Raw genomic sequence first — 57671 nt, forward strand, 5'->3', positions numbered from 1 at the left:
TTCCGACACTTTTTATTCTGATCACCATCTCGTTCTTTATGATGCGTCTTGCGCCGGGCAGCCCGTTTACCGGTGAGCGTAATCTTCCGCCCGAGGTGATGGCCAATATTGAGGCGAAATATCACCTCAATGATCCGATGTACAAACAGTATTTCAATTACCTGGAGCAACTGGCCAAAGGCGACTTCGGCCCGTCCTTTAAATACAAAGACTACACGGTGAATGACCTGGTGGCGGCGTCCTTCCCGGTATCCGCCAAACTGGGGCTGGCCGCCTTTGTGCTGGCGGTGGTGCTGGGGGTCACGGCCGGTGTCATTGCCGCGCTGAACCAGAACACCAAATGGGATTATACCGTGATGGGGTTCGCGATGACCGGCGTGGTTATCCCGAGCTTTGTGGTGGCGCCGTTGCTGGTGCTTATCTTCGCCATCACGCTGAAATGGCTGCCGGGCGGGGGCTGGAACGGCGGGGCACCCAGATTCATCATCCTGCCGATGGTGGCGTTATCCCTGGCGTATATCGCCAGTATCGCGCGCATCACCCGCGGGTCAATGATTGAGGTGCTGCACTCCAACTTCATCCGCACCGCCCGTGCCAAAGGGCTGCCGATGCGCCGCATCATCCTGCGCCACGCGCTGAAGCCGGCGCTGTTGCCGGTGATGTCCTACATGGGCCCGGCCTTTGTCGGCATCATCACCGGGTCAATGGTGATTGAAACCATTTACGGCCTGCCGGGTATCGGCCAGTTGTTTGTGAACGGCGCCCTGAACCGTGACTACTCCCTGGTGCTGAGCCTGACCATCCTGGTGGGCGGGCTGACGATTCTGTTCAACGCGATTGTTGACGTGCTGTATGCCGTTATCGATCCGAAAATCCGTTATTAACGCTGGAGCACGCTCATGATTGTCAGTAAGAAAAACAGCGACGCTCTGGAAAGTTTCAGTGAAAAGCTGGAAGTGGAAGGGCGCAGCCTGTGGCAGGACGCCCGCCGTCGTTTTATGCATAACCGTGCCGCGGTCACCAGCCTTATCGTGCTCTGCCTGATTGCGCTGTTCGTGGCGCTGGCCCCGCTGTTCGCGGCCTTTACCTATGATGACACCGACTGGAACATGATGTCCGCCGCGCCGGATATGGCCTCCGGCCACTATTTCGGCACGGACTCCTCCGGGCGTGACCTGCTGGTGCGGGTGGCGATTGGCGGCCGCATCTCCCTGATGGTTGGGGTGGCAGCGGCGCTGGTGGCCGTGATCGTCGGGACGCTGTACGGCTCGCTTTCTGGTTACCTCGGCGGCAAAACCGACTCCGTGATGATGCGCCTGCTGGAGATCCTGAACTCCTTCCCGTTTATGTTCTTCGTCATCCTGCTGGTGACCTTTTTTGGTCAGAACATCCTGCTGATCTTTGTGGCGATTGGCATGGTGTCATGGCTGGATATGGCACGTATTGTGCGCGGCCAGACCCTGAGCCTGAGACGCAAAGAGTTCATCGAAGCGGCGCTGGTGGGTGGGGTCTCTACCCGCAATATCGTGCTGCGCCATATTGTCCCGAACGTGCTGGGCGTGGTGGTGGTGTATGCCTCCTTGCTGGTGCCGAGCATGATCCTGTTTGAGTCCTTCCTGAGCTTCCTGGGGCTGGGCACGCAGGAGCCGTTGAGCAGTTGGGGGGCACTGTTAAGCGACGGTGCCAACTCCATGGAAGTTTCACCCTGGTTGCTGCTGTTCCCGGCAGGTTTCCTGGTTGTCACTCTGTTTTGTTTTAACTTTATCGGCGATGGCCTGCGTGATGCCCTCGACCCGAAAGATCGTTAAGGAGTGCAATCATGAGCACCATTACTGTCAATAATCCGGCGGCAAGCCTGCTGGATGTCAAAGACCTGCGCGTGACCTTCAGCACACCGGACGGTGACGTCACGGCGGTCAACGATCTTAACTTCGACCTGCGGGCCGGTGAAACGCTGGGCATTGTCGGGGAATCCGGCTCCGGCAAATCCCAGACAGCATTTGCCCTGATGGGCCTGCTGGCCGGCAACGGCCGGATCGGCGGTTCGGCAAAACTGAACGGGCGGGAGATCCTGAACCTGCCGGAAGCACAGCTCAACAAACTGCGCGCCGAAGAGATCGCCATGATCTTCCAGGATCCAATGACCTCACTGAACCCCTACATGCGGGTCGGCGAACAGCTGATGGAAGTATTGCAGCTGCATAAAAAGATGAGCCGCCGCGAGGCGTTTGATGAGTCGGTACGGATGCTGGATGCGGTGAAAATGCCGGAAGCGCGCAAGCGTATGGCCATGTACCCGCATGAGTTTTCCGGCGGGATGCGCCAGCGGGTGATGATCGCCATGGCGCTGCTCTGCCAGCCCAAACTGCTGATTGCCGATGAGCCGACCACCGCACTTGACGTGACGGTTCAGGCGCAGATCATGACGCTGCTGAACGAGCTGAAACGCGAATTCAACACCGCCATTATCATGATTACCCACGATCTGGGCGTTGTGGCCGGTATCTGTGACAAAGTGCTGGTGATGTATGCCGGGCGCACCATGGAGTACGGCAGCGCGCGGGATGTGTTCTACCAACCGACGCACCCGTACTCTATTGGCCTGCTGAATGCGGTGCCGCGCCTGGATGCCGAAGGCGAAACCCTGATGACCATTCCCGGCAACCCGCCCAACCTGCTGCGTCTGCCGAAAGGCTGTCCTTTCCAGCCGCGTTGCCCCTATGCGATGGAGATCTGTTCTAACGCGCCGCCGTTGGAACGCTTTGGTGATGGGCGCCTGCGCGCCTGCTTCAAGCCGGTGGAGGAGTTGGTATGAACAGCATCGCTGAAAAGAAAGTGTTGCTTGAAGTGGCCGATCTGAAAGTGCATTTCGACATCAAAGACGGCAAACAGTGGTTCTGGCAACCGCCCAAAACCCTGAAAGCGGTAGACGGCGTGACCCTGCGGCTGTTCGAAGGGGAGACCCTGGGCGTGGTGGGGGAGTCCGGCTGTGGTAAATCGACGTTTGCCCGGGCCATTATTGGCCTGGTGAAAGCCACCAGCGGGCGGGTCGCCTGGCTGGGGAAAGATTTGCTCGGCATGAACGAGGCCCAATGGCGTGAAACCCGCAGCGATATTCAGATGATCTTCCAGGACCCGCTGGCCTCACTGAACCCGCGGATGACCATCGGTGAAATTATCGCCGAGCCGCTGCGGACTTATTACCCCAACATGCCGCGCGCCGAGGTCAAAGACAAAGTCAAAGCGATGATGATGAAGGTAGGGCTGCTGCCTAACCTGGTTAACCGCTATCCCCATGAGTTCTCAGGCGGTCAGTGCCAGCGCATCGGCATTGCACGCGCGCTGATCCTGGAGCCGAAACTGATCATTTGTGATGAGCCGGTTTCGGCACTGGATGTTTCTATCCAGGCGCAGGTGGTCAACCTGTTGCAGAAACTGCAACGGGAGATGGGGCTGTCGTTAATCTTTATCGCCCACGATCTGGCCGTGGTGAAACACATTTCTGACCGGGTGCTGGTAATGTACCTGGGGCATGCGGTGGAGCTGGGCACTTATGATGAGGTGTACCATAACCCACAGCATCCTTATACCCGCGCATTGATGTCGGCAGTGCCGATCCCTGACCCGGACAAAGAGAAACTGAAGGTTGTCCAATTGCTGGAAGGGGATTTGCCGTCACCGATTAACCCGCCTTCGGGGTGTGTCTTCCGTACCCGTTGCCCGATTGCCGGGCCGGAATGCGCGCAGACCCGGCCGCTGCTGGAAGGCAGTTTCCGCCACGCGGTTTCCTGCCTGAAAGTTGACCCTCTGTAACCCCCCGTGTTGCCGTGAAGCTCAGACACCGCGCCGGTTGCGCGGTGTTTTTTTATGTCCTGCGTCTTCCGGCTTCACCCTCCGGCCCGTTTAGCCGTGAATACGCTGTCAGGGGACGTCACGCCTCTTGTAGTTACAACATACTATATAGACCCCCGTCATACTCTCCGGCAACTGTGACAAACTCAGCATCGCAATGTCTTACAGGGTGGAACGGGCAGGCGCAGAGGGTGAGGGCATACGGACCGTCAGGTCACAGCGGAAACGTCAGCACAGCGAGGGTTAAGGCAACAGCAAGGGTTAAGGCAACAGCGGCAAGGGGAAACAGAGAAATAAGCGCAGCCGCCAGGAGAAAGCTCAGGCAACCGCAAACAGCCAGGAACATCCGCAGGGGGCAGGCTGACGCCTGCCGCACGGAGTCAGGGCCGTTACTCTTTCCAGAGGATGTGGCAGAACTTGTGATCTTTTTCGCGGCAGATCAATACGCGGGCGAACACATCATTGATCGGCTCACCATCGGCATCGGCCAGGCCAATCACCACCTCGGCAAAAAAGTCCGGGTTCAGATCGAGATCAACATGTTCGTTCCAGTCTTCAGCCGGGTCGTACAGCTCTGCGCCACCGCGTTCTTCGAACTGAAGATTGAACAGCAGCACATCCGCAGGATCCAGGTTCTCGGTCGCCAGCTCCAGAAAAATATCGTAGGCCTGTTCCAGCGTTTCATCTTCCGTCAGGCGGTTATTCAGATCCATAGAGAATCCCATTAACAAAGTGGGGGAACGTGCAGCATAGCATGAGCCGCCGCACTCCTTTTTAAAACCTTTTTCTCTCTGCCGGCCATTATTCTGGCGGCACGCCGGCCTGCCTGGCCGGCGCCCCGTTTTTTACAGCAGCGGGCTGAAAAAGTAAAACAACCGCTCAACGATCCGGTGCCACAGTGGCCGGTTCAGCCATTTTTTGCCATTTAACAAGGTCGAGCGCGCGATGTAATCTTCCTGCACCCTGGCCAGATCGGCCCCAAAACCATCATCATCGATGACCAGCGTAATCTCAAAGTTAAGCCACAAACTGCGCATATCCAGGTTGACGGTGCCCACCAGGCTCAGCTGGCCATCCACCAGCACGCTCTTGGTGTGCAGCAGCCCGCCCTCAAACTGATAGATATTGACGCCCGCTTCCAGTAACTCATTGAAGAAGGCCCGGCTGGCCCAATCCACCAGCATGGAGTCATTCTTGCGCGGCACAATGATGCTGACTTCCACCCCGCGCTGGGCGGCGGTACAGATGGCATGCAGCAAATCGTCACTCGGCACGAAATAGGGCGTGGTCATGATCAGCTGTTCACGTGCGGAATAGGCTGCCGTCAGCAGCGCCTGATGGATCATCTCCTCAGGGAAACCGGGGCCGGAGGCGATCACCTGGATAGTGTGCCCGCTCTCCTGCTCAAACGGCATAATGGTCGATTCCGGCTCCGGCGGCAGAATACGCTTGCCGGTTTCGATCTCCCAGTCACAGGAGTAGACGATGCCCATCGTTGTGGCGACCGGCCCCTCCATGCGTGCCATCAGGTCAATCCACTGGCCGACGCCTGAATCCTGCTTGAAGTAGCGCGGGTCCACCATATTCATGCTGCCGGTGTAAGCCACATAGTTATCGATCAACACCACTTTACGGTGCTGGCGCAGGTCCATGCGGCGCAGGAACACACGGAACAGGTTCACTTTCAGCGCTTCCACTACTTCGATGCCGGCATTGCGCATCATGGCCGGGTAGGGGCTGCGGAAAAATTGCAGGCTGCCGGCCGAGTCGAGCATCAACCGGCAATGGATGCCGCGGCGGGCCGCCGCCATCAGCGATTCCGCTACCTGATCCACCAGTCCGCCCGGCTGCCAGATGTAAAACACCATCTCAATATTATGGCGCGCCAGTTCAATGTCGCGGATCAGCGATTTCAGGGTGTCATCACAGGTGGTCAACAGCTGCAACTGGTTGCCTTTCACCCCCGGCACGCCCTGGCGGCGCTCGCACAGCTGAAACAGCGGCAGGGCCACTTCACTGTGCTCCGTGGCAAAAATATCCTTGGATTGTTTCAGTTCACTCAGCCAGCGGGCCGTGGCGGGCCACATCGCCTTGGCCCGTTCTGCGCGGCGTTTCCCCAGGTGCAGCTCCCCGAAGGAGAGATACGCCACAATCCCTACCAGCGGCAGGATGTAGATAATCAGCAGCCAGGCCATGGCCGACGGCACTGCCCGGCGTTTCATCAAAATCCGCAGGGTGATCCCGGCAATCAGTAACCAATAGCCAAATACCATCAGCCAACTGATCACTGTATAAAATGTTGTCATAAGGGCGAAAAATCCTGTTCGCAAGCCGTTTTACTGAGTTTACGCAGAGTTAACGAAAGGTGAAACCTTTTGTCCCACATAAAGCGGCGCAAAGTGATCAGACCTCCGGGCACGGTGGGCGTCACGCCGCGTATGCCGGGGGCTGCGGGAAAAGACTGAGAAAAAGCAGGGAATTAGCGCAGCATTTTTAGACTTGGATCACAAAATGAAATCCCTATAATGCCCCTGTCACCCCAGAACTGAGAAATTATTGTCATGAAACGCACCAGAAATGAAGTGGGACGCTGGCGGATGCTGCGTCAACAGCAACGCCGCCGCAGCCGTTGGCTGGAGGCGCAATCGCGTCGCTACCGGCACATCTACCGGATCCGTGCGGTAAACCACCATCAGCTGCTGCGTCGCATGGTGCTTAATGCGGTGAATTACTGAGAAAACAACAGTCCCTGACGGGACTGTTTTGCTTTCAGGGCCAGGCTGCGTGAAACAGGCCCGCCTGCTTAAAAGGTGCGGCGGAACGGCTTCACCACCACTGACTTATAAATCCCGGCGGCAAGATAAGGCTCGGCATCGGCCCAGGCCTGCGCGTCAGACAGCGAATCAAATTCCGCAATAATCGTGGAACCGCTGAACCCGGCCTCGCCCGGATCGTTGCTGTCGATGGCCGGATGCGGCCCGGCAACAATCAGGCGCCCGGCATCATGCAAGGCCTGTAAACGTGCCAGATGTTCCGGCCGGGCAACCTGGCGTTTGGCCAGCGTGTCAGGATGATCTTCGCAATAGAACAGATAGAGCATATTTCACCTTTCAAATCATTAAGCTGCACAGGGTTCTACCATAGCTGAAAATCGGGGGCGGCGGGAAGGGATTAACGTGCGCTCTGCCGCGCCAGGGCAGCCGGCTCACGTTAACAGAACGTAACTTCTGTAGGGTTAATTTTCCTCTTCTGTTAATAACTTGCTGAAAAAATAAGATTTATCGTTTTTTTAGCGACGTAAGGCAGAAGAGTTTCCTGCTGCTTATTGAATATGATTGCTATTTGCATTTAAACTTGCGGCTTCAGAGGAAAATGAATCATTATGCCGCCAAAAACCTTCTCATTTGCCCGCAGGATATCGCTCCCGGTTGTGCTCTCGGTTGGATTGCATAGTGCCGTGGTGGGCGGTTTGCTTTACGCCTCCTTTAATCAGGAGGTCACCTTGCCGCCTAAGCAGGAAGCACCGATCAGCGTCACGATGGTGAACCCGGCGGATTTTGCGCCGCCGAAAGCCGTGGAGCCGCCGCCGCCGGTGGAACCGGAGCCTGCACCGCCGGAACCGCAAGCAGAGCCGGAGCCGGAACCTGAGCCGCCGCCCCCGCCGAAAGCGGTGACCATTGAGAAGCCGAAGCCAAAACCGGTTGAGAAAAAGGTTGAAAAACCAAAACCGAAACCACGGCCAAAAGAGGTGGTGAAACCCGCAGAGCGGCAGGAAAAACCGGACGCTTCCCCGTTTAAGCAGACGGCCAACACGCCGTCACCGGCAAAATCAGCCCCGGCCGCGGCCGCGCAGCCAACAGTGGCCCAGGGGCCGCGTCCCTTGCAGCGCGGCCAGCCGACTTACCCCCAACGTGCGTTTGCGCTGCGGCTGGAAGGGCGGGTTAAAGTCCAGTTTGATGTGGAGAGTGACGGCAGCGTCGGTAACGTGCGCATCTTGTCTGCGGAGCCGCGCAACATGTTTGAGCGCGAAGTCAAACAGGCGATGCGCAAATGGCGTTACGAAGCGAAGCCCGGTAAAGATCTGGTGGTAACCATTGTGTTTAAAATCAATGGCGGCAGCAGCATCCAGTAAACGAAAAAAAGCCACGGCGCAGGCCGTGGCTTTTTGATGGGGCTCAGAGCTGGAACCGGTCAGCTGTCGCTGCCGACGCGGAAATTATCCTTCCCGGCGGGCAACTGGCGGGACTTGCCCTGATCGTCCACCGCCACGTAGGTAAACACCGCCTCGGTGGCGCGGTAGCGCTGGCCCAATGGCTCAGACGACACCTTCTTCACCCACACTTCCACATTGATGGTCATCGAGCTGCGCCCGGTACGGATACAGCGCGCATAGCAGCACACCACATCACCCACTGCCACCGGCTTCAGGAAGGTCATGCCGTCCACGCGCACCGTGACGACCCGGCCTTCGGCGATCTCTTTGGCCTGGATCGCGCCGCCCATGTCCATCTGCGCCATCAGCCAGCCGCCGAAAATATCGCCGTTGGCGTTGGTGTCTGCCGGCATCGCCAGCGTACGCAGCACCAGCTCGCCGTTGGGTAAACTCTGTTTTTCACTCATGGGATTGCTTCACACTAAGAAAGTAAATCCCTGCCGGACCGGCAGGGGCAGGCCACTTATTTTTTAGGCTCTTGCGGGTGTTTCTGGTCATCCGGCATATGGCGGTAGATATAGAGGCCGCTCAGCAGGGTAAACACCAGCGTCAGCGCCGTCAGGCCAAACACCTTGAAATTCACCCAGACGCTCTGCGGCAGCCAGAACGCCACATAGATGTTAGCCAGGCCACACAGCAGGAAGAACAGCGCCCAGGCACTGTTGAGCCGGTTCCAGACGCTGTCCGGCAACGTCAGCTCTTTCCCCAGCATCCGCTGGATCAGCGGCTTGCGCAGCACCCACTGGCTTATCAGCAGCGCCAGGGCAAACAGCCCATAAATCACCGTGACTTTCCATTTGATAAACAGATCGTCATGGAAGACCAGCGTCAGCGTGCCGAACACCGCCACCATCGCGAAGGTGATCAGCGTCATTTTTTCAACTTTACGGTATTTCACCCAGGTGAAAACCAGTGCCAGCGCGGTCGCCGCGATCAATGCGCCGGAGGCGGCGTAAATGTCATACAGCTTGTAAACCACAAAAAACACAACCAGTGGAAGAAAATCCAGAAACTGCTTCATACATTATTCCATGTTAAACCGATTGGCCGACTATACCGGATTCAGCGGGGCGTGTGTACCACCGGCCGGGCGCGCAAACGGTGCCGGGCAGGCAGAAAAAAGGGCACCCGCAGGTGCCCTTGCCATTCCATCCTGGTTACTTGCGTAACAGCATATAGAGACGGAACAGGTAGACAAGCAGCATGGCCGAGACCACGTTGCTCAGCGCCGTCAGCACCACGGTTGCCACCGTCGGGGTCAGGGCCGTGAGGTGGCTGACCAGAAACAGCAGCAGCAATTTGGCCGCCAGCCACAGCATCATCGCCGGGACAACCAGACGGATGTTGGCGTAAGCCAGCCGCGCACTGAGGCGCAACGCGCCCATTACGCCGACCCGCTCACTGGCAACAATCACCGGGGCCAGTGACACCGCAATCGCAATCAGCACACCCGGCAGGATAAACAGCATCATGCCCAGCTGAATCAGCAGGGTACAGATGAACATCAGCAGCAGCATACGCGGCAGAATCGGGGCCGAGGCCCCAATGGCCCGCAGCGCGCTGGTGGGCTGACGTTCAGACACCAGCCGGATCAGCGTCAGCATCCCGCCCGCCAGCAGCACATTGCCCACCAGCGCGGAGAAGGTCGCCGCCGCAGACACCTTCAGCAATACGATCTGCTGCTCCGGTGTCATCTGCTGGATAATCTCCTGCAGCCCCATTCCGGCCGTCGAGGCCAGGTCACTCTCCGCGTTGGCCAGAATGTTGAGCTGGTCGGCATCCGGGATAAAGGCCTGGTTCAGCAGCACGGTAATAAATGCGGTCAGCAGCGCCAGCAGCAGGATACTGGCCAGCTGGTTACGCATAAAGTTGAAACTGTCACGGTACAACGTACTGGCCGTGATGGGCATGGAAACTCCTTGGCAACAATCAAAATCACAATAAGACACTGATTGTAACCTGTTACGTGGCTGTGTGGCACCCCGCATCCGGCATTGCCGCCGGCAGCAGGCTGACCGGCACCACCGGGAGCGGCGGCAGGCCATAGCGCGCCCGCGCCCGGTCGCACGCCTCATTGGCGACACCGTTTTCACCAGACTGATCAAACTCCCGGCACGGGGTGGGCCGGTTAAGGTAAATGGAACAGGAGACTGACTGGCCTATCTCGCCCTCAAGGGCCGTGCAGCGCGGCGATTTACTGTTGGTGCCTTGCATACAGCGGAGAAACGGGGTGAGAGGTTCCGTGCGGTCAACCGGTACCAGCCCGCCGCCGTCTTCGGCTTCGGCCCAATAAAAGGAGACACGGAAATAGGCGCAGCACGCGCCACAGCTAACGCAGGGATTAAGGGATTCGCTCATCTTGATTACCCACCGACTCCTTACGGTTTCGAACCAAAAACACGGGGAAAGAGCACGTTACTCACGGCCCCGTTTTTTGGCAACAGAAATTTCAGGCCGGAAAAAGCGCCGATAAAAACAGGTGTTTTTGATCTGGATCAATTCATTGCTTTTTAATGTATCCGGGTAAATTGATCGGGATGGAATCCTCATCTTTTCAATGCAATGATGCGCGCCTATACGAAATATGAATGTAAAAACCATAAACATTTCTCACGGAAATATATTCAGGCAAAGGAGAGGAGAATGAACAAGGCATCCTGGGTTTTGCTGGCGGCAGCGGCACTGCCGGCCATCGCGTCGGCGCATCAGGCAGGGGATTTCATCGTGCGCGCCGGAACCGCCACGGTGCGGCCAACGGAAGGGTCAGACAATGTGCTGGGGCTTGGCCCTTTCGATGTGGATAACAACACCCAACTGGGGCTGACCTTCAGCTACCTGGTGACCGACAACATCGGCGTTGAGTTGCTGGCGGCCACGCCGTTCAAACATAAAATTGGCCTGCAATCCACCGGCACCCTTGCCGAAGTCAAGCAACTGCCGCCGACCTTGATGGCGCAATACTATTTCGGCAGCAAACAGGACGCGCTGCGCCCCTACCTGGGCGTCGGGGTGAACTACACCACCTTCTTTGACGAGAAATTCAACGACACCGGCAAAGCGGCGGGCCTCAGCGACCTCAGCCTGAAAGATTCGTGGGGCATCGCCGGGCAGGCGGGGCTGGACTATAACCTCAATGAGCACTGGCTGCTGAACATGTCGGTCTGGTGGATGAATATTGAAACCAAGGCGCGCTTCAATGCCGGGGATGCCCACCAGAGTATCGACACCCGCATCGACCCGTGGGTCTTTATGTTTGGTGCCGGTTACCGCTTCTGAGAGGCCGCGTTTCATCAGGCAGAAAAAGGCGCACCGGGGTGCGCCTTTTCTGTTTCTTTACGGCAAAACGGCTATTTGATCTGCATCGCGTTCTCTACCGAGCGTACACCGGTCACTTTACGCGTCACCTGAACGGCGCGGCTGGCGTCGGCCATCGAGCTGACGAAGCCGCTCAACTGCACCCGGCCTTTAAAGGTTTCGACATTGATCTCGGTCGATTTCAGGGTGTCATCCGCCAGCAGGGCAGATTTCACCTTGGTAGTGATGACCGTGTCATCCAGGTAACCGCCGGTGCCTTCCGATTTTGCCGTCGGTGCGCAGGCAGACAAGGTCAGCGCAACCATCAGCGCCATACACAGTGCAGATAAGGCTTTGACTATCTTCATGTCCACTCTCCATGCCAAATAAAGGAATCATCCTTTGCCACAGCCAATCGGCCGTTACGGGCGCAGGTTCAATCAGTTTGGTGCATAGATGAGGGTTAGACAAATCCAGCGGGGAAATAAGCAGCACAAATAACGCCTTACCGCACGAAACGGTAAGGCGTGGGGGATCAGGCGCGGGTAGCGGCTTTCATGTCAGTGACGAAGGTGGCCAAACGGCGCAGCATCTCCTCCGGCTGCTCATGGTACTGCTCGATGATGCGTACGATGGCAGAGCCGGAGATCGCCCCGGCGGCCCCGGCATTCAGCGCGTCCCGCACCTGTGACGGCTCGGAGATGCCGAAGCCCTGCAACGGCGGCGCGGCCTGGTATTCGGTCAGCTTGTCGATCAGGTGCCCAAGCGGCAACTGGGCGCGCTGCTCGGTGCCGGTCACCCCGGCGCGTGACAGCAGGTAGGTGTAACCGCGGCCGTGGGCAGCCACCTCGCGCAGCAGGTCATCATCGGCATTCGGCGGGCAGATAAAGATCGGCGCGATGTTGTGGCGCAGGGCGGCCGCGCGGAACGGCGCGGACTCCTCGATCGGCACATCCGCCACCAGCACCGAATCCACGCCCACCTCGGCGCAGCGCTGGTAGAAAGCATCAATCCCTTTGTGGAACACCAGGTTGGCGTACATCAGCAGGCCAATCGGGATGTCCGGGTGCTTTTCGCGGATCGCCGCCAGCATCTCAAAGCAGCGGGTCGGCGTCACCCCGGCGGCAAAGGCGCGCAGGGCGGCATTCTGGATCGTCGGGCCATCCGCCAGCGGGTCAGAGAACGGGATGCCCAGTTCCAGCGCATCGGCCCCGGCTTCCACCAGCGTGTCGATAATCGCCAGCGAGAGTTCCGGGTTCGGGTCGCCAAGGGTCACGAAGGGCACAAACGCGCCTTCCCGGCGGGCGGCCAGCGCCGCAAAACGTTGCTGATAGCGTTCCATCAAATCTCTCCCCGTGCTTTCAGAATGTCATGGACCGTGAAAATATCCTTGTCGCCGCGGCCGGAGAGGTTCACCACCAGCAGTTGCTCTTTCTCCGGGTTCTCTTTAATCATTTTCAGCGCATGGGCCAGCGCATGGGAGGACTCCAGCGCCGGGATAATTCCCTCGCTGCGGCAGAGCGCCTTGAAGGCGTCCAGCGCCTCCTCATCGGTAATCGAGACATACTCGGCGCGGCCGATGCTGTTCAGGTAGGCGTGCTGCGGGCCGACGGACGGGAAATCCAGCCCGGCGGAGATAGAATAAGACTCCTCAATCTGCCCCTCTTCAGTCTGCATCATCGGCGCTTTCATGCCGAAATAGATGCCGACGTGGCCATGCTTGAGCGGTGCGCCATGCTGGCCGGACTCAATGCCCAGCCCGCCCGGCTCTACGCCTATCAGCGCCACCGATTCCTCTTCGATGAAGTCGGCAAACATGCCGATGGCATTGGAGCCGCCGCCCACACAGGCCAGCACCGCATCCGGCAGGCGGCCCTCTTTTTCCAGCACCTGCGCCTTGGTCTCTTCGCCGATCATCCGCTGGAACTCACGCACAATGGTCGGGTAGGGGTGCGGCCCGGCGGCGGTGCCCAGCATATAGTGGGCATTCTCATAGCTGGCAGACCAGTCGCGCAGCGCCTCATTGCAGGCATCTTTCAGCGTGGACGAACCGCTGTGCACCGGGATCACCTCCGCGCCCATCAGCCGCATCCGGAACACATTGGGGGACTGGCGGGCAATATCTTTCGCACCCATATAGATGCGGCACTTCAGGCCAAGCAGGGCGGACGCCAGTGCCGACGCCACGCCGTGCTGCCCGGCACCGGTTTCGGCAATGATTTCGGTTTTGCCCATCCGCTTCGCCAGCAAGGCCTGGCCCAGTACCTGGTTGGTTTTGTGCGCGCCGCCATGCAGCAGATCCTCACGCTTCAGGTAGAGCGTGGTACGGGTACCGGCCGTCAGGTTGCGGCACAGCGTCAGGGCGGTCGGGCGGCCGGCGTAGTTTTTCAGCAGGTCAAAAAATTCAGCCTGAAAAGCCGGGTCGCGCTGGGCGCTGACAAACGCCTCTTCCAGCTGTTTCAGTGCGGGCATCAGAATCTGCGGCACATACATCCCGCCGAACTCACCAAAGTAGGGGTTAAGTAATGTCATTCTTCGCTGTCCTGTGTATGAAAACGGTCTGACGGCGCGCCTCAGTAGGCGCGCAGCGTCTGGAATACGGCGATCAGTTTCGCAGGGTCTTTAATGCCGGGGGCAGACTCCACGCCGGAGTTGAAATCCAGCCCGGCACAGCCGAGCTGGGCGGCCTGCACGCAGTTGTCTGCGCCCAGCCCACCGGCCAGCAGCACATTTTCCAGCGGCTGCCCGGCCAGCACCCGCCAGTCAAAGCGTTGGCCGCTGCCGCCGTTGCCGTTGTCCAGCACATAGCGGTCCACCTGGTTCAGGTCACGGGCGGGCATCTGGTCGCGCACGCTCAGCGCTTTCCAGATTTGGCAGGTATCCGGCAGTAAAGCGCGCAGGCGGCCGATGTACGCCTGATCCTCCTGCCCGTGCAACTGCACCGCATGCAGGCCGAGCGTGGCGGCGGTCTGCGCCACCTCGTCAGCCGGCTGGTCGCTGAACACGCCGACATACTTCAGCGGCGCACCCGCCATCACCTGCCGCGCCTGTTCCGGCGAGATGCAACGCGGTGAGCGGGCGACAAAAATCAGCCCGCCGAAGGCCGCGCCGGCCTGATGGGCCGCCTGGGCATCTTCCGGCCGGGTCAGGCCGCAGACTTTATTCTCACCCAGCATCACACGGCGTACGGCCGCCGCCAGATCCGGCTCCGCCATCAGCGCGCTGCCAATCAGGAAGCCGTTGGCAAAGCGGCTCAGCTCGCGGATCTGGGCGTAGGTGTTGATGCCTGACTCGCTGATCACCGTCACACCCGGCAGAAGCGGGGCCAGGCGGCGGGTGCGGTCAAGGTCGATGCTCAGGTCGCGCAGGTCACGGTTGTTGATGCCGACCACTTTCGCGCCCAAACGCAGCGCGCGCGCCGCTTCTTCGTCACTGATCACCTCGGTCAGCACGCCCATGTTCAGGCTGTGGGCCACTGCAGCCAGTTGGCGGTACTGTTCATCGTCCAGCACGGAGAGCATCAGCAGCACGGCATCGGCCTGATAGTGGCGCGCCAGGTAGATCTGGTACGGGTCGATGATGAAATCTTTACACAGCACCGGCTGGGTGACGGCAGCGCTGACCTGCGGCAGGAAATCAAAACTGCCCTGGAAATATTTCTCGTCAGTCAGCACTGAAATGGCCGAAGCATAGTCACTGTAAATCCCGGCAATCTCGGCCGGGTTAAAATCTTCCCGGATAAGCCCCCTGGAGGGCGACGCCTTTTTGCATTCCAGGATAAAGGCGGTGCGGGCGCCCTGAAGGGCGTGGTAAAAGCTGCGCTGGCTGGGGCCGAGCAGGTGTTCAAAATCGGCCAGCGGCTGCTGTTCTTTACGCGCCGCGACCCAAACTGCCTTGTCACGAACGATCCGGTGGAGCACGGTTTCCTGCATCACTTATCCTCTTGCTGCCAATGCGCTGACACGCTGGTAAGCGTCGCCGCTGCGGATCACCGCGAGCGCCTGCTGCGCATTCTGTTTTAGGTCTTCTTGCCCGAAAAGCTTCAGTAAAAGCGCGACATTAGCGGCCACCGCGGCCTCATGGGCGGGTTCACCTTTACCTTGTAACAAGCGTGCCAGAATGTCACGGTTTTCTTCCGGCGTACCGCCCAGCAGCGCCTCCACCGGGTAACTTTGCAACCCGAGGTCAGCCGGGGTCAGCTGATAGGTGGTGACGCGGCCCTGGTTCAGCTCTGCCACCTGGGTCGGTGCGTGGATCGCCACCTCATCCATACCGCCGCCGTGCACCACCGCCGCGCGCTGGTAGCCCAGCGTACGCAGGGTTTCGGCAATCGGCAGCACCAGCTCCGGGCTGTAGACGCCAATCAGCGCCAGCGGCGGGCGCGCCGGGTTAATCAGCGGCCCCAGCACATTAAACAGCGTGCGGGTTTTCAGCTGCTGGCGTACCGGCATCGCGTGGCGGAAGCCGGTGTGGTACTGCGGCGCAAACAGGAAGCAGACGCCGAGGTCGTCCAGCGCCTGACGCGCTTCGTCAGCCGGTAAATCCAGGCGGATGCCGAATGCCGCCAGCAGGTCGGACGAACCGGACCGGCTGGAGACGCTGCGGTTGCCGTGTTTGGCGACCCGCACCCCGCACGCCGCGGCCACAAAGGCGCTGGCGGTGGAGATGTTAATGCTGTTGCTGCCGTCGCCGCCGGTGCCGACGATATCGGCAAACGGATAGTCGGGGCGCGGGAAAGGCTGCGCATCAGCCAGCAGCGCCTGCGCCGCCCCGGCAATCTCTTCCGGGCGCTCGCCGCGCACTTTCATGCTGATCAGCGCCGCTGCCAGTTGGGACGGCTCCAGCTCGCCGTGAATAATGGCGGTAAACAGCCGGCGGCTCTGTGCCTGGCTCATCGGCTCGGCACGGTAGAGCTGCTCGAGGATGGCGGCGTGGTGGTCATGTGACGTTGTCATGATCTGTCTCCTTGTCTTAAGCCAGCGCCCAGGCCAGGGTCTGCTCCAGCAGACGCGCGCCCTGTGAGGTCAGGATGGATTCCGGGTGGAACTGCAGGCCGCAGACGCGATCGGCGTCGTGGCGGACGGCCATCACCATGCCGTTGAAATGGGCGTTCACCACCAGCCCGGCCGGAATATCACTGCCGACCAGCGAATGGTAACGCGCCACCGGCAGCGGGTTCGGCAGCCCGGCAAACATCGCCTGGTTGTCATGTTCAACCGGGGAGGCCTTGCCGTGCAGGATTTCACCCGCCTGGCCGACGTGGCCGCCGTAGGCTTCCACAATTGCCTGATGGCCGAGGCAGATGCCAATCACCGGCAACTGGCCGCGCAGCCGTTGCAGCAGTTCCGGCATACAGCCCGCCTTTGCCGGGGTGCCGGGGCCGGGGGAGAGCATCAGGATCGGCTGCTCCATCTCTTTCAGCCTGGCGATGATGGTGTCCGCCGGGATCTGGTTGCGGTAGATGACCACCCGGTGGCCGAAGGTGCGCAGCTGGTCCACCAGGTTGTAGGTAAAGGAATCGATATTATCGAGCAGCAGGATATCAGCCATCAGAACACCTCCCCGGCATGGTGTGCGGTAGCAATGGCGCGCAGCACGGCGCGGGCTTTGTTGCGGGTTTCGTCCGCTTCCGCCTGCGGAATGGAGTCCAGCACCACGCCGGCCCCGGCCTGCACGGTGGCGATGCCGTCTTCCACATACGCAGAGCGGATCACGATGCAGGTATCGAGGTCTCCGTGGGCGGTGAAGTACCCCACGGCCCCGCCGTAACTGCCGCGGCGGCTGCCTTCGGAGGCGGCAATCAGTTGCATGGCGCGCACTTTCGGTGCGCCGCTCAGGGTGCCCATGTTCATGCAGGCCTGATAGGCGTGCAGCACATCAAGATCGTGGCGCAGGGTGCCGACCACGCGGGACACCAGGTGCATCACGAACGAGTAGCGGTCAACTTTGGTGAGGTCAGCGACGTAGCGGCTGCCCGGCTCGCAGATGCGCGCCAGGTCGTTGCGCGCCAGATCCACCAGCATCAGATGTTCGGCCAGCTCTTTGTGGTCAGTGCGCATCTCCAGCTCAATCCGGCTGTCGAGGTCACGGTCCAGCGAGCCGTCGGCATGGCGGCCGCGCGGGCGGGTGCCGGCAATCGGGTAGATCTCAATCTGGCGGCTGTCGGCCTCATACTTCAGGGCGCTTTCCGGCGAGGCGCCGAACAGCTGGAAATCGTTGTCCTGCATAAAGAACATATAGGGGCTGGGGTTGTTCTCTTTCAGCGTCTGGTAGGCGGCCAGTGGTGACGGGCAGGGCAGGGAGAAGCGGCGCGACGGCACCACCTGGAAAATCTCCCCGGCGCGGATCGCCTGTTGTAACCCGCTGACCACCGCGCCGTATTCGGCGTCGCTCTGGTTGCAGCTCAGCGCCATGTCCTGCACCGCCTGGTACGGGATCGGGCGCGCGGGCTGCTGCAACTGCTGTTGCAACTGTTCCAGCCGTTGTTGCAGGCGCTGTTCCTCACCGGCAGACGGGGTAAACACGCTGGCTTGCAGGCGGCTGGTGCGGTGCTGGTGGTCGAGCACCAGCAGCGTCTCCGCCAGGTAGAAGCAGAAATCGGGGCAGCGCTGGTCAGCGCGCAGCGGCGGCAGGTCTTCAAACCCGGCCACCAGATCGTAGGCGAACAGGCCGCCGAGGAACATCGCCTCACGCTCATCAGCCGGGCAGGCCACCAACGTCAGGATGCGGCGCAATGCATCAAACACGGACAGTGAACAGAGGCGCGCGTCCTCATCCTGCATCGGGTCGATGGCCGGGAATGTCAGCTCGCGGCCGTTGGGGCGCACGTGGTTAGCGACCTCCGGCGGCAGCGCCGCATCCAGCAGCGGCAGCAGCGAGGCACCGTTGGCGGTGAGGGCCTGGAGGCTGACGGTGCGGCCCAGCGCGGTGATGCGCAGGGCGCTGTCGACAATCAGCAGGCTTTTCAGGTTCTGCTTGCTGGTGATCTCGGCGGATTCCAGCAGCAGCGTGGCCGGGCGTGCGCCGCACAGCTGGTTGAAGATGGCGGTCGGGTCATCCCGGTAGCAACCGGTCATGCTCAGCAGCGTCAGGGTAGGTTGGGTTGTGTTCATGTTTGCTTCCACGTCGTTATTTTTATCCACAAAAAAGCCCGCACTCGGCGGGCTTCTGGGTATCTGCAAGGTCTGATGACCGTATGCGTGATTACACCGCCCGCAAAAGGGAGGAGCGCCACCAACGAACAAGAAGGGTAATCAGCACGGTTTTCATCATCAGGCACCAGGTTGTCGTGAACTTGTGTACTAGTTAACTGGTTCGTCGGAGGAAAGTCAACCCTCATTTCCGGGGGTTAACGTGAAATGATAAAAATGATGAAGATGACATAGGGCTGGCATCCGCCCGCCACTATGGGGTAACGTGCCGCCACTGCCCCACCGGGGATTCACGTTTTTTGCAGGATGACCATGTTGACTGAAGCCACTTCCACCGCCTTTACCCTGTTCGACCTCCACAGCCACACCACCGCCTCGGACGGGTTCCTGACGCCCGCCGCGCTGGTGGCGCGCGCCGTGGAGATGCGCGTCGGGGTGCTGGCGATCACAGACCATGACTCGGTTGACGGCCTGGCGGCAGCAGCGGAGGCCATAGCGGCGCAACAGTTGCCGCTGCGGCTGGTAAACGGGGTGGAGATCTCCACCCTGTGGGAAAACCATGAGATCCACATCGTCGGGTTGAATATTGACCCACAGCACCCAATGATGCAGGCCTTGCTGGCGCAGCAGCGGCTCTACCGTCAGCAGCGGGCAGAAGAGATGGCGCGCCGTCTGGAGAAAGCGCACATTCCCGGTGCGCTGGAAGGCGCATTACGGCTGGCGGACGGCGGGGCCGTGACGCGCGGCCATTTTGCCCGTTTCCTGATTGAGGCCGGCAAAGCCGAAAACGTCGCGCAGGTGTTCAAGAAATACCTGGCCAAGGGGAAAACCGGCTACGTTCCGCCTCAGTGGTGTACAATAGAACAGGCTATTGATGTTATTCATCAATCTGGCGGTCAGGCGGTGGTCGCCCACCCCGGCCGTTACGATCTGTCAGCAAAATGGCTTAAGCGGCTGCTGGCCTTTTTTGCTGAGCACGGGGGCGACGCCATGGAAGTGGCCCAGTGTCAGCAGGCCCCCAATGAACGCACGCAACTGGCCCAGTACGCGCAGCAGTATCAACTGCTGGCGTCGCAGGGATCGGACTTCCACCAGCCCTGCTCGTGGATAGAGCTGGGCCGCAAGCTCTGGCTGCCGGGCGGCGTGGAGCCGGTCTGGCGTGACTGGCCCACCGCCTGACGAGCCGGAAGCCCGGCATGACGCCGGGATAACCCTGATAAAAGAGGTACCTGATGAGTCAGTTTTTCTATATTCACCCCGAAAACCCGCAACAGCGCCTGATCAACCAGACGGTGGATGTGCTGCGAAAAGGCGGGGTGATTGTCTACCCGACGGACTCCGGTTATGCGCTCGGGTGCCGGCTGGAGGAGAAAGCGGCGATGGAGCGCATCTGCCGCATCCGCCAGCTGGACAGCAATCACAACTTTACGCTGGTGTGCCGCGATTTGAGCGAGCTCTCCACTTACGCCTACGTGGACAACAGCGCGTTTCGCCTGATTAAAAATAACACGCCGGGTAACTACACGTTCATCCTGAAAGCCACCAAAGAGGTGCCGCGCCGGTTGATGAGCGAAAAACGCAAAACCATCGGCCTGCGGGTGCCGTCCAACCCGATTACCCTGGCGTTGCTGGAGGCGCTCCATGAGCCGCTGATGTCCACTACGCTGATGCTGCCGGGCAACGATTTTGCCGAATCCGACCCGGACGAAATCAAAGACATGCTGGGCAAACAGGTGGATCTGATTATCCACGGCGGTTCCCTGGGCCAGCAGCCGACCACGGTGGTTGACCTGACTGACAGCACCCCGGAAGTGATCCGCGAAGGGGCGGGCGACCCGGCGCCGTTCCGCTAATTTCCGCCGCCCGGCCCCTCAGCGTGGCCGGGCATAGACCTGCACCCGCCTTTAGGCCGCACGCTTTTCAAACCTGCTAAAGGCTTTTTCAAACCCGCTAAAGGCTTTTCAAATCCGCTAAAGGCTTTTTAAACCCGCTAAACCCGCTGCTTAAACGGGTCAACCTCACCTGTAATCCTGTAAACCCCGCAGCCTCAGTTTCCCGCTTTATTTTCTCTTATCTTTCAGCCTGAATTTGGCTTACGTATTTTTATTAAAGCGACTTAAGTAAAATTAATCCTATTTCATCAGGTGTGAATTACGGGTTCCGTTAATTCAACGCGTTAAGATGATTAATCAGGGCTATTACATTCATATTATTAAATGGTTCAAACGATTATCCGCGCTTATCTCTACACAATAAGATTAGCCTTATTTTCTCTTGAGACGATTTATGCGTGCACCGAAACAACAAGCCGGCGGCAACCGGCTGCGCCGCACCGTGTGGCTGGCGATGCTGGCAGGCTGTGGCCTGTTCTGGGCCTGCCTGCTCTGGTGGCTGTTCAGTTAACGTTTCCCTTTCCCACATCAGGGCCGCTGCGGCCGCCCCTTACCTTCTCCGCACGCTATAATAGGGAATACAAAGCGGGCGTAACTGTGTATAATAGTCGGCTAAACTTTTTATAAGTGATTGATTTATATCAAGATTGCTTATAAGCCCCATTCCTGAGCCGCAGAAATCTCTTTTGCGGTTTATCTGACGCCTGTGAAGGCGACAACAGAGGTTGCTCAATGAGCGAGAAATTACAGAAAGTTCTGGCGCGGGCCGGCCACGGTTCCCGCCGCGAAATTGAAGCCATTATCCAGGCAGGCCGCGTCAGTGTAGACGGCAAAATCGCCACGCTCGGCGATCGCGTCGAAGTGACCGCAGGCATGAAAATCCGTATGGATGGCCACGTGGTTTCCATCAGTGAATCCACGGAAGCCGTGTGCCGCGTGCTGGCGTACTACAAGCCGGAAGGCGAGCTGTGTACCCGTAACGATCCGGAAGGCCGCCCGACGGTGTTTGACCGCCTGCCGAAACTGCGCGGCGCACGCTGGGTGGCAGTAGGGCGTCTTGACGTCAACACCTCCGGCCTGCTGTTGTTCACCACCGATGGTGAGCTGGCAAACCGCCTGATGCACCCGAGCCGTGAAGTCGAGCGTGAATACGCCGTGCGTGTGTTCGGCCAGGTGGATGATGAAAAAATCAAACAGCTCAGCCGCGGTGTGCAGCTGGAAGATGGCCCGGCGGCGTTCCGCACCATCACCTACCAGGGTGGCGAAGGGCTGAACCAGTGGTACAACGTGACCCTGACCGAAGGCCGCAACCGCGAAGTCCGCCGCCTGTGGGAAGCGGTGGGCGTGCAGGTCAGCCGCCTGATCCGTGTGCGTTACGGTGACCTGACCCTGCCGAAAGGCCTGCCGCGCGGCGGCTGGACAGAGCTGGATCTGCCGCAGATCAACTACCTGCGTGAGCTGGTGGAGCTGGACCCGGAAACCGTCAGCAAAATGCCGGTGGAAAAAGATCGCCGCCGCGTAAAAGCTAACCAGATCCGCCGTGCAGTGAAACGCCACAGCCAGGTCGCCCCCGGCCGTCGCAGCACAACCAATAAGCGCGGCTAATCAATTCTCCGCGCCGTATTCCCTGAACCGCAGCCCTGGCTGCGGTTTTTTTTTGAATTTTTCTGAATTTTAGCCAATGAAATTATATAAAAGTAACATTATTTCAGTAAGATATTCAGTGCTGAAATAGAAACGAATTTCATTTCAATCAATTGCGATTAACCCGTGGTAAGACCTGTGATATTAATAAACGGCGACACCGGAGGAAATGCGCCGGGGGCGGGCATTCTGCCTGTTCATCATGCCGTTACGGTTATTAGGCCGTGATCGGATAAACCACCAAAATAGAGTGGTGCGCGCATTGACCCGGCTCCGCCGGACAGGTTGGCCATATGACAACAAGCCGTGAGCAATGCCCGTCCGGCAGGGAATGCCCTGCGGCACGGGAAAGGAGGGAAACCATCAGGCCGGCAGGGAATGCCTGCATATTACCGGATGCACGCTGGGCCGCGCCCAGGGTCACCGGCATTGAGTACAACATTAAAGGCTAGGATTAACATCAATGGACAGATGCTCGCTATGAAAGTGTTTTTGGCAACCTTACAATTTTTAACCCGCCTTCCGGTTCCGGCCAACGCCTCAGCCCGGATGAGTGTGGAGGACTATCCCCGCGGCGTTTACTGGTTCCCGGTTATCGGATTAATCGTGGGGATGTGCTGCACCGTCATCTATATGCTGACGGCCAGTGCGCTGGGGCCGTTGATGGCCGCGATGCTGGCGGTCACCACCAATGTGCTGGTGACCGGGGCATTCCACCTCAACGGCCTGGCAGACAGCTGTGACGGGCTGTTTTCCCGTTCCGGCCGGGCGCGGGCGCTGGAGATTATGCGTGACAGCCGTATCGGCACGTATGGCGCCGCTGCGGTGGTCCTGACGCTGCTGATCCGCGTGGGGGCGATTTACCAGATGAGCGTCAGCGGCTACGCCATGCTGCCGGTGCTGCTCGCCACCCCGTTGCTGAGCCGCGGTACGCTGTTGCTGCTGATGTTCCGGCAGAACTATGCGCGGGAGGATGGGCTGGGCAACCTCTATATCGGCAAGATCTGCCCGCGCCGCTTCGTGCTTACCCTGCTTATCACCCTGGCAGGCGTGGCGCTGCTGTGCGGCGTCATGAGCCTGATTGCGGTGGCCGTCACGCTGTTTTTTGCGCTGATGTTCCGCAGTGCGGTGCAGGAAAAGATCGGCGGCCAGACCGGTGACACGCTGGGTGCCGGTAATGAGCTGTTTGAGATTGTGTTCCTGCTGGCACTGATGTGGCACTGATGTCATCCCCCGGCTGCCCACGCCGCCCGTGATGGCGGGGCAGCCCTTTTTCCGCAGGGGGCTATTCCCGCCCGGCGGCGCATTACCCCCTTTCTGAACCTATTAAATGAACGGCGGCGGCATGGCTGCCGCGACATCACATGGAGAGTTAACATGACATCGGTCAACGACATCCCCGGCGCTATCGCCCCCCTGGACAACGCCGCGATGGCGCGCGCCCGGCAACGGCTGGACTCCCTGGTCAAGCCGCCCGGCAGCCTCGGCCGCCTGGAAACCCTGGCCATCCAGCTGGCCGGTATCCGCGGCAGCGATCGGCCGCTGCAATTCCCGCAGAAAGAGATTGTGGTCATGGCCGCCGATCATGGCGTCTGGCAGGAGGGGATCACCCCGTCACCGCAGGTCGTCACAGCGATTCAGGCAAACAATATTCTGCGCGGGGTGGCTGGGGTCAATGTGATGGCTAAAACAGCCGGCGCCCGCGTGACGCTGGTGGACACCGGCATCATCGGCGGCCCGGTGGCCGGGGCCGTTGACTGCCACCAGGGGCAGGGCAGCGCGAACATCGCCGTGGGGCCGGCCATGAGCCGTGCGCAGGCAGAGGCGATTATCCTGTGGAGTGTGCGCTGGGTGGCAGCACAGGTGGCTCAGGGGCTGGATCTGCTGGGCGTCGGTGAGCTGGGTATGGGCAATACCACCCCGGCCGCCGCAGTGATATGTGCCGTGACCGGCCAGCCGCCGGAAGAGGTGGTGGGCCTTGGCGCAAACCTGCCGCCGGAGCAGCTGGGCCACAAAGTGGCGGTAGTGCAGCGCGCACTGGCGACCAACCAGCCGGACGCGCAGGACGGCATCGCCATCCTGGCCGCCGTCGGTGGCTTTGAGCTGGCGGCAATGAGCGGGGCGATCCTCGGCGCAGCGGCGGCGGGCATCCCGGTGGTGCTGGACGGCTACCTCTCTTATGCCTCGGCGCTGGCGGCCTGCCTGATCGCCCCGGCGGCCCGTGACTACCTGATTCCGTCACATAGGTCGGCGGAACGCGGCAGCCAGCTGGCGCTGGCGCATCTGCAACTGTGCCCCTATCTCGACCTCTCAATGCGCCTCGGTGAGGGCAGCGGGGCTGCGCTGGCCTTTACGCTGGTGGATGCTGCCTGCGCCATGCACAACGACATGGCCACGCTGGCAGAGTGCAATATTCAGCTTTAACGGCCAGTCAGCGCTGACGATTACCAGTCGATGCCTTTCTGCGCCATGATCCCGGCGTCAAAGGCGTGTTTTACCGGGCGCAGTTCGCTCACCGTATCCGCCTTCTCCAGCAGGTCACGGTGGCAGCCGCGCCCGGTGATGATCACCGTCTGGTGCGCCGGGCGGGCATCCAGCGCGGCCATCAGCTCCGCCAGATCCAGGTAACCGTAACTCACCATGTAAGTCAGCTCATCCAGCAGCACCAGGTCGAGCGTTTCATCAGCCAGCATTTTTTTGCCGTGCTGCCACACCGCCTGGCAGGCAGCGGTGTCGGTGTCGCGGTTCTGCGTCTCCCAGGTGAAGCCGGTCGCCATCACCTGAAATTCCACGCCGTGCGGTTCCAGCAGGTTGCGCTCGCCGTTCGGCCATTCGCCCTTGATGAACTGGATCACCCCGGCGCGCAGCCCATGCCCAATTGCGCGGGTCACGGTGCCGAAAGCGGCCGTGGTTTTGCCTTTGCCGTTGCCGGTGAACACCATTAACAGGCCGCGTGTCTCCTGGGCGGCAGCAATGCGCGCATCCACCTGTTCTTTGAGTTTCTGTTGACGTTGCTGGTGACGGTCGCTCATCGCATCACTCCGCCGGGCCGGGCTTGCGGCCCGGTTGCGCATCGAAACTGATGCCGGTTTTACGGCGGCTGTCATCGCCCATCAGGTAGAGATACAGCGGCATAATATCTGCCGGGGTCTTCAGCTTGTTGGCATCCTCCTGCGGGAACGCCGAGGCGCGCATGGTGGTGCGGGTGCCGCCGGGGTTAATGCAGTTCACCCGCAGGGTAGAGTGTTTATACTCTTCCGCCAGCACCTGCATCATGCCTTCGGTGGCGAACTTGGAGACGGCATACGCGCCCCAGCCCGCACGCCCTTCGCGGCCAACGCTGGACGAGGTAAACACCAGCGAGCCGCCGGGGGATTTCAGCAACAGCGGCAGCAGCGCCTGGGTCAGCATAAAGGTGGCATTGACGTTGACCTGCATTACCTGATGCCACATCTCGCTGTCCTGTTGCGCCATCGGGGTGATTTCACCCAGCAGCCCGGCATTGTGCAGCACGCCGTCAAGGCGCGGCAGGTGTTGCGCCAGCGTGTCGGCCACCGCGCGGCAATCGGCCGGGGTGGCGGTCAGCAGATCCAGGGTGATGACGCGTGCCGGTTTCAGCCCGGCCTGGGCGATCTGTTGTTGCACGGCCAGCAGTTTGCTTTCGGTACGGCCCAGCAGGATGACGCTCGCGCCGAAGCGGGCGTAGGTCAGGGCGGCTTCACGGCCGATGCCGTCACCGGCACCGGTGACCAGAATCAGGCGGTTTTCAAGCAGGTTACGCTTTGGATGGTAGTGCACAGGGGTGTCCTCTCGCGTGGCAAAGGTGCCGGCGGCGTGGGCCGGTCACAAAGACCAGGGCACGGCGGGAGCAGGCTCGACCGTCAACGCAGCCCTGGCGCGAATCGTGGGTGATTTCAGGAATATTGCACGTTATATGCCTTAAATGGATCGACTTTTCAATGAATAACCGCAATTTCATCCTATTATTTGTAACAAAACAGGAACATACCGTGCGTGGGCGCGGCGGCCGTGCGACACTCTTTGCCCGGTCCGGCAGCCTGCGGCAAGACGCCGCCGCCGGAAATGTTTACACTGGTTAACCGGACGTTTACTGACAGGAAAAAGGCGGAAATTCGTGGAGTTACTCTCTCTGTATGGGCTGTTTCTGGCCAAAGTCGTCACCCTGGTGGTGGCCATCGGCGCCCTGGTGGTGCTGATCTTCAGCCTGCGGGCGCGCAAAGCGCAGCGCCCCGGCGAACTGCAACTCACCGATCTTTCGGAGCAGTACCGGGAGGTGCAGCAGGAAATGCGTGCGGCGCGCCTGGATGAGCCCGCGCGCAAGGCCCGCGCCAAAGCGTTGAAAAAAGAGCGCAAAGCGGAGGCGAAACAGGCAAAACACAATGCGAAGCAGGGCGTCAGCCACGGCAAACCTTGCCTCTACGTGCTGGATTTCCGCGGCAGCATCGACGCGCATGAAGTGGCGTCGCTGCGTGAGGAGATCACGGCCATTCTGGCGGTGGCAACGCCGCAGGATGAAGTGCTGCTGCGCCTGGAAAGCCCCGGCGGGGTGGTGCACGGCTACGGGCTGGCAGCCTCGCAGCTGACCCGCCTGCGCCAGGCCGGTATCCGGCTGACGGTGGCGGTGGACAAAGTGGCCGCCAGCGGCGGCTACATGATGGCCTGTGTGGCGGACCGCATCATCGCGGCACCGTTCGCGGTGATTGGCTCGATAGGCGTGGTGGCCCAGATCCCTAACTTCAACCGGCTGCTGAAGAAAAACGACATCGACGTGGAGCTGCACACCGCCGGCGAGTTCAAACGCACCCTGACCCTGTTTGGTGAAAACACCGAGCAGGGGCGGGAGAAGTTCCGCGAGGACCTGAATGAAACGCACCTGCTGTTCAAAGAGTTCGTCAAGCAGCAGCGCCCGTCACTGGACATCGACAGCGTGGCCACCGGCGAGCACTGGTTCGGGATGCAGGCCCGCGAAAAAGGGCTGATTGACGCCATCGGCACCAGTGATGATCTGCTGATCGCGGAGATGGAAAACCACGAGGTGATAAGCGTTCGTTACACCCGCCGCAAGCGCCTGATGGACCGCTTTACCGGCAGCGCCGCCGAAAGTGCTGACCGCCTGCTGCTGCGCTGGTGGCAGCGGGGCCAGAAGCCAATGTTATAAACAAAACAGCGGTGTTATAAAGAAGAAAAAGGGGCGTCAGCCCCTTTTAACCGAATGGTTAATTTTCCAGATAATATTTATCAGATAACTGATGGGCCAGGTGTTTAAACATATTAAATACCGCGGTGCTTTTCGCCGTTGGCAACCCTTGCTGATCAAGGAAAAACTCCCCGCTGAAAACCAGCACGTCGCCATTTTGCCGCACATCGGTGGCAACCATACCGTGCAAATAATCTTCATGTGTTTTGATAATATTATTGGCGAGATCCAGTAACGCGTTTTTACTGATGGCCGTTCTATTTTTGTTCATCCTGATGACTCCGCAACTGATTATCCGCCGCCAGTGTAGTGCGCCAACGGAAAACCCGCAAACCCCGCAAGGGTATGGCGTGCAAAAGAGACCATTGGCGAAAACGCAGGATCCATGCTAATTAGGTTGCGTGGCGATATTTATCAGGTAGAGTGTGGCCTTTCGCCGGATAAGTGGAAGATTTACTTTACGCTTCAGACTTTTTTGTGTGCCGGTCATCCGTCAGGCGCATCAAAAAAGTGGTTGCAATCGGCAGGTGCCGGGGCCAGCCCCGCAGGCGGACCGGGCTGATTGTGTCAGTGATGACCAATCAGGAACCCGATGATGAAAAATGCCTTGATCTCCTGCTTCACTGCCGCAATATAAAAAAGAGAGTCATACTGCTGCGGCATAACGAGATAAAAATTTCTTTTTCGGAAGAATTAATTTAGGTAAAGATAAATATGGGAAAAGCTCTCGTAATAGTTGAGTCCCCGGCAAAAGCCAAAACGATTAATAAATATTTAGGCAATGACTACGTGGTGAAGTCCAGCGTCGGTCATATCCGCGATTTACCCACCAGCGGGTCAGCCAGTAAAAAAAGCGCCGAATCTTCCGAAGAAAAACCAAAGAAAAAAGTCAAAAAGGATGAGAAAGCCGCACTGGTAAACCGCATGGGGGTTGACCCTTACCACGGCTGGCAGGCGCAATATGAAATCCTGCCCGGCAAAGAGAAAGTGGTGGCGGAGCTGAAGTCCCTGGCGGAAAACGCCGACCACATCTACCTCGCTACCGACCTTGACCGCGAAGGGGAAGCCATTGCCTGGCACCTGCGGGAAGTGATCGGCGGTGATGACAGCCGCTTCAGCCGCGTGGTGTTCAACGAAATCACCAAAAACGCCATCAAGCAGGCGTTTAACCAGCCTGGCGAGCTGAACATTGACCGCGTTAATGCCCAGCAGGCACGCCGGTTTATGGACCGCGTGGTGGGCTACATGGTCTCCCCGCTGTTGTGGAAAAAAATCGCCCGCGGCCTGTCCGCCGGCCGCGTGCAGTCGGTGGCCGTCCGGCTGGTGGTGGAGCGTGAGCGCGAAATCAAGGCGTTCGTGCCGGAAGAGTACTGGGAGCTGCATGCCCAGCTGAACACCCAGGACGACACCGTGCTGAACATGGAGGTGACCCACCACCATGACAAGCCGTTCAAACCGGTCAACCGCGAACAGACCCACGCCGCCGTCGCGCTGCTGGAAAAAGCGCGCTACACGGTGCTGGATCGTGAAGACAAGCCGACCAGCAGCCGCCCCAGCGCCCCGTTCATTACTTCCACGCTGCAACAGGCGGCCAGTACCCGTCTGGGCTTCGGCGTGAAAAAAACCATGATGATGGCGCAGCGCCTGTATGAAGCGGGCCACATCACCTACATGCGTACCGACTCCACCAACCTGAGCCAGGACGCCCTGACCATGGTGCGCGGTTACATCGGCAGCGAATTCGGTGACAAATACCTGCCGAAAGAGCCGAACACCTACAGCAGCAAAGAGAACTCCCAGGAAGCGCACGAAGCGATCCGTCCTTCGGATGTGCAGGTGGTGGCCGAGCAGCTGAAAGACATGGAAGCGGACGCGCAGAAGCTGTACCAGCTGATCTGGCGCCAGTTTGTTGCCTGCCAGATGACCCCGGCCAAATATGATTCCACCACCCTGACGGTGCAGGCAGCGGATTACCAGCTGCGCGCCAAGGGGCGCATCCTGCGCTTTGACGGCTGGACGCGCGTGATGCCGGCGCTGCGTAAAAATGATGAAGACCGCACGCTGCCGAACGTGGCGATCGGTACCGAACTGAGCCTGCAACAGCTGTTGCCGAGCCAGCACTTCACCAAGCCGCCGGCGCGCTTCAGCGAAGCCTCGCTGGTGAAAGAGCTGGAAAAACGCGGCATCGGCCGCCCGTCAACCTATGCGTCGATTATCTCCACCATTCAGGACCGGGGTTACGTGCGGGTGGAAAACCGCCGTTTCTACGCCGAGAAGATGGGTGAGATCGTCACTGACCGGCTGGAAGAGAATTTCCGCGAGCTGATGAACTACGATTTCACGGCACGCATGGAAAATGACCTCGACCAGGTCGCCAACAATCAGGCGGAATGGAAAGCGGTGCTGGACGGCTTCTTCAGCGATTTTAGTGACCAGCTCGGCAAAGCTGAGCAGGACCCGGAAGAGGGCGGTATGCGCCCGAACCAGATGGTGCTGACCAGCATCGACTGCCCGACCTGCGGCCGTAAAATGGGGATCCGCACCGCCAGCACCGGCGTGTTCCTCGGTTGCTCCGGCTATGCGCTGTCACCGAAAGAGCGCTGCAAAACCACCATTAACCTGGTGCCGGAAACCGAAGTGCTTAACGTGCTGGAAGGCGAAGATGCCGAAACCAACGCGTTGCGCGCCCGCCGCCGCTGCCCGAAATGCGGCACGGCGATGGACAGCTACCTGATCGACAACCAGCGCAAGCTGCACGTCTGCGGTAACAACCCGGCCTGTGAAGGGTACGAGATTGAGCAGGGCGAATTCCGCCTGAAAGGCTATGATGGCCCGGTGGTGGAGTGCGAGAAGTGCGGTTCAGAGATGCACCTGAAAATGGGGCGTTTCGGCAAGTACATGGGCTGCACCAACGACGCCTGTAAAAACACCCGTAAAATCCTGCGTAACGGCGAAGTGGCGCCGCCGAAGGAAGATCCGGTACCGTTGCCGGAGCTGGAGTGTGAGAAGTCTGACGCTTATTTCGTGCTGCGTGACGGCGCGGCCGGGGTCTTCCTGGCGGCCAACACCTTCCCGAAATCGCGCGAAACCCGTGCGCCGCTGGTTGAAGAGCTGGCCCGTTTCCGTGACCGCCTGCCGGAGAAACTGCGTTACCTGGCGGATGCACCGGCCACTGACCCGGACGGCAACAAAACCCTGGTACGCTACAGCCGCAAAACCAAGCAGCAGTACGTCTCCTCTGAGAAAGACGGCAAGGCGACCGGTTGGTCAGCGTTCTTTGTCGACGGCAAGTGGGCTGAAACCAAAAAATAAGCGTCCCTGAGAAGGTGACCGCCTGAGCACTCCGCAAAAAACCAGCGTCTAAACGCTGGTTTTTTTATAGCGGGTGGATTTATCATCATGCATACATATGATTTTATGTGCATTGATTGACAGAAATTACCAGCAGGCAGGGTGAAGCGCTATACAGGCCCGTCCCGATTGTTATAATGGTTATATAAAATCTTTTTTTATGTTTAATTGTCATTAACTGACCTGACTTTTTTCGCCCCGGCGTTACGCTTCCCCCCGGCGATGCACAGATCGGCGATGCGCTTATCACCCCTTGTCTGACTGCCTGCGGGGCAGTGCTTAACCTAGGACGGTAAAGATATGAAATTGCAGCAGCTTCGTTACATTGTGGAAGTTGTCAATCACAACCTTAACGTCTCCTCGACGGCTGAAGGGCTTTACACCTCACAACCGGGCATCAGCAAGCAGGTGCGGATGCTGGAGGATGAGCTGGGCATTCAGATCTTTGCCCGCAGCGGCAAGCACCTCACCCAGGTGACGCCCGCCGGGCAGGAGATCATCCGCATTGCACGTGAAGTGCTGTCTAAAGTTGACGCCATCAAAGCCGTGGCCGGTGAGCATACCTATCCTGACAAAGGCTCGCTCTATGTCGCCACCACCCATACCCAGGCGCGTTATGCCTTGCCGCAAGTGATTAAGGGCTTTATTGAGCGTTACCCGCGGGTGTCGCTGCATATGCACCAGGGGTCGCCGACCCAGATAGCTGAGGCGGTGTCCAAAGGCACGGCTGATTTCGCCATCGCCACCGAGGCGCTGCACCTGTATGACGATCTGGTGATGCTGCCGTGCTACCACTGGAACCGTGCCGTGGTGGTCCAGCCCGACCACCCGCTGGCCGGGAAAGAGCATGTCACCATTGAAGAACTGGCGACGTACCCGATCGTGACGTACACCTTCGGCTTTACCGGCCGCTCGGAGCTGGACACTGCCTTCAACCGCGCCGGGCTGACGCCGCGCATCGTGTTTACCGCCACCGATGCCGATGTGATCAAAACCTACGTACGGCTGGGGCTGGGCGTCGGCGTGATCGCCAGCATGGCGATTGACCCGGTACAAGACCCGGATCTGGTCACGGTGGATGCGCGCGACATCTTTACCTACAGTACCACCAAAATCGGTTTCCGCCGCAGCACCTTCCTGCGCAGTTACATGTACGACTTCATCCACCGTTTCGCACCGCACCTGACGCGTGACGTGGTGGACAGCGCGGTGTCACTGCGCTCGAACGAAGAGATTGAGGCGATGTTCAAAGACATCTCCCTGCCGGTGAAATAACCGTGTCCCTGCCGGTAAAATAACCCTGCCTGCCGGGTATCGCCCGGCAGCTTTGCCCTCCCGCCTGTTGCCCCCTGTCTACGCGGTTTTACCGATTTTCCCCTGCCATTAAGGGGTTGCGCCGATCGTCCTGATCAAAAGGTGTTGTTATCAAAACGTTACGCGCTGTTTGTGTTATCTTTAAATTAAGACGCACAACCTGACCGGGTATTGGCGGTATTCCGCTCTCCGGCCGGGCATTGTGTGACATGAACAGATCCAAATGGGAGGAGCGCCATGTCATCCGATCTTCGTGAGCAAAGTCAGAAAAAGCTGGACGCGCTGAATCACGAGTACCACTACCACAGTCTGAATACGGTGTCTGAGCAACTGGGGGACATCTCCCGCTTGCCGAAATCGATGAAGGTCTTGCTGGAGAACCTGTTGCGCCATATTGATGGCGACACCGTCACCGAGGACGACCTGCGGGCGATGGTGAACTGGCAGAAAACCGGCCATGCCAACCGTGAGATTGCCTACCGCCCGGCACGCGTGCTGATGCAGGACTTCACCGGCGTCCCGGCGGTGGTGGATCTGGCCGCAATGCGTGAGGCGGTGAAACGGCTGGGCGGGGCCGTGGATCAGGTTAACCCGCTGTCGCCGGTTGACTTGGTGATTGACCACTCGGTTACCGTGGATGAGTACGGCACCACCCACGCGTTTGATGAGAACGTACGGCTGGAGATGGAACGTAACCATGAGCGCTACCAGTTCCTGCGTTGGGGGCAGCAGGCGTTTAACCGCTTCCGCGTAGTGCCGCCGGGCACCGGCATCTGCCACCAGGTGAACCTGGAGTACCTCGGGCAGGCGGTGTGGCATGAGGAGCAGGACGGCAAAGAGATCGCCTACCCGGACACCCTGGTCGGCACCGACTCCCACACCACCATGATCAACGGCCTGGGCGTGCTGGGCTGGGGCGTGGGGGGTATTGAGGCGGAAGCGGCGATGCTCGGCCAGCCGGTGTCGATGCTGATCCCGGATGTGGTGGGCTTCAAACTCACCGGCAAACTGCGTGAGGGCATCACCGCCACTGACCTGGTGCTGACGGTGACGCAGATGCTGCGCAAACACGGCGTGGTCGGCAAATTTGTGGAGTTCTACGGCGACGGGCTGGCCGATCTGCCGCTGGCCGACCGCTCCACCATCGCCAACATGGCACCGGAATATGGTGCCACCTGCGGCTTCTTCCCGGTGGACGAGGTGACGCTGAGCTACATGAAACTCACCGGTCGCAGCGATGAGCAGATCGCGCTGGTGGAGAAATACACCCGCGAGCAGGGGTTGTGGCGGCATGAGGGCGACGAACCGATCTTTACCAGCACCCTGGCGCTGGATATGGGGACGGTGGAGTCCAGCGTGTCGGGGCCGAAACGCCCGCAAGACCGCGTGGCGCTGCCCGGCGTGCCGCAGGCGTTTAACGCCGCGACGGAACTGGATGTCAACGCCCGTGCCGGCAGCGAGGCCGAAACCATCACCCTGCGCGGTGAGGAGCTGAACCTGGAAAACGGCGCGGTGGTGATCGCCGCCATCACCTCCTGCACCAACACCTCCAACCCCAGCATCCTGATGGCCGCCGGGCTGGTGGCGAAAAAAGCGGTGGAGCGCGGCCTGACGAGCAAGCCGTGGGTAAAAACCTCGCTGGCACCCGGTTCAATGGTGGTGACCAACTACCTGGCCAAGGCGGGGCTGATGAGCTATCTCGACAAGCTCGGCTTCAACCTGGTGGGCTACGGCTGTACCACCTGTATCGGCAACTCCGGCCCGCTGCTCGGCCCGATTGAAGAGGCGATCAAAGCCGGTGACCTGACGGTGGGCGCGGTGCTCTCCGGTAACCGTAACTTTGAAGGGCGCATCCACCCGCTGATCAAAACCAACTGGCTCGCCTCGCCGCCGCTGGTAGTGGCCTATGCGCTGGCCGGTAACCTGAAGGTCAACCTCAGTGCCGATCCGCTCGGCACCGACAAAGAGGGCAAACCGGTCTACCTGCATGAGATCTGGCCGAGTGCCAATGAGATCGCGCAGGCCGTGGAGCAGGTACGCACCGAGATGTTCCTCAAAGAGTACTCTGAGGTGTTTAACGGCGATGAAAACTGGCAGGCGATTCAGGTGAAAGGCTCGCCGACCTACAGCTGGCAGCATGACTCCACCTACATCCGCCATTCGCCGTTCTTCGACGACATGGAGGCGGAGCCGAAAACGGTGCAGGACATCGAAGGCGCGCGCATCCTGCTGATGCTGGGCGACTCAGTGACCACGGACCACATCTCGCCGGCGGGTAACATCAAGGCGGAAAGCCCGGCCGGGTACTATCTGCGCGATCATGGCGTGGCGAAAGAGGATTTCAACTCCTACGGTTCGCGCCGCGGCAACTACGAGGTGATGGTGCGCGGGACCTTTGCCAACGTGCGCATCCGTAACGAGCTGGTGCCGGGCGTGGAGGGCGGGATCACCCGCCACCTGCCGTCCCAGGAGCAGATGGCAGTGTATGATGCCGCGATGCGTTACCAGCAGGAGAAGGTGCCGCTGGCGGTGATTGCCGGTAAGGAATATGGTTCCGGCTCCAGCCGTGACTGGGCGGCGAAAGGGCCGCGACTGCTGGGGATCCGTGTGGTGATTGCCGAATCGTTTGAACGTATCCACCGTTCTAACCTGATCGGCATGGGGATTTTGCCGCTGGAGTTCCCGGACGGGGTAACCCGCAAAACCCTGGCGCTGACCGGCGAGGAGCAGATCAGTATTCATGGCCTGCAAACCCTGTCACCGGGGCAAACGGTAAAAGTGACGCTGACCTACGCAGATGGCCATACCGCTGAGATTGACGCCCGTTGCCGCATCGATACCAGCAATGAGCTGACCTACTTCAACAATGACGGCATCCTGCACTATATGATCCGTAAAATGCTGGCCTAAGCCGCGATGTGCCGGGCACCTGTTGCCCGGCGGCCTATAAAAAAGGGCACCCGCTGGGGTGCCCTTTTTCGTGCCGGGACGGCTTATTTTTTCGGGTCGAGCAGGTGGCCCATTTTGGCCGCTTTGGTCGCCAGATAGTGCTCATTTTTCGGGTTGCGCCCCACAATCAACGGCACACGTTCGGTGATGTTGATGCCGGCTTCCGTCAGGATCGCCACTTTTTTCGGGTTATTGGTCAGCAGGCGCACGGCGTCTACCCCCAGCAGCTTGAACATATCCGCGCACAGGGTGAAGTCACGCTCATCGGCGGCGAACCCGAGCTGATGGTTGGCTTCCACGGTGTCTGCGCCTTTGTCCTGCAACGCATACGCGCGGATTTTGTTCAGCAGCCCGATGTTGCGCCCTTCCTGACGGTGGTAGAGCAGGATGCCGCGCCCCTCTTCGGCAATCTGCGTCAGGGCGGCTTCCAGCTGGAAACCACAGTCGCAACGCAGGCTGAACAGGGCATCGCCGGTCAGGCACTCTGAATGCACACGTGCCAGCACCGGCGCGCTGCCGGAGACATCGCCGTATACCAGCGCCACGTGATCCTGCCCGGTGGCCAACTCTTCGAAGCCGACCATGAGGAAATCCCCCCACGGCGTCGGCAGTTTCGCTTCGGCGACCCGTTTAAGCTGCATGTTACTCTCCAAAAAAACTGATATTTGACGTTATTCTTGTTGCGCATCCTACGTTCTGCGGCGCGCCTTGACCAGCACTAAACCGCCGGGGAGCCGTACAACCGGCCGCCGCCGCCACAGCAAAAAGCAGACGCCGGGCAGGCAAAAACCCGCCGATCATGCTGGATAGCCAACAAAAGGGCTGATGACCTGCCGGGGAGCGGCCTGTTTTCGGCCATTCGAAATACTAGCGTACTTTGGCCGCGGTGAAATGGATTTATTGTGTCAAGCTTATGACGACGTGGTTAAATTAACGCTCATTTTTACAAGGACGGTACCATGCCTGAAAATCGCACTTCCCTGTTGGCAAACGGCACGCTGTTCGCCATTGTAAAACGCACCACGCTGGGTGCGCTGATCCTGCTGCTGATGCCGCTGGCCGTCTGGGCGTCGGGCTGGCAGTGGCAGCCGGGTGATGCCGGGCCTTTCCTGCGGGGGCTGTACTGGATAACCCAGACCGTGACCCGCCCGTGGGGGATTATCACCTCTGCGCTGTTGATCGCCTGGTTCCTGTGGTGCCTGCGTTTCCAGCTGCGTGGGGCGATCGGGCTGGCGCTGCTGCTGTCAGCGGCCATCCTGCTGGGGCAGCAACTCAAAAGCCTGGTCAAGGAGCATGTCCAGGAGCCGCGGCCGTTTGTGGTCTGGATGGAACAGCAGTACCAGGTGGATAACCAGGCGTTCTACCAGCTCAAGCGGGCGGATCGCAGCGCGCTGGTGGAGGAACAGTTGCGGGACAATACCCAGGTGCCGCACTGGCTGAAAGCGCACTGGCAGTTTGAAACCGGTTTTGCCTTCCCCTCCGGCCATACCATGTTTGCCGCCAGTTGGGCGCTGCTCGGCATCGGCCTGCTCTGGCCGCGCCGCCGCTATAAAACCATTGTGCTGCTGGTGGTCTGGGCCGTGGCGGTGATGGGCAGCCGGCTGGTGCTCGGGATGCACTGGCCGCGCGATCTGGCGATGGCGACGGTGATGAGCTGGGCGTTGGTGACGCTGGCTTGCTGTGTGGTGCAACGCTTCATCGGCCCGCTGAACGTGGAGCGTGACGAGCATAAAGAGATCGCCGAGCGCGAAAAAACCTGATCCTGGCGGGGCGAGGGCGGGCGTTTTCCCGCCGCGCCCCTGCCGGTTTATTCCGGCCATTGGGCACACAGTGTGCAAATAGCGGCGGTAAGCGGCTTTATCATGGCGCAGGGTTTCCCAGCTGCAATGGGAAGTGCTAACTTAATAGGTCAGGACGCCACAATGTTGGCTTAATTCATCCGGTTAACCCGGCATCACAGGAATAAATGTGAAATATTTGCTCATTTTTTTGGTCTTGCTGGTGATCATCGTGATTTCCATCACGTTAGGCGCCCATAACGATCAGGTGGTCACCTTTAATTATCTCCTTGCCCAGGGCGATTACCGCGTCTCTACCTTGCTGGCCACGCTGTTCGGCACCGGCTTTATCCTTGGCTGGGTCATCTGCGGCCTGTTCTATCTGCGCGTACGCCTGTCACTCTCCCGCGCACAGCGTAAGATCAAACGCCTGGAGCAGCAGATTGCACCGGCCGGTGAGAGCCAGCCTGCCGCGCAGACCTCTCTCAGCAAGGAATAACCCCCTATGTTAGAGCTGCTGTTTCTGTTGTTGCCTGTGGCAGCCGCCTACGGCTGGTACATGGGGCACAGAAGTGCTCAACAGAACAAGCAACAGGAGGCGAACCGCCTGTCACGCGAGTATGTGGCCGGGGTGAACTTCCTGCTTTCCAACCAGCAGGATAAAGCGGTCGACCTGTTCCTCGATATGTTGAAAGAGGACAGCAGCACCGTGGAAGCCCACCTGACGCTGGGTAACCTGTTCCGTTCACGCGGCGAGGTCGATCGCGCCATCCGCATCCACCAGGCGTTGATGGAGAGCGCGTCGCTCTCTTTTGAACAGCGGTTACTGGCGGTACAGCAACTGGGGCGCGACTACATGGCCGCCGGGTTCTATGACCGGGCGGAGGAGATGTTCACCCAGCTGATTAAAGAAGAGGATTTCCAGCACTCGGCACTGCAACAGCTGCTGGTGATTCACCAGGCCACCAGCGACTGGCAAAAAGCGATTGATGTCGCGGAAAAACTCACCCGGTTGGGCAAAGAGGACAAACGGGCCGAGGTGGCGCACTTCTACTGTGAACTGGCCCTGCTGGCGATGGGCAGTGACGATCAGGAAAAGGCGATGGGGCTGCTGAAAAAAGCCTCCGCCGCCGACCGCAACTGCGCGCGCGTTTCCATCATGCAGGGCCGCATTTTTATGGCGCAGGAGGCGTGGGCGAAAGCCGCCGCCGCACTGGAGCAGGTGCTGGAGCAGGACAAAGAGATGGTCAGCGAAACCCTGCCGATGCTGCATGAATGTTTTTCTCACCTGCAACAACCGGCGGAGTGGACAGCCTTCCTCAAGCGCTGTGTGGAGAGCAACACCGGCGCGGTGGCGGAGCTTTATCTGGCGGAGATCCTGGAGCAGGACGAAGGTCGTGACGTGGCGCAGGTCTATATCAACCGCCAGTTGCAGCGCCACCCGACCATGCGCGTCTTCTACCGGCTGATGGATTACCACCTGGCCGACGCCGAAGAGGGGCGCGCCAAAGAGAGCCTGCAACTGCTGCGTGACATGGTCGGCGAGCAGATCCGCACCAAACCGCGCTACCGCTGCCATAAATGCGGCTTTACCGCCCATTCCCTGTACTGGCACTGCCCGTCCTGCCGGGCCTGGGCCTCCGTCAAACCGATCCGCGGCCTCGACGGCCAGTAAGCACGGCGCTCTGCCGTGCGGCCCGGCCTACGCTGGGCTTTCCCGCCGCTGCCATGTAGAATGCGGGCGGTAAAAATGGCGATCCCTGCCCAACCCCCCGCGTATAAGGATGAAGAAATGGCGTCTGTTCTTACCCCCACCTCCCGTGGCCCGATCTCCTCACCGGTTGTTGTCGCGCTGGACTATGCTGATCAGGCGGCCGCGCTGGCCTTTGCTGACCAGATTGACCCGCGTGACTGCCGCCTGAAAATCGGCAAGGAGATGTTCACCCTGTTTGGGCCGCAACTGGTGCGTGACCTGCACAGCCGGGGTTTTGAGCTGTTTCTCGATCTGAAATTCCATGACATCCCCAACACCGTGGCCAAAGCGGTGGCCGCGGCCGCTGAGCTGGGCGTCTGGATGGTGAACGTGCACGCCGGCGGTGGCCGCCGGATGATGACGGCCGCCCGCGAGGCGCTGCTGCCGCTGGGTGCCGATGCGCCGCTGCTGATTGCCGTCACTGTGCTGACCAGCATGGAGCAGGGCGATCTGGCCGACGTCGGCATTGATCTCTCCCCGGCAGACCATGCAGAGCGGCTGGCGCGCCTGACCCGTGACTGCGGGCTGGATGGCGTGGTCTGTTCCGCCCACGAAGCGGTGCGCCTCAAGCAGCAGTGCGGCCCTGATTTCCGGCTGGTGACCCCCGGCATCCGCCCGGCGGGCAGTGACGCAGGCGACCAGCGCCGCATCATGACCCCGCAACAGGCACAGGCCGCGGGCGTGGACTATATGGTGATCGGGCGTCCGATTACCCAATCTGCCGATCCGGCTGCTGCGCTGCGCGCTATTTTAGCTGAACTGGCCTGAGGAGAAGAGGATGGCACGTGATGATAACCCGCTGGTGTACTCCACCGACAGCGGCCGGATTGTCGCCCCACAGAGCAAACCGGCGCGGCCGAAAGGTGACGGCATCGTACGTATCCAGCGCCAGACCAGCGGCCGTAAAGGCAAAGGGGTCTGCGTGATCACCGGGGTGGATCTGGATGACGCGGCGCTGGAGAAACTGGCGGCAGAGCTGAAGAAAAAATGCGGCTGCGGCGGTGCGGTAAAAGAGGGCGTGATTGAAATCCAGGGCGACAAGCGTGAGCTGTTGCAGCAATTGCTGGAAGCCAAAGGCATGAAAGTCAAACTGGCGGGCGGCTGATACCGGTGATGAAAACTGCGGGCGCACAGTGCGCCCGCAGGTGACAACGTTGAGGTTGCTGGGCGTGAATAAACGTCATACTTATCAAAATGCGATCAGGTAACGCTGAGGGGGATATCCCGGCGGATAGCCCGGTTATTCCTGACGCGGGTGCGTTAACGCACCTTTTTTATTATCAGACCTGAAATCTGTTACCGGCATCCTGCCTGATTATCTGTCCTGCCTGTTGTTGCGTTTTATAACGCCTTTAGCAGGTAAACGCGGCCGGTTAAATAACCTGACCCGGACAGACATTTCTTTACTTTTCTTTTTTCAACGCTATTTCAATTAACGATCAACCTGATGGCCGATAATCCCGCCGATGGCTGCACCGCCCAGCGTACCCAGGGTGCTGCCGTCTGTCAGGACTGCGCCGCCCAGTGCACCGGCACCTGCGCCGATGGCGGTGTTACGGCCGCGGTGGGACATGTTGGAACAGGCCGACAGGGAAAGGGCCAGGGTCGTGACCAGCACCACGGTGGTCAGACGTTTATTAACTTTCATCATGTTTACTTCTCCTTGCAGGGGAATACGCCATATTTTGACTTAAGTGAAATTAATCAACCCAAGCCGGTACTGCTGTATTCATTATAGGCAATAATGCCCAGCTTCGTGTCTCTGGGTGGAATTCCACACAGCAGATTATCGGGAACATCAGAATGTTCATTGGCATTCCCGTGGAATGAACCGGGTTTCCTGGTGTTCTATTTCGCCGTCCGACAGAACGGCCATAAAAACAACGCAAAAAAACAGAACCGGACAGGGCGTATTCTATTTATTGCCGGCGCAGCGACTAGGTAAATATTCTTAATTTATTTCGCCCGGAATGGGTGCCGCACAAAAAGACACAGATGGCGACACAGCAGGTTTCTACGCACTCTTCAGCGATTTCACCCATACCGGGCATCGGGCCGGGCTTCCAGAATAGGGCATCTGCGCAGTAACCAAGGACATGAAGATGCTTAACGAATTGAAACAACAGGTGCTGGAAGCAAACCTGGCCCTGCCGCGCCACAATCTGGTGACCTTTACCTGGGGAAATGTCAGCGCCGTTGACCGCGGGCAGGGGCTGCTGGTGATCAAGCCCTCGGGGGTGGAGTATGCGCATATGACGGCCGAAGACATGGTGGTAGTGGAGCTGGAGAGCGGCCGCGTGGTGGAAGGCAGCAAAAAGCCCTCGTCAGACACCGACACCCACCGGGTGCTCTACCTTAATTTTGAACAGGCGGGCGGCATTGTGCATACCCACTCACGCCATGCCACCATCTGGGCGCAGGCGGGGCAGGACATCCCGGCCTGGGGCACTACCCACGCAGACTACTTCTACGGGCCCATCCCCTGTACCCGGATGATGACCGGGGCGGAGATTGGCGGGCGTTATGAGTGGGAAACCGGCGAGGTGATCGTGAAAACCTTCCGCGAACGTCAGATCGATCCGCAGGCCGTACCGGCGGTGCTGGTGCACTCCCACGGCCCGTTTGCCTGGGGCAGTGACGCCGACAACGCGGTGCACAACGCCGTGGTGCTGGAAGAGGTGGCGTATATGGGCATTTTCTCGCGCCAGCTTACCCCGGAACTTCCGGCGATGCAGCCGCAGTTGCTGGACAAGCACTACCTGCGCAAGCACGGCAAAAATGCCTACTATGGTCAATAAGGGCCTGGGCCAATAACAGCCTGGGTTAATAACCGCCGGCGCCGCCGGCCTTGATCCTCTTCCTCAGCAGCCTGCGGCAACGCGGGCCGCTGTTCTTCCAGGCCAACGTTATTCGCTGACCCGATCCACCGTAATCCCTTGCCCGATCAGGTAATCCGCATACTGCGGCGGCAGTTTGTCGTCGGTTATCACCCGGCTGAAGGCGCTGGCTGCGCCCAGCACGTTGGGGGTGATCTGGCCGAATTTCGAGGAGTCGGTCAGCACGATATTCTCGGCCCCCTTCGCCAGCAGCGCGTTGACCACATCGGCGCGCATCATGTCCCGCCCGGTAAAGCCGCTCTCCGGCGTAAAACCGTCGATGCCGACAAAGGCTTTGCTGAAATGCAGCTGCTGGATGCAGAGCCGGGTCAGCGGGCCGACCACGGTTTCGCTCTCTTTCTGGTACATGCCGCCCAGCAAAATCACATCGCACGGGGTAGCGCGCAGTAAATGGGCGATATAGCTGCTGACGGTGATAAGCGTAATGTGCTTGCGCTCCGCCAGGTAGCGCGCCAGCAGGGCATTGCTGCTGCCGCTTTCGATAAAGATGGTGTCGCCGTCATTGACCAGTGAGGCGGCAAACTGCGCCAGTTTCTGCTTCTGGGCGAAATTAGACATCATCCGCGCGTCCAGATCGTCACTTTCAATCGCGACGGCGTAACCGTGAACGCGCTTCAGGTAGCTGCGCTGCTCAAGCCGGTTAAGATCCTGCCGGATAGTCACCTCAGAGACGCCGCACTGCTGGGCAAGCTCGCCCACGCTGACCCGGCGCTGTTGGTTTACCACCTGCATAATGTGTTGTTGTCGTGCGTTCATAGTGGCCCAGACAAAAAAGGGCAGCCGGGTGGCTGCCACAAAGTATCTTCTGAAAAAAGAGGTTTCTCAGAGCGTGTGTTCAGTGCGCGCAATAATATCATCCTGCGCGTCCGGCGATAAAGCCGTAAAGAACGCCGAGTAACCGGCAACACGCACCACCAGGTCACGGTACTGATCCGGCTGCGCCTTGGCGGCCAGCAGTGTGTCACGCGACACAATGTTGTACTGCACATGCCAGCCGTGGTGGACATCAAAGAACGTGCGCAGCAGCGCCAGCAGTTTCTCGCGGTCGCGCGGGTTCTCAAGCGTGGCCGGGTTCAGTTTCTGGTTCAGCAGCACGCCGCCCAGGATCGCCGCGGTCGGCAATTTCCCGAGCGAGTTGAACACCGCCGTTGGGCCGAGGGTATCGGTGCCGGAGGCGGGGCTGGCGCCTTCTGCCAGCGGCGTGCCGGCCTTGCGGCCGTCCGGCGTCGCCGGGGTGGCCGCGCCGAACGGCACATTGGCAGAGATGGAGGACGTCCCGGCGTAGTAGGTGCCGCCCACCGGGCCGCGGCCGAAGCGGGTGTTGTGGTACTGCTTCAGCTCATCGATGTAGGTCTGGTAGGCGCGCACCAGCAGGTCATCCACCTCATCGCGGTCATTGCCGTATTTCGGCGCGCCGTTGACCAGCCGCTGGCGCAGTTTCTCGCCGTCCAGCCCGCTGAAATCGCTGGCCAGCGCCGCCGCCAGCTGTTGCTGGCCGATAATACCCTGTTCAAACACCAGCGTACGCACCGCCGCCAGGCTGTTGCCGAGGTTCGCGATGCCGACCTGCAAGCCGGAAACCCAGTCATATTTTGCGCCGCCCTGTTTGATGCTTTTGCCGCGCTCAATGCAGTCATCCACCAGCGCGGAGCAAAGGATGTCATGGGCATTCTCCTCCAGCACGGTATCCACCACGCACTCAATCTCAATCGACTTGCGGGTGTAGTAGCGGATCTGGCGGTCCCAGGCGGCCATCACCTCGTCAAACCGGGTGAAATTGCCCTGTGACAGCCCCTGTTCTTGCGGCAGGAACACCCGGCCGCTCTGGCTGTCGCGCCCCTGTTCCAGCGCCGCCAGCATCACGCGGGCGAAGTTAATGAAGCTCATGCCGGTGCAGCGGTAGCCCCATTTGCCGCCTACGGCGGTTTCAATGCAGCCGATGGCGGCATAGTCGTAGGCATCCTCGCGCGAAACGCCCAGCTTGATAAACTCCGGGATCACGATCTCATCGTTGTTGAACGCCGGCATCCCGAAGCCACAGCGGATCACCTGCACACAGGCATCCATAAAATCATCGCTGATCCCGCTGTGGTAACGCACGCTGAGGTTCGGTTGGGTGGAGCGCAACCGGCCGCAGGATTCCAGCACCACATAGGAGAGCGGGTTAACCGCATCCACCGCCCGGCCGTCTGCCCAGCGCTGGCCGCCGATGGTGACATTCTGGTAGAGCGGGCTGCCGGCCGAGGCTTTGGAGTGGCTGCCGGAGCGGATCTTGTTCACTTCCAGCAGTTTCAGCCAGCAGCTGTTCAGCAGCTCAATCGCCTGTTCACGCGGCAGCGCGCCGGTCAGCTCGACATCCCGCCGGTACCACGGGTAGAGGTACTGGTCGAGGCGGCCGAAGGAGACGGAGTGGCCGTTGGACTCAATCTGCAACACCAGTTGCACGAAATAGCAGAGTTGCAGCGCCTGCCAGAAGGTTTGCGGCGGCTGGTGGGCGATCAGTTCACCGTTGGCCGCGATCGCCTGCAATTCGTCGCGGCGGGCAGGGCGCGTCTCTTCCGCCGCCATACGCCGCGCCAGATCGGCAAAGCGCAGGATGTGGTCACTGAGCGCGGCCAGGGTAATATCAATTGCTTTCAGGAACTGCTCTTTATGCAGGTCTTCCCAGTCGGTGAGCGCCAGCCGCTCGCGGCGTTCACTGACTTTTTCGCGCAGGCCGTCCAGCCCGAGCTCCAGCAACAGCGGGTAGTTCACCGCCAGGTGGGCGTCGCCGGAGGTCATATTGCCTTCGGCCTTGATAATGCCTGCCTCCAGCAGCGCTTTCTGTTCGTCCGTGAACATGCCGTAGCAGCGATCCTGTACCGTCTGGCCGCGCCACCACGGGCAGACCTGATGCAGCACGGTTTTGTCCTGCTCGGAAACGGCGAACCCGGCACCGGGGCGGTCGGCCAGATCGTCGATCTCTTTCTCAATCCAGTTGACGGTGTATTCCGGGAAAATTGGCGCGGCGCGCACCTGGCTCGCCTGGTTGCCGACAATCAGCTCGTCATGCTTAATCCAGATGGTGCGTTGTGCCAGGTGGTGCGCCAGGGCCAGCGCGCGGCGCACCGGCAGTGGTTTATCCTGGTGCTGCTGGTACATCTCGGTGTAGTGCTGCGCCCGCTCGGTGCAGATCGGCGGTTTGACAATCGCGACCAGCGCCGCCTTGTGGGCGCGGATACGGTCACTCAGGGTATCAAGGTTGAGTTGGGTCATGGTGCTATCCTCTTAACAGGGCGTCCAGGCCGCGCTGCCGGGCATAATGCCGGGCAAAGGCCAGCAGCGCCGGGTCATCCAGCGGCGTGGCCGGTGCGGTGTAGGGCTGGTTCAGCAAGGCATACTTATTGATGCCGAGCGTGTGGTAAGGCAGAAAATGGATCTCTTTGCAGGGCGTCTCGTCTGCGGCAAAATCGATGATGGCGCGCAACGAGTCATTATCCGCGTTGAAACCGGGAATGACCGGCACCCGCACAATCACCGGCACCCCGGCCTCTGCCAGGCGGCGGAAATTGGCCATCACCCGCCGCGCGGAGCCGCCGGTCCAGTCGCGAAAGCGCGCGTCATCAACGTGTTTCAGGTCAGCGAGCAGCAGTGACAGGTGCGGCAGGGAGGGCGCAATGTAATGCCACGGCACATGCAGGCAGCTCTCCACGGCGGTGTGCAGCCCTTCGGCCCGGCAGCGCTGCAACAGGTCAGCGCAGGCGTCCGGCTGCATAAAGGGTTCGCCGCCGGAGAGCGTGATGCCGCCGCCGCTGCGCTGGTAGAAAGGCCGGTCACGCAACAGGGTCGCCATGACGGCGTCCCTGTCCAGCGCCTCGCCGCACAGCGACAGCGCGCCGCTCGGGCAACCGGCCGCCAGCACCGGCAAATCTGCCTCTGTCAGGCGTTCACGGTGCAGGGTCAGGTGCTCCTGCTGATGCGTCACGGCCTCCGGGCAGCGCTGGCTGCATTCGCGGCAACCGGCAATGCACAGGCGCGGGTCAAACAGCAGGTCGGGCGTGCGGGCGCGGCTTTCCGGGTTCTGGCACCAGCGGCAGCTCAGCGAGCAGCCTTTTAGAAACACCACGGTGCGGATGCCGGGGCCATCGTGGGTCGAGTATCGTTGAAGATTAAACAGCATAGCGCCTCCATTTCGTTCGGAGATTAAAATGGTTTCGAACGAAAGTTATATTGACGCGGGTCAAGAAGAGGGCGGCTTTATCCGTTACCATGCGGGCAGTGTGACGTTACCCAATTAATCAGGAGAGTGAGATGGAGCTATATCTGGATACGGCAGACGTGAATGCCGTCAAACGCCTGGCGCGCATTCTGCCGCTGCATGGCGTCACCACCAACCCAAGCATTGTGGCCCGCGCGGGGAAACCGCTGTGGGACGTGCTGCCTGCGCTGCGGGATGCACTGGGCGGCACCGGCAAACTCTTTGCCCAGGTGCTGGCAGAGGATGCAGACCACATGGTGGCCGAAGCGCAGATGCTGACGCAGCGGGTGCCGGGGCTGGTGGTGAAAGTGCCGGTCAACGGCGAGGGGCTGGCAGCGCTGAAGACGCTGAAAAGCCTCGGCATCCCGACGCTCGGCACGGCGGTTTACGCCGCCGGGCAGGGGCTGCTGGGCGCGCTGGCCGGGGCGGAGTATGTGGCGCCCTATGTCAACCGGCTGGATGCGCAGGGCAGTGACGGCATCGCGATGGTGCGCCAGTTGCAATCGTTGCTGGACCAGCACGCACCGCACGCCAGCGTGCTGGCGGCCAGCTTCCGTACCCCGCGCCAGGCGGTCGATTGCCTGCTGGCCGGTTGCCGTTCGATTACCCTGCCGGTGGATGTGGCAGAGCAATTGTTTACCGCCCCGGCGGTAGACGCCGCGATCCAGGCCTTCGGCAATGACTGGCAGGGCGCATTCGGCACCCGTGTGCTGAGCTGACGCCGCCCTTGCGCGGTAAGCCTGCCGCCCGGCAGGCTTTTTTTGCCTCCCCCGTTGCTGCTTTTCCCGCCATTTTTGAGAAAAATGAGATCGCAATGAGATTTTTTAGCCTGCCTGACCAGAGGTGAACTGCCTGCGTCACAAAAATAGAAACGGCGTTTCAAAATTGTGGGTGAGATCATTTTTATTCACCATGTAAACGGTTAACTTACTCAACCATTGGCGCATGAATGAATAAGGCTCGCTGGACACAGTGGCCGCGCATCCGTTTTCTTAGTTCTCTGAGGCGAAAAAGTCCCATGCAAATTAAACGTGCGATAGAAAAAATCCCGGGCGGTATGATGCTGGTGCCGCTGTTTCTCGGTGCGCTGTGCCATACCTTTGCGCCGGATGCCGGAAAATATTTTGGCTCCTTTACCAATGGCCTGATCGCCGGTACGGTGCCGATCCTGGCGGTCTGGTTCTTCTGTATGGGGGCGTCGATCAAGCTCAGTGCCACCGGCACCGTGCTGCGCAAGTCCGGCACGCTGGTGGTCACCAAAATCGCGGTTGCCTGGATTGTGGCGGCGATCGCCTCCCGGATATTGCCGGAAAACGGCGTTGAAATCGGCTTCTTTGCCGGGCTGTCAACGCTGGCGCTGGTGGCCGCGATGGACATGACCAACGGCGGGCTGTACGCCTCCATCATGCAGCAGTACGGCACGAAAGAGGAGGCGGGGGCCTTTGTGCTGATGTCGCTGGAGTCCGGCCCGTTGATGACCATGGTCATCCTCGGCACGGCGGGCATCGCGTCCTTTGAGCCGCATGTGTTTGTCGGGGCGGTGCTGCCGTTCCTGGTGGGCTTTGCGCTCGGCAACCTCGACCCGGAACTGCGTGATTTCTTCGGCAAAGCGGTGCAGACGCTGATCCCGTTCTTCGCCTTTGCCCTGGGCAACACCATTAACCTGAGCGTGATTGCCCAGACCGGCCTGCTGGGGATCCTGCTGGGTGTTATGGTGATTATCATCACCGGTATCCCGTTGATCCTGGCCGATAAATTCCTGGGCGGCGGTGACGGCACCGCCGGTGTGGCAGCCTCCAGTTCGGCGGGTGCCGCTGTGGCCACCCCGGTGCTGATCGCTGAAATGGTACCGGAATTCCGCAGCGTGGCCCCGGCTGCCACGGCGCTGGTGGCGACATCGGTGATTGTGACCTCCGTCCTGGTGCCGATCATCACAGCAATCTGGTCAAAAAGGGTGAAGAGTGCCCACAAAACCAGCCTCGACCAGCAGGCGGCGCGCATTAAATAAGCCATTTATATCCGTTATCTGAACACCCCGCCCTCACCAGGCGGGGTTTTTTATGGCCCGCCCCCCCGGCGCAGGGCGTTTTCCTCCGGCGCTATCCTGCTGTTTCTCCACGCCCTGTTTTGCTTAAACATTAACAGTGTTGTTTATTGATGTTTGTTGACTCCTCACTGCCCACGGTTTCGCTAGTCTTTGGCTTGCTGGGAGGCGAAAACTCATTATCGCCCCTTAAGTTAGCGATTCGTACCTGCCACGGGGTTTTGTGATTACGCAGGTGTTCATAGTGAACAGGAGGAAGTAACCATGGCTACACAGTGCCTTGATATCGTCGCTTTACGTAAAATTGAACCGACCACCGATGGCGAAACCATTAACGTCGCCAGTTACTACAGCAATGTCACCTACACCGACAGCATCCCCAACGGCGGCGGCCTTTTTGCCTATGACGCCAAAGACACCACCAGCGTGGACAATGGCGGCTCCGTGATCGTCACCCCTGGCGGCAAACGCTGGAAACGGATGGAAAACCAGTTGTTGCCGGTGCATTTCGGTTGCCGCCCCGGCGGCAGCATCGACTGCACCACGCAGATGAAAGCCTATGTGGCGGCGTCTGCCGGTAAAGTGGTGGATTTCCGCTTCGGCCCGTGGCGCGTCAGTGCCACCATCGACCTGACCAGCGTCACGCGTATCATCGCAGACCAGGCGGGCCGGTTTAAGGTCAGGCCGAGCGGCTTCGTCGGCGATTATGTGCTGACACTGGGGGATCCGACCAAAGCAGCCAACGCGGGGCGCACCAGCCGCCAGATCATTGACGGGTCATTAGTGGTGGAGTGCGACAGTCGCGATACGGTGCTGAACGGCATCTATATGAAAGGCCAATGGTTTGTCGGTGAGCATGTCCGCGCGCAAGGGTTTAACGGTATCGGTATCCACCAGGACACCATCTGGGACTCCACGTTCCAGCGGCTGAGCGTAGAGCGCTGCGGTAACCTGAACGATTACGCGCTGGTGATGGGGTCAGATTCGGATACCCAGAACGCCACCCACATTGTCTCTGTGCAGTGTGAGCAGGCGTACCACCGCGGCATCAAAATCGCCAATAAAGTGCGGAATGTGATCAACAACATCCACGCGGAACGGCTGATTATCCTGACTGAGGATGACGGCACCACCGGGCTGGCCTCCGGCCTGAAATACCTCAACCACAGCATCGTCACCGGCAACTCGATTATCCAGCAGGTGATCATTGACGCCGACAAACTCGATAACACCACCCAGCAGACGGTTGGGGTGTCGCTGGTGCCGTCGATCTACCTGGCGGCTGACCGCTCTGAGTTCCGCAACTGGAACTGCGGCTCCTCTGTGGTCAGTACCGCCTACGGCACCAAATCGGTGTTCTCGACCTGTCTGTTCAGCTCCTGGTACATCAAGGCGCCGACCTATGACATCACCGTGGTGGAACCGGCCGTCTCCAACGTGCTCCAGGTGGAATCGGACATGGACATCATCAACCCCACGGTGGCGAACCTGTCGTTCTTCTACAACGCCGGGAAGGTGAAGGTCATCAAAGGGAATATCACCAACGTGAGTTTCCCGAACAATATCCGGGGGGATATCACCTTCATGGGCAGTTACATCAGCGGCAATATCACCGGAACCAAAGTGCCGGTGGCGGGGTATGCGCCGGTGACCTTCACGGACTGTAACTTTACCGGCACCATCAGCGGGGCTTACCGCCAGAGCGCCATCATCAACGGCGGACGCGCGGCCAAGGTGGATCTGGTGAACGGTGCCTCCATTGTGTTTAACAACGTGCTGATGGACAGCTTCAACTACACCGGCGAACGGGGCTTCGTGACCCGCGGCTGCCGGGCCACCACGGTGACAAAATGGGCAACGCCGTCCGGCACCAACTACCCGATCGGGACAATCACCGAACGGCTGGGGGCGGACACCACCGGCTCCGGGATCATGTTTGTGAATACCGATGGGGCGCTGAGCTGGTCTTCCATCGCCAAAGTGGCGTAGGCCTTGCCGCCAATAAGAACGGCTCCTTACGGAGCCGTTTTTTTTTGCCTCAGCAGGGGCATTTACCCAGCTTCCCGCCCTGGCTGGGGAAGCGCGCCTCCAGGCAGTAACGGTGGAAGGCGCGCTCACTCATCGGCGCCTCATTGGGGTGGTGCAGCCGGTGGTGGCGCAGGTACGCCTGATAATCATGCACGCCGACCATCAGCCGGAAACTTTGCGCCAGGCGGCGGAAAACCAGGCGCACCCGGCCGTGCAGTCTCTGCGGCGGGGCCTCTGCCAGCGGGTGGCAGGCACTGACCGTCAGCACCGTCCGGCGCGGTACGGCCAGCAGCAGGGAGCGATCAGCCATGTGTTGCCTCCCGGCGCAGGCGCACCTCGGTTTCATGGGTGGTCGGTTTGCTGGACTGCAACGCCCGGCGGATAACAAAGAACGCGGCCACCAGCATCGTCACGGCCACCAGCATAAAGAACCCACACAGCGCGGCGTTAATCTGGTTGGCAAACACAATGGTTTCCATGTCTTTCAGTGATTTGGCCGGGGCGATCACCGTTCCGGCGTCAATCCCGGCGGAGAACTTCCGCGCCTGCGCCAGGAAGCCGATCGCCGGTTTCTCATGGAAAATTTTCTGCCAGCCGGCGGTCATCGAGGTGATAAACAGCCAGGCGGTCGGCAGCAGCGTCACCCAGGCGTAGCGCTGTTTTTTCATCTTGAACAGCACCACGGTGCCGAGGATCAGCGCCATCGAGGCCAGCATCTGATTGCCGATGCCGAACAGCGGCCACAGGGTGTTGATGCCGCCGAGCGGGTCGATCACCCCCTGGTACACGAAGAAGCCCCAGCCGGCCACAGCGACCGTGGTGCCGGCCAGGTTGCCGAGCCACGAGCGGTTATTCGCCAGCCCCGGCACCACCACGCCTGCCAGGTCCTGCACCATAAAGCGGCAGGCACGGGTACCGGCATCCACCGCCGTCAGGATAAACAGCGCCTCAAACAGGATGGCGAAGTGGTACCAGAACGCCATCATGGCGCGGCTGTTAAATACCTCGGTGATGATATGGGCCATGCCGACGGCAAAGGTCGGCGCGCCCCCGGCACGGGAGAGGATTGAGGTTTCGCCGACGTCACGCGCAATCTGCGTCAGCAGATCCGGCGTTACCACAAAGCCCCAGCCGTTGATCGCCTGTGAGGCGCTCTCCACTGTGGTGCCGATCAGCGCAGCCGGGGAGTTCATGGCGAAGTAAACGCCGGGGTCAATCACTGAGGCGCAGATCAGCGCCATGATCGCCACAAAAGACTCCATCAGCATCGCGCCGTAACCGATAAACCGGATATGGCTTTCGCGCTCAATCAGCTTCGGCGTGGTGCCGCTGGACACCAGCGCATGGAAGCCGGAAATGGCGCCGCAGGCGATGGTGATAAACAGGAACGGGAACAGGCTGCCGGCAAACACCGGGCCGGAACCGTCGATAAAGCGCGACACCGCCGGCATCTTCATCTCCGGCATGGCGAACACAATGCCGACCGCCAGCCCGACAATCACGCCAATCTTCAGGAACGTGGAGAGGTAATCACGCGGGGCCAGCAGCAGCCACACCGGCAGCACGGAGGCCACAAAGCCATAAATCACCAGCACCCAGGTCAGCGCGGTGCCGGACAGGGTAAAGAACGGCCCCCAGTAGGGGTCTTGCGCCACGTTGCCGCCGTAGATAATCGCCAGCATCATCAGCACAAAACCGATAACCGAGACTTCCGCGATTTTGCCGGGGCGGATAAAGCGCATATAGACGCCCATCAGCAAGGCAATCGGGATGGTCGCGGCGATGGTGAACAGGCCCCACGGGCTGTCAGCCAGCGCCTTGACCACCACCAGCGCCAGCGCCGACAGGATGATGATCATCACCCCCAGTGCGCCGAGCATGGTGATAACCCCGGCGAATGCGCCCAGCTCCTGCTTCGCCATTTCACCCAGCGAACGGCCGTCGCGGCGGGTGGAGATAAACAGCACCAGGAAATCCTGTACCGCCCCGGCCAGCATCACGCCGATCAGGATCCACAGCGTGCCGGGCAGAAAGCCCATCTGCGCTGCCAGGATCGGCCCGACCAGCGGCCCGGCCCCGGCAATCGCCGCGAAGTGGTGGCCGAACAGCACCCACTTATTGGTCGGCACATAGTCCAGCCCGTCGTTGTGGCGCTCCGCCGGGGTCATGCGGCGGTCATCCAGCTCAAACACCCTGGTGGCAATGAACCGGCTGTAAAAACGGTAAGCGATGCTGTAACAGGCCACGGCGGCCACCACCAGCCACACGGCGTTGACCGCCTCGCCACGGCTCAGGGCCAGCATGGCAAAGGCCACCGCACCGAGTAACGCCACCGCTAACCAGATAAGCCTGGTTTTGACGTTGTTCATGGAAACTGCTCCTTGTATCTGTAGGGGGAGGAAGGGGAAATGTACAGCCGGGGCACGCGCGTCATGCGCCGGTAACAGCCTGTAACCCCGGCTAAACCTTTGTAACCTGTTAACCATAGGGATTGTGGCGCGCTTGAGAAGCAGGGCAGCGAAGAAGTGTGAGGCGGGCAGGGTTTTAGCCGGAGAAACCGGCCGGGTGAGAAACCGGCCGGGCGCAGGCAAAAAAAATCCCGCACCGGGGTGCGGGATGATCAGGCCAGTGCCGGAGGGGAATCCGGTCAGGCAGCCGGGCGGGCGATCACGTTGCGGTTTTCCATGCGCACTTCGGCGATTTCAACCTCGATCACGTCGCTCTGGCGGTAGGCGACTGCGCCTTTGATCTGCACGGTGCCGGTTTCCTGGCTGCATACCAGCTCGTCACGCACGGCGTGCAGGAACGGGGCCGGGATAAAGGCCACTGCGCCGTTGTCCAGCAGGCGCACGCGCAGGCCGCCGCGGGTGACGTCAATCACCTCGGCGCTGAAGCGCTCGCCGCTGCCGACTTTCGGCTGCAGGTAACGGGCGTAGAGCCAGTCACCCACATCGCGCTCTGCCATGCGGTTCAGGCGGCGGCGGTCAGCCAGCTGTTGCGTCATCTCAGCCTGCGGGCGCTCGGCACCCTGTTCCAGGATGATTGCTTTCAGCAGGCGGTGGTTGACCATGTCACCGTATTTACGGATAGGTGACGTCCAGGTAGCGTACGCTTCCAGGCCAAGGCCGAAGTGCGGGCCCGGCTCGGTGGCGATCTCCGCGAAGGTCTGGAAACGGCGGATGCGGCTGTCGAGGAACGGCGTCGGCTGGGCATCCAGCTCACGGCGCAGGGTGCAGAAGCCCGGCAGGGTCAGCAGCTCGGCGGCGTCCGCCTTGATGCCGTTGGCCTCCAGGATCGTGACCGCATTCTCAACCAGCAGCGGGTCAAAGCCGGTGTGCACGTTGTACACGCCGAAGCCGAGGCGGTCACGCAGCACGCGGGCGGCGCAGACGTTGGCGGCAATCATCGACTCTTCCACAATGCGGTTGGCGATGCGGCGGTGCTCCACCACGATCTCCAGCACATTGCCCTTGTCACCCAGCACAAAGCGGAAGTCCGGGCGGTCTTTGAACACCAGCGCGTGCTGTTCACGCCACTGGCTGCGCAGGTCACACACGCGCTTCAGCAGGCGGATTTGTTCAGCAATCGCGTCATTTTGCGGCTGCCAGCCGCCTTTCTCTTCCAGCCAGTCAGAGACCTCGTCGTACACCAGTTTGGCTTTGGACTCGATGTTGGCGGCAAAGAAGCGGATGTCATCACCCAGGCTGCCGTCTTCACCCAGCGTCACGCGGCAGGCCAGCACCGGGCGCAGCACGTTCGGGCGCAGCGAGCAGAGGTCATCGGAGAGGTCACGCGGCAGCATCGGGATGTTAAAGCCCGGCAGGTAGTTGGTGAAGGCACGGATGCGCGCGGCGTTGTCGATGTCACTGCCTTCGCTGACGTAGGCGGTCGGGTCGGCGATCGCCACAGTGAGTTGCAGGCGGCCGTCGGCCAGCGTCTCGACATAAAGGGCGTCATCCATGTCTTCGGTGCTGGCGCTGTCGATGGTCACGAACGGCAGGGCGGTGAGGTCTTCACGCGGCGGCTGGTCAGCCAGCATTTCGGTCGGGGCCTCGGCCTCCGGCGCTTCGCGCTCGAGGTTGTGGCGCGCCAGCGTCACCCACCAGGGGGCGAAATCGTCTTCACCAAAGGTAATGTAGGCGGTCAGGTCAGCGTAGAAGCTGCGGTCGCCTTTCAGCGGGTGGCGGCGCATCTCAGCAACGGCCCAGTCACCCTCTTTGAAGTCATGTTTTACATCGCGTGCCGGGCGGCACTGGATGGCGTCTTTCAGTAACGGATGGTCCGGCACGATCGACAAACGGTCATCTTTTTTCTGTACCCGGCCGACAAAGCGCGTCAAAAACGGCTCAACCAGCGTTTCCGGGTCAGCGACTTCGCGCTCTTTCTCGGTATGGAGGGCAGCGATTACCCGGTCACCGTGCATCACTTTCTTCATGTACGGCGGGGGAATGAAGTAGCTTTTCTGGCCATCCACTTCCAGGAAGCCAAAGCCTTTCTCAGTGCCTTTGACCACGCCTTCCGCGCGGGGAGTCTGAGAGTGGAGTTGCTGTTTTAGCTGTGCAAGCAGCGGGTTATCTTGAAACATAGCGTCCCGGGCATGGGTTAAAGGTGGCGTAAATCGCGGCTGACAGTTTTACGCGAATCAGCCGCGACGGGCAAGCGCTTTAGCCGCAATCCCCTGCGAAAAAAGCGCCTTTGGCACGCCCCCGGCCGGGGCCGGGAAACCGCATCAGGCGATGCGGCGGAGGTCCCGTTGTTCGCTGCGGCGAATCACCACCGGCACCGATTTGGAGGTCGGGGTATGGGTGCCGTCACCGAAGCTGGACATCGGCACCAGCGGGTTGGTTTCCGGGTAGTAGGCTGCCAGGTTACCGCGCGGGATGTCATAGCTCACCAGCTTGAAGCCGGTCACCACGCGCTCAACGCCGTCGTGCCAGATTGTCTCGATGTCAACCAGCTCACCCTCTTTCAGGTCCAGCGCCGCCATGTCCTGCGGGTGGATGAACAGCACTTCACGCTGGCCATACACGCCGCGGTAGCGGTCATCCAGGCCGTAGATGGTGGTGTTGTACTGGTCGTGCGAACGCAGGGATTGCAGGGTAAACGGCGCTTTTTCACCGTTCGGCATCGGGATCACCGCATCCGGCAGCGGGGCGCTGCTGAAGTGTGCCTTGTTGCCCGGCGTGTTGAAGCGCAGTTCTGCCGCCGCGTTGCCCAGGTAGAAGCCGCCTTTGATGTCACAACGGGCATTGAAGTCGTGGAAACCGGGGATGGTAGCTTCAATGTGGTTGCGGATCAGGTTGTAGTCAGCGGCCAGCGCCATCCAGTCAAGGTACCGGGTGCCGAGCACCGCATCCGCGATGCCGCAGACGATGGCGGTTTCAGAGCGCTGCATGTCGGAGATCGGTTTGCCCACGCCTTCGGAGGCGTGCACCATGCTGAAGGAGTCTTCCACGGTGATGAACTGCGAGCCGGTGGCCTGCATGTCAAGCTCAGTGCGGCCCAGGGTCGGCAGGATCAGCGCATCTTTGCCCGGCAGCAGGTGGCTGCGGTTCAGTTTGGTGCTGATCTGCACGCTCAGGTCACAGGCCTGCAAGGCGGCGGCGGTGCGGTCGGTGTCCGGCGCGGCGGCCGCCAGGTTGCCGCCCAGGGCGATCAGCACTTTCACTTCGCCGCGCAGCATCGCTTCCAGCGCTTCCACGGTGTTGTGGCCTTTTTCACGCGGCGGGGTGAAGTTGAAATGCGCCGCCAGGCTGTCCATCAGCGCGGCCGGGGCTTTCTCATCGATGCCCATCGTGCGGTTGCCCTGCACGTTACTGTGGCCGCGCACCGGGCAGAGGCCGGCGCCCGGTTTGCCGAGCTGGCCGAACAGTAGTTGCAGGTTCACCACTTCACGGATGGTCGGCACCGAGTGCTTGTGCTGGGTCAGGCCCATTGCCCAGGTGCAGATCACGCGTTCTGCGCCTTCATAAATGGTGGCCGCTTCGCGCAGTTCCTGCTCGCTCAGGCCGGACTGGCTGACGATGTGATCCCAGGAGGTGGCATCCACCGCGTCGAAATAGGCTTCCACGCCTTCGCAGTTCTGGTCGAGGAACGCCTGGTCGAACAGGCCCGGCTCACCGGCCGCCAGCTTCAGGCGGTGGCGCTCCAGCAACACTTTGACCATCCCGCGCACGGCCGCCATGTCACCGCCGAGGTTCGGCTGGTAATAGGCGGAGCTGATGCGGCCGGCTTTGGTGGTGATCACTTCCAGCGGTTTCTGCGGGTCAGCAAAACGCTCCAGGCCACGCTCACGCAGGGTGTTGAAGCTCACCACGCGTGCACCGCGGTCAGCGGCATGGCGCAGGCTGTGCAGCATACGCGGGTGGTTGGTGCCGGGGTTCTGGCCGAAGACGAAAATCGCGTCGGCTTTCTCGAAGTCTTCCAGGCGGATGGTGCCTTTGCCGACGCCGATGCTCTGCTTCAGCGCCACACCGCTCGCCTCGTGGCACATGTTGGAGCAGTCCGGGAAGTTGTTGGTGCCGAGCATACGGCCGAAGACCTGATAAAGGTAAGAGGCTTCGTTACTGGCGCGGCCGGAGGTGTACAGCTCGATCTGGTTCGGGTTGTCCATCGCCTTGATGTGTTCGGCAATCAGCGCGAAGGCGGCTTCCCAGCTTACCGGGCGGTAGCGGTCGGTGGCGCGGTCATAGCGCATCGGGTGGGTGATGCGGCCCTGGTACTCCAGGAAGTAGTCGCTCTGCTCGCGCAGGGTAGTCACGCTGTGTTTGGCGAAGAATTCCGGCTCTACCGCTTTGCGGGTCGCTTCCCAGGTCACGGCTTTCGCGCCGTTCTCACAGAAGCTGAAGGTGCTGTGGTTATCGTCACCCCAGGCGCAGCCGGGGCAGTCAAAACCGCGGCCTTTGTTGACGCGCATCAGGTTGCGCAAATTGGACAGGACTTTTTTGCTGTCAAAAACATAACGGGTGGTGGACTCAAGCGCGCCCCAGCCGCCCGCAGCGCCGGTGTACGGTTTAATAGCAGGTTTGAATTTCATTCGATGTGTTGTCGCAGGTGTAGTTGTTTCAGAAACGTAAACACTTTTTTAAGCGTTTGCATAATTTATGTCGCAATTCTAGGGAGTGAAGGGGTGAGCGTCTAATCGAATGGCGCAATCGCCTGATAGAGGATGCTTATCGCGCCGGCGCAGATTGCGCAACAAAAAGCCCGTTTGCGCCGGTCGCGGTTTTTGTGACCAAGTTGTAACAGCCCAGTTTCATTATGCAATCTTTGGCAAAAGTCTTAGGGTTCCACCGGCTTCGGAATTCATGCACTCTACCCGCCGGATTTTCATCGGTTTTTTGCGTGGGCCGGGGTTGCCCGCGCAGCAAGAGGATAAGTGTGTGAAGCGTAGTGTATTGAGTATGTTATGTGGCGTATTGATGATGACCGCCGGGCAGGGCATGGCGGCAGAAGCACCGACCGCAGCCGGCGTCGCGCCGGTGGCGTTCCCGGTGGTGGCACCGGGCATTGATGCCGCCTCCTTTGTGCTGATGGACTACGCCACCGGCGACATCCTGGCGCAGGGCAACCAGGACGAGCGCCGCAACCCGGCCAGCCTCACCAAGCTGATGACCGGCTATGTGGTGGATCGTGCGCTGGACCAGCACAAAATCACCCTGGATGACGTGGTCACCGTGGGCAAAGATGCCTGGGCCGCAGGCAACCCGGTGTTTGCCGGCTCCTCCCTGATGTTCCTCAAGCCAGGCGACCGCGTCACCGTGCGTGACCTGAGCCGCGGCATCATCATTGATTCCGGCAATGACGCCTGTGTGGCGATGGCGGATTACGTGGCCGGCGGCCAGCCGGCGTTCGTCGGCCTGATGAACCAGTACGCCGCCCGCCTCGGCCTGAACGATACCCACTTCGAAACCGTCCACGGGCTGGATGCGCCGGGGCAGTTCACCACCGCGCACGACCTGGCGGTGCTCTCGCGCGCCATCATCCACGGCGAGCCGGAGGAGTACCACATGTACAGCGAGAAGACGCTGACCTACAACAACATCACCCAGAACAA

The 57671-nt window shown here is 60.2% G+C and carries 50 protein-coding genes, 1 pseudogene and 1 other annotated feature (2 of these 52 running past the window's edge); of the genes and pseudogenes, 26 read left to right on the forward strand and 25 right to left on the reverse strand.

Going from position 1 to position 57671, the window contains the following annotated elements; all coding sequences use genetic code 11:
* The 4 genes in view from oppB to oppF are tightly spaced (at most 15 nt apart) and all read left to right on the forward strand, a layout consistent with a single transcriptional unit that may run on beyond the window.
* A protein-coding gene (gene oppB, locus JK232_RS14580) for an oligopeptide ABC transporter permease OppB (RefSeq protein WP_072930793.1) crosses the window boundary here: on the forward strand, positions 1 to 884 show its 3' portion. It extends 37 nt beyond the left edge of the window; 884 of the gene's 921 nt are visible here — the last part of the coding sequence; its start codon lies off the left edge, out of view; it ends in the stop codon at positions 882 to 884.
* A 15-nt stretch (positions 885 to 899) separates the two neighbouring features.
* Complete coding sequence (oppC, locus tag JK232_RS14585) at positions 900 to 1808, forward strand: oligopeptide ABC transporter permease OppC (RefSeq protein WP_072930779.1); 909 nt, start codon at positions 900 to 902, stop codon at positions 1806 to 1808.
* A gap of 11 nt (positions 1809 to 1819) precedes the next feature.
* The gene (gene oppD, locus JK232_RS14590) at positions 1820 to 2815 is read left to right on the forward strand and encodes an ABC transporter ATP-binding protein (RefSeq protein ID WP_101833715.1); all 996 of its coding nucleotides are present in this window, start codon (positions 1820 to 1822) and stop codon (positions 2813 to 2815) included.
* Entirely contained in the window at positions 2812 to 3813 is a 1002-nt protein-coding gene (gene oppF / locus JK232_RS14595) for a murein tripeptide/oligopeptide ABC transporter ATP binding protein OppF (protein WP_072930774.1), read from the forward strand. The genes oppD and oppF overlap by 4 nt, the downstream gene beginning before the upstream one ends.
* Positions 3814 to 4241: 428 nt before the next feature.
* Here oppF and JK232_RS14600 read toward each other — a convergent pair whose 3' ends face one another.
* Entirely contained in the window at positions 4242 to 4565 is a 324-nt protein-coding gene (locus JK232_RS14600) for an HI1450 family dsDNA-mimic protein (protein ID WP_072930772.1), read from the reverse strand.
* A gap of 132 nt (positions 4566 to 4697) precedes the next feature.
* On the reverse strand, positions 4698 to 6158 hold the full coding sequence (cls, locus tag JK232_RS14605) for a cardiolipin synthase (RefSeq protein ID WP_072930770.1): 1461 nt from the start codon (positions 6156 to 6158) through the stop codon (positions 4698 to 4700).
* A gap of 255 nt (positions 6159 to 6413) precedes the next feature.
* On the opposite strand from cls, the gene JK232_RS14610 reads away from it, so the two are divergent.
* A complete protein-coding gene (locus tag JK232_RS14610; protein WP_139300324.1) occupies positions 6414 to 6587 on the forward strand; it encodes a YciY family protein in 174 nt (57 codons plus the stop codon).
* 68 nt (positions 6588 to 6655) lie between these two features.
* Here the strand turns inward: JK232_RS14610 and JK232_RS14615 are convergent, their stop codons facing one another.
* Entirely contained in the window at positions 6656 to 6952 is a 297-nt protein-coding gene (locus JK232_RS14615; protein WP_101828655.1) for a YciI family protein, read from the reverse strand.
* A 282-nt stretch (positions 6953 to 7234) separates the two neighbouring features.
* Here JK232_RS14615 and JK232_RS14620 point away from each other — a divergent pair, with 282 nt between their 5' ends.
* Entirely contained in the window at positions 7235 to 7984 is a 750-nt protein-coding gene (locus JK232_RS14620; RefSeq protein ID WP_101828656.1) for an energy transducer TonB, read from the forward strand.
* 59 nt (positions 7985 to 8043) lie between these two features.
* On the opposite strand, the gene yciA is transcribed toward JK232_RS14620, so the two are convergent.
* The 4 genes from yciA to JK232_RS14640 all read right to left on the reverse strand — a co-directional run bounded on the left by yciA (position 8044) and on the right by JK232_RS14640 (position 10423).
* On the reverse strand, positions 8044 to 8472 hold the full coding sequence (yciA, locus tag JK232_RS14625) for an acyl-CoA thioester hydrolase YciA (protein ID WP_072930764.1): 429 nt from the start codon (positions 8470 to 8472) through the stop codon (positions 8044 to 8046).
* Between the two features lie 56 nt (positions 8473 to 8528).
* Positions 8529 to 9086, reverse strand: coding sequence for a septation protein A (locus JK232_RS14630; RefSeq protein ID WP_072930762.1), 558 nt, complete (start codon positions 9084 to 9086; stop codon positions 8529 to 8531).
* Between the two features lie 136 nt (positions 9087 to 9222).
* A complete protein-coding gene (locus JK232_RS14635) occupies positions 9223 to 9975 on the reverse strand; it encodes a YciC family protein (RefSeq protein WP_072930760.1) in 753 nt (250 codons plus the stop codon).
* A gap of 52 nt (positions 9976 to 10027) precedes the next feature.
* Positions 10028 to 10423, reverse strand: coding sequence for a YkgJ family cysteine cluster protein (locus JK232_RS14640; protein ID WP_072930758.1), 396 nt, complete (start codon positions 10421 to 10423; stop codon positions 10028 to 10030).
* A gap of 285 nt (positions 10424 to 10708) precedes the next feature.
* Between JK232_RS14640 and ompW the strand changes: the two genes are divergently transcribed.
* Positions 10709 to 11341 carry an outer membrane protein OmpW gene (ompW, locus tag JK232_RS14645; protein ID WP_072930757.1) on the forward strand — a complete coding sequence of 211 codons (633 nt, stop codon included), beginning with the start codon at positions 10709 to 10711 and terminating at the stop codon, positions 11339 to 11341.
* 71 nt (positions 11342 to 11412) lie between these two features.
* Here ompW and JK232_RS14650 read toward each other — a convergent pair whose 3' ends face one another.
* From JK232_RS14650 to JK232_RS14680, 6 genes and pseudogenes are all read right to left on the reverse strand, one after another.
* Complete coding sequence (locus JK232_RS14650) at positions 11413 to 11727, reverse strand: BON domain-containing protein (protein WP_072930756.1); 315 nt, start codon at positions 11725 to 11727, stop codon at positions 11413 to 11415.
* Positions 11728 to 11894: 167 nt separating this feature from the next.
* Positions 11895 to 12701 (reverse strand): tryptophan synthase subunit alpha, encoded by an 807-nt coding sequence (trpA, locus tag JK232_RS14655; RefSeq protein ID WP_101828657.1) that lies wholly within the window; start codon positions 12699 to 12701, stop codon positions 11895 to 11897.
* Positions 12701 to 13891, reverse strand: coding sequence for a tryptophan synthase subunit beta (trpB, locus tag JK232_RS14660; protein WP_072930745.1), 1191 nt, complete (start codon positions 13889 to 13891; stop codon positions 12701 to 12703). The genes trpA and trpB overlap by 1 nt, the downstream gene beginning before the upstream one ends.
* A gap of 41 nt (positions 13892 to 13932) precedes the next feature.
* A complete protein-coding gene (gene trpCF / locus JK232_RS14665) occupies positions 13933 to 15291 on the reverse strand; it encodes a bifunctional indole-3-glycerol-phosphate synthase TrpC/phosphoribosylanthranilate isomerase TrpF (RefSeq protein ID WP_212589352.1) in 1359 nt (452 codons plus the stop codon).
* Positions 15292 to 15294: 3 nt separating this feature from the next.
* Positions 15295 to 16909 (reverse strand): annotated as a pseudogene (trpD, locus tag JK232_RS22860) (bifunctional anthranilate synthase glutamate amidotransferase component TrpG/anthranilate phosphoribosyltransferase TrpD).
* Positions 16909 to 18471, reverse strand: coding sequence for an anthranilate synthase component 1 (locus tag JK232_RS14680; protein WP_101828673.1), 1563 nt, complete (start codon positions 18469 to 18471; stop codon positions 16909 to 16911). Before JK232_RS14680 ends, trpD begins: the two are co-directional and overlap by 1 nt.
* Before the next feature lie 28 nt (positions 18472 to 18499).
* Positions 18500 to 18601 (reverse strand) — a sequence feature (Trp leader region).
* Between the two features lie 221 nt (positions 18602 to 18822).
* Between JK232_RS14680 and rnm the strand changes: the two genes are divergently transcribed.
* The 5 genes from rnm (at position 18823) to cobT (ending at position 24470) form a co-directional block, all read left to right on the forward strand.
* A complete protein-coding gene (rnm, locus tag JK232_RS14685; protein WP_139300323.1) occupies positions 18823 to 19689 on the forward strand; it encodes an RNase RNM in 867 nt (288 codons plus the stop codon).
* A 53-nt stretch (positions 19690 to 19742) separates the two neighbouring features.
* On the forward strand, positions 19743 to 20363 hold the full coding sequence (locus tag JK232_RS14690; RefSeq protein WP_072930735.1) for an L-threonylcarbamoyladenylate synthase: 621 nt from the start codon (positions 19743 to 19745) through the stop codon (positions 20361 to 20363).
* Between the two features lie 771 nt (positions 20364 to 21134).
* A complete protein-coding gene (rluB, locus tag JK232_RS14695; protein WP_072930733.1) occupies positions 21135 to 22007 on the forward strand; it encodes a 23S rRNA pseudouridine(2605) synthase RluB in 873 nt (290 codons plus the stop codon).
* Between the two features lie 519 nt (positions 22008 to 22526).
* Complete coding sequence (gene cobS / locus JK232_RS14700) at positions 22527 to 23270, forward strand: adenosylcobinamide-GDP ribazoletransferase (RefSeq protein ID WP_072930731.1); 744 nt, start codon at positions 22527 to 22529, stop codon at positions 23268 to 23270.
* A 153-nt stretch (positions 23271 to 23423) separates the two neighbouring features.
* Positions 23424 to 24470, forward strand: coding sequence for a nicotinate-nucleotide--dimethylbenzimidazole phosphoribosyltransferase (gene cobT, locus JK232_RS14705; RefSeq protein ID WP_072930729.1), 1047 nt, complete (start codon positions 23424 to 23426; stop codon positions 24468 to 24470).
* A 20-nt stretch (positions 24471 to 24490) separates the two neighbouring features.
* Here cobT and cobO read toward each other — a convergent pair whose 3' ends face one another.
* Together cobO and JK232_RS14715 are read right to left on the reverse strand one after the other, a co-directional pair.
* On the reverse strand, positions 24491 to 25078 hold the full coding sequence (cobO, locus tag JK232_RS14710) for a cob(I)yrinic acid a,c-diamide adenosyltransferase (protein WP_072931023.1): 588 nt from the start codon (positions 25076 to 25078) through the stop codon (positions 24491 to 24493).
* A 4-nt stretch (positions 25079 to 25082) separates the two neighbouring features.
* A complete protein-coding gene (locus JK232_RS14715; protein WP_072930727.1) occupies positions 25083 to 25844 on the reverse strand; it encodes a YciK family oxidoreductase in 762 nt (253 codons plus the stop codon).
* A 337-nt stretch (positions 25845 to 26181) separates the two neighbouring features.
* Between JK232_RS14715 and sohB the strand changes: the two genes are divergently transcribed.
* Positions 26182 to 27225, forward strand: a complete 1044-nt coding sequence (gene sohB, locus JK232_RS14720) for a protease SohB (RefSeq protein WP_072930725.1) — start codon at positions 26182 to 26184, stop codon at positions 27223 to 27225.
* A 58-nt stretch (positions 27226 to 27283) separates the two neighbouring features.
* On the opposite strand, the gene JK232_RS14725 is transcribed toward sohB, so the two are convergent.
* Positions 27284 to 27535 (reverse strand): YciN family protein, encoded by a 252-nt coding sequence (locus JK232_RS14725; protein WP_072930723.1) that lies wholly within the window; start codon positions 27533 to 27535, stop codon positions 27284 to 27286.
* Positions 27536 to 27978: 443 nt separating this feature from the next.
* Here JK232_RS14725 and topA point away from each other — a divergent pair, with 443 nt between their 5' ends.
* From topA to acnA, 3 genes are all read left to right on the forward strand, one after another.
* Entirely contained in the window at positions 27979 to 30576 is a 2598-nt protein-coding gene (gene topA, locus JK232_RS14730; protein WP_072930721.1) for a type I DNA topoisomerase, read from the forward strand.
* Between the two features lie 339 nt (positions 30577 to 30915).
* Positions 30916 to 31890: an HTH-type transcriptional regulator CysB gene (gene cysB, locus JK232_RS14735; RefSeq protein WP_101814522.1), complete on the forward strand. Its 975-nt coding sequence runs from the start codon at positions 30916 to 30918 to the stop codon at positions 31888 to 31890.
* A 276-nt stretch (positions 31891 to 32166) separates the two neighbouring features.
* Positions 32167 to 34839 carry an aconitate hydratase AcnA gene (gene acnA / locus JK232_RS14740; RefSeq protein WP_101828660.1) on the forward strand — a complete coding sequence of 891 codons (2673 nt, stop codon included), beginning with the start codon at positions 32167 to 32169 and terminating at the stop codon, positions 34837 to 34839.
* An 83-nt stretch (positions 34840 to 34922) separates the two neighbouring features.
* On the opposite strand, the gene ribA is transcribed toward acnA, so the two are convergent.
* Positions 34923 to 35519 carry a GTP cyclohydrolase II gene (gene ribA, locus JK232_RS14745; protein WP_072930715.1) on the reverse strand — a complete coding sequence of 199 codons (597 nt, stop codon included), beginning with the start codon at positions 35517 to 35519 and terminating at the stop codon, positions 34923 to 34925.
* A 357-nt stretch (positions 35520 to 35876) separates the two neighbouring features.
* Between ribA and pgpB the strand changes: the two genes are divergently transcribed.
* The 5 genes from pgpB to yciH all read left to right on the forward strand — a co-directional run bounded on the left by pgpB (position 35877) and on the right by yciH (position 39514).
* Positions 35877 to 36638 carry a phosphatidylglycerophosphatase B gene (gene pgpB, locus JK232_RS14750; RefSeq protein ID WP_072931021.1) on the forward strand — a complete coding sequence of 254 codons (762 nt, stop codon included), beginning with the start codon at positions 35877 to 35879 and terminating at the stop codon, positions 36636 to 36638.
* A 208-nt stretch (positions 36639 to 36846) separates the two neighbouring features.
* Positions 36847 to 37155, forward strand: a complete 309-nt coding sequence (locus JK232_RS14755; RefSeq protein ID WP_072930705.1) for a LapA family protein — start codon at positions 36847 to 36849, stop codon at positions 37153 to 37155.
* 6 nt (positions 37156 to 37161) lie between these two features.
* Positions 37162 to 38331 carry a lipopolysaccharide assembly protein LapB gene (gene lapB, locus JK232_RS14760; RefSeq protein WP_072930703.1) on the forward strand — a complete coding sequence of 390 codons (1170 nt, stop codon included), beginning with the start codon at positions 37162 to 37164 and terminating at the stop codon, positions 38329 to 38331.
* 117 nt (positions 38332 to 38448) lie between these two features.
* On the forward strand, positions 38449 to 39177 hold the full coding sequence (gene pyrF / locus JK232_RS14765) for an orotidine-5'-phosphate decarboxylase (protein ID WP_212589339.1): 729 nt from the start codon (positions 38449 to 38451) through the stop codon (positions 39175 to 39177).
* Positions 39178 to 39187: 10 nt separating this feature from the next.
* Positions 39188 to 39514 carry a stress response translation initiation inhibitor YciH gene (gene yciH / locus JK232_RS14770; RefSeq protein WP_072933016.1) on the forward strand — a complete coding sequence of 109 codons (327 nt, stop codon included), beginning with the start codon at positions 39188 to 39190 and terminating at the stop codon, positions 39512 to 39514.
* 327 nt (positions 39515 to 39841) lie between these two features.
* Here yciH and osmB read toward each other — a convergent pair whose 3' ends face one another.
* On the reverse strand, positions 39842 to 40060 hold the full coding sequence (osmB, locus tag JK232_RS14775; protein ID WP_072933019.1) for an osmotically-inducible lipoprotein OsmB: 219 nt from the start codon (positions 40058 to 40060) through the stop codon (positions 39842 to 39844).
* A gap of 451 nt (positions 40061 to 40511) precedes the next feature.
* On the opposite strand from osmB, the gene araD reads away from it, so the two are divergent.
* Positions 40512 to 41207 (forward strand): L-ribulose-5-phosphate 4-epimerase, encoded by a 696-nt coding sequence (gene araD, locus JK232_RS14780; RefSeq protein ID WP_072933021.1) that lies wholly within the window; start codon positions 40512 to 40514, stop codon positions 41205 to 41207.
* 108 nt (positions 41208 to 41315) lie between these two features.
* Here the strand turns inward: araD and JK232_RS14785 are convergent, their stop codons facing one another.
* The 3 genes from JK232_RS14785 to JK232_RS14795 all read right to left on the reverse strand — a co-directional run bounded on the left by JK232_RS14785 (position 41316) and on the right by JK232_RS14795 (position 45465).
* Positions 41316 to 42062: a DeoR/GlpR family DNA-binding transcription regulator gene (locus JK232_RS14785; RefSeq protein ID WP_072933096.1), complete on the reverse strand. Its 747-nt coding sequence runs from the start codon at positions 42060 to 42062 to the stop codon at positions 41316 to 41318.
* Positions 42063 to 42128: 66 nt separating this feature from the next.
* The gene (locus JK232_RS14790; protein WP_072933023.1) at positions 42129 to 44561 is read right to left on the reverse strand and encodes a formate C-acetyltransferase/glycerol dehydratase family glycyl radical enzyme; all 2433 of its coding nucleotides are present in this window, start codon (positions 44559 to 44561) and stop codon (positions 42129 to 42131) included.
* Positions 44562 to 44565: 4 nt separating this feature from the next.
* Entirely contained in the window at positions 44566 to 45465 is a 900-nt protein-coding gene (locus JK232_RS14795; RefSeq protein ID WP_072933025.1) for a glycyl-radical enzyme activating protein, read from the reverse strand.
* 131 nt (positions 45466 to 45596) lie between these two features.
* Here JK232_RS14795 and fsa point away from each other — a divergent pair, with 131 nt between their 5' ends.
* The 3 genes from fsa to JK232_RS14810 all read left to right on the forward strand — a co-directional run bounded on the left by fsa (position 45597) and on the right by JK232_RS14810 (position 49576).
* Positions 45597 to 46262, forward strand: a complete 666-nt coding sequence (fsa, locus tag JK232_RS14800) for a fructose-6-phosphate aldolase (protein WP_072933028.1) — start codon at positions 45597 to 45599, stop codon at positions 46260 to 46262.
* Positions 46263 to 46561: 299 nt separating this feature from the next.
* Complete coding sequence (gene kdgT / locus JK232_RS14805) at positions 46562 to 47551, forward strand: 2-keto-3-deoxygluconate transporter (RefSeq protein WP_072933030.1); 990 nt, start codon at positions 46562 to 46564, stop codon at positions 47549 to 47551.
* A 300-nt stretch (positions 47552 to 47851) separates the two neighbouring features.
* Positions 47852 to 49576 carry a hypothetical protein gene (locus JK232_RS14810; RefSeq protein WP_072933032.1) on the forward strand — a complete coding sequence of 575 codons (1725 nt, stop codon included), beginning with the start codon at positions 47852 to 47854 and terminating at the stop codon, positions 49574 to 49576.
* A 49-nt stretch (positions 49577 to 49625) separates the two neighbouring features.
* On the opposite strand, the gene JK232_RS14815 is transcribed toward JK232_RS14810, so the two are convergent.
* From JK232_RS14815 to JK232_RS14830, 4 genes are all read right to left on the reverse strand, one after another.
* Positions 49626 to 49925, reverse strand: coding sequence for a YbdD/YjiX family protein (locus JK232_RS14815; protein WP_212589340.1), 300 nt, complete (start codon positions 49923 to 49925; stop codon positions 49626 to 49628).
* Complete coding sequence (locus JK232_RS14820; RefSeq protein WP_072933036.1) at positions 49918 to 51984, reverse strand: carbon starvation CstA family protein; 2067 nt, start codon at positions 51982 to 51984, stop codon at positions 49918 to 49920. The genes JK232_RS14815 and JK232_RS14820 overlap by 8 nt, the downstream gene beginning before the upstream one ends.
* Positions 51985 to 52262: 278 nt before the next feature.
* Positions 52263 to 54200 (reverse strand): exoribonuclease II, encoded by a 1938-nt coding sequence (locus JK232_RS14825; protein WP_212589341.1) that lies wholly within the window; start codon positions 54198 to 54200, stop codon positions 52263 to 52265.
* 144 nt (positions 54201 to 54344) lie between these two features.
* Positions 54345 to 56651 (reverse strand): FdhF/YdeP family oxidoreductase, encoded by a 2307-nt coding sequence (locus JK232_RS14830; RefSeq protein WP_072933040.1) that lies wholly within the window; start codon positions 56649 to 56651, stop codon positions 54345 to 54347.
* A 346-nt stretch (positions 56652 to 56997) separates the two neighbouring features.
* Here JK232_RS14830 and dacD point away from each other — a divergent pair, with 346 nt between their 5' ends.
* Positions 56998 to 57671, forward strand: the 5' portion of a protein-coding gene (gene dacD, locus JK232_RS14835) for a serine-type D-Ala-D-Ala carboxypeptidase DacD (protein WP_072933043.1). Its footprint extends 520 nt past the window's final position; only the first 674 of its 1194 coding nucleotides appear in the window; its start codon is at positions 56998 to 57000; its stop codon lies off the right edge, out of view.

It is taken from the genome of Nissabacter archeti, assembly GCF_018257325.1.
Classification (GTDB): domain Bacteria; phylum Pseudomonadota; class Gammaproteobacteria; order Enterobacterales; family Enterobacteriaceae; genus Chimaeribacter; species Chimaeribacter arupi.

Coding starts and splice junctions, on each gene's coding strand:
- araD (WP_072933021.1), top strand. CDS start 40,512: ATGCTTAACGAATTGAAACAACAGGTGCTGGAAGCAAACCTGGCCCTG.
- JK232_RS14640 (WP_072930758.1), bottom strand. CDS start 10,423: ATGAGCGAATCCCTTAATCCCTGCGTTAGCTGTGGCGCGTGCTGCGCC.
- trpA (WP_101828657.1), bottom strand. CDS start 12,701: ATGGAACGCTATCAGCAACGTTTTGCGGCGCTGGCCGCCCGCCGGGAA.
- JK232_RS14610 (WP_139300324.1), top strand. CDS start 6,414: ATGAAACGCACCAGAAATGAAGTGGGACGCTGGCGGATGCTGCGTCAA.
- JK232_RS14680 (WP_101828673.1), bottom strand. CDS start 18,471: ATGAACACAACCCAACCTACCCTGACGCTGCTGAGCATGACCGGTTGC.
- JK232_RS14620 (WP_101828656.1), top strand. CDS start 7,235: ATGCCGCCAAAAACCTTCTCATTTGCCCGCAGGATATCGCTCCCGGTT.
- JK232_RS14825 (WP_212589341.1), bottom strand. CDS start 54,200: ATGTTTCAAGATAACCCGCTGCTTGCACAGCTAAAACAGCAACTCCAC.
- JK232_RS14830 (WP_072933040.1), bottom strand. CDS start 56,651: ATGAAATTCAAACCTGCTATTAAACCGTACACCGGCGCTGCGGGCGGC.
- cobS (WP_072930731.1), top strand. CDS start 22,527: ATGAAAGTGTTTTTGGCAACCTTACAATTTTTAACCCGCCTTCCGGTT.
- cysB (WP_101814522.1), top strand. CDS start 30,916: ATGAAATTGCAGCAGCTTCGTTACATTGTGGAAGTTGTCAATCACAAC.
- JK232_RS14600 (WP_072930772.1), bottom strand. CDS start 4,565: ATGGATCTGAATAACCGCCTGACGGAAGATGAAACGCTGGAACAGGCC.
- oppD (WP_101833715.1), top strand. CDS start 1,820: ATGAGCACCATTACTGTCAATAATCCGGCGGCAAGCCTGCTGGATGTC.
- topA (WP_072930721.1), top strand. CDS start 27,979: ATGGGAAAAGCTCTCGTAATAGTTGAGTCCCCGGCAAAAGCCAAAACG.
- pyrF (WP_212589339.1), top strand. CDS start 38,449: ATGGCGTCTGTTCTTACCCCCACCTCCCGTGGCCCGATCTCCTCACCG.
- oppC (WP_072930779.1), top strand. CDS start 900: ATGATTGTCAGTAAGAAAAACAGCGACGCTCTGGAAAGTTTCAGTGAA.
- JK232_RS14725 (WP_072930723.1), bottom strand. CDS start 27,535: ATGAACAAAAATAGAACGGCCATCAGTAAAAACGCGTTACTGGATCTC.
- JK232_RS14690 (WP_072930735.1), top strand. CDS start 19,743: ATGAGTCAGTTTTTCTATATTCACCCCGAAAACCCGCAACAGCGCCTG.
- JK232_RS14810 (WP_072933032.1), top strand. CDS start 47,852: ATGGCTACACAGTGCCTTGATATCGTCGCTTTACGTAAAATTGAACCG.
- yciH (WP_072933016.1), top strand. CDS start 39,188: ATGGCACGTGATGATAACCCGCTGGTGTACTCCACCGACAGCGGCCGG.
- JK232_RS14650 (WP_072930756.1), bottom strand. CDS start 11,727: ATGAAGATAGTCAAAGCCTTATCTGCACTGTGTATGGCGCTGATGGTT.
- JK232_RS14615 (WP_101828655.1), bottom strand. CDS start 6,952: ATGCTCTATCTGTTCTATTGCGAAGATCATCCTGACACGCTGGCCAAA.
- cls (WP_072930770.1), bottom strand. CDS start 6,158: ATGACAACATTTTATACAGTGATCAGTTGGCTGATGGTATTTGGCTAT.
- yciA (WP_072930764.1), bottom strand. CDS start 8,472: ATGAGTGAAAAACAGAGTTTACCCAACGGCGAGCTGGTGCTGCGTACG.
- rluB (WP_072930733.1), top strand. CDS start 21,135: ATGAGCGAGAAATTACAGAAAGTTCTGGCGCGGGCCGGCCACGGTTCC.
- JK232_RS14785 (WP_072933096.1), bottom strand. CDS start 42,062: ATGAACGCACGACAACAACACATTATGCAGGTGGTAAACCAACAGCGC.
- JK232_RS14815 (WP_212589340.1), bottom strand. CDS start 49,925: ATGGCTGATCGCTCCCTGCTGCTGGCCGTACCGCGCCGGACGGTGCTG.
- JK232_RS14820 (WP_072933036.1), bottom strand. CDS start 51,984: ATGAACAACGTCAAAACCAGGCTTATCTGGTTAGCGGTGGCGTTACTC.
- JK232_RS14630 (WP_072930762.1), bottom strand. CDS start 9,086: ATGAAGCAGTTTCTGGATTTTCTTCCACTGGTTGTGTTTTTTGTGGTT.
- cobT (WP_072930729.1), top strand. CDS start 23,424: ATGACATCGGTCAACGACATCCCCGGCGCTATCGCCCCCCTGGACAAC.
- kdgT (WP_072933030.1), top strand. CDS start 46,562: ATGCAAATTAAACGTGCGATAGAAAAAATCCCGGGCGGTATGATGCTG.
- rnm (WP_139300323.1), top strand. CDS start 18,823: ATGTTGACTGAAGCCACTTCCACCGCCTTTACCCTGTTCGACCTCCAC.
- trpCF (WP_212589352.1), bottom strand. CDS start 15,291: ATGCAGGAAACCGTGCTCCACCGGATCGTTCGTGACAAGGCAGTTTGG.
- JK232_RS14790 (WP_072933023.1), bottom strand. CDS start 44,561: ATGACCCAACTCAACCTTGATACCCTGAGTGACCGTATCCGCGCCCAC.
- oppF (WP_072930774.1), top strand. CDS start 2,812: ATGAACAGCATCGCTGAAAAGAAAGTGTTGCTTGAAGTGGCCGATCTG.
- cobO (WP_072931023.1), bottom strand. CDS start 25,078: ATGAGCGACCGTCACCAGCAACGTCAACAGAAACTCAAAGAACAGGTG.
- ompW (WP_072930757.1), top strand. CDS start 10,709: ATGAACAAGGCATCCTGGGTTTTGCTGGCGGCAGCGGCACTGCCGGCC.
- trpB (WP_072930745.1), bottom strand. CDS start 13,891: ATGACATTACTTAACCCCTACTTTGGTGAGTTCGGCGGGATGTATGTG.
- lapB (WP_072930703.1), top strand. CDS start 37,162: ATGTTAGAGCTGCTGTTTCTGTTGTTGCCTGTGGCAGCCGCCTACGGC.
- osmB (WP_072933019.1), bottom strand. CDS start 40,060: ATGATGAAAGTTAATAAACGTCTGACCACCGTGGTGCTGGTCACGACC.
- JK232_RS14795 (WP_072933025.1), bottom strand. CDS start 45,465: ATGCTGTTTAATCTTCAACGATACTCGACCCACGATGGCCCCGGCATC.
- ribA (WP_072930715.1), bottom strand. CDS start 35,519: ATGCAGCTTAAACGGGTCGCCGAAGCGAAACTGCCGACGCCGTGGGGG.
- fsa (WP_072933028.1), top strand. CDS start 45,597: ATGGAGCTATATCTGGATACGGCAGACGTGAATGCCGTCAAACGCCTG.
- JK232_RS14635 (WP_072930760.1), bottom strand. CDS start 9,975: ATGCCCATCACGGCCAGTACGTTGTACCGTGACAGTTTCAACTTTATG.
- acnA (WP_101828660.1), top strand. CDS start 32,167: ATGTCATCCGATCTTCGTGAGCAAAGTCAGAAAAAGCTGGACGCGCTG.